The sequence below is a fragment of the Mesorhizobium sp. BR1-1-13 genome, assembly GCF_020165515.1.
Classification (GTDB): Bacteria; Pseudomonadota; Alphaproteobacteria; order Rhizobiales; family Rhizobiaceae; genus Mesorhizobium.
The window spans coordinates 55,684-108,184 of the sequence record NZ_JAIUIH010000013.1; the positions used below are offsets into that span (position 1 = coordinate 55,684).

At 63.9% G+C, this 52,501-nt stretch carries 69 protein-coding genes and 2 pseudogenes (2 of these 71 running past the window's edge); 49 read left to right on the forward strand and 22 right to left on the reverse strand.

Translation table 11 applies throughout. From position 1 onward, the window contains the following. On the reverse strand, positions 1-1,037 hold the 5' portion of the coding sequence (locus tag LB533_RS24925; RefSeq protein WP_224678388.1) for an ABC transporter substrate-binding protein. It extends 568 nt beyond the left edge of the window; 1,037 of the gene's 1,605 nt are visible here — the first part of the coding sequence; its start codon is at positions 1,035-1,037; the stop codon falls past the left edge of the window. A gap of 50 nt (positions 1,038-1,087) precedes the next feature. Next, positions 1,088-2,221 (reverse strand): NAD(P)/FAD-dependent oxidoreductase, encoded by a 1,134-nt coding sequence (locus tag LB533_RS24930; RefSeq protein ID WP_224678389.1) that lies wholly within the window; start codon positions 2,219-2,221, stop codon positions 1,088-1,090. Between the two features lie 132 nt (positions 2,222-2,353). Between LB533_RS24930 and LB533_RS24935 the strand changes: the two genes are divergently transcribed. Then, positions 2,354-2,971 carry a helix-turn-helix domain-containing protein gene (locus LB533_RS24935; RefSeq protein ID WP_140642857.1) on the forward strand — a complete coding sequence of 206 codons (618 nt, stop codon included), beginning with the start codon at positions 2,354-2,356 and terminating at the stop codon, positions 2,969-2,971. Between the two features lie 55 nt (positions 2,972-3,026). Here LB533_RS24935 and LB533_RS24940 read toward each other — a convergent pair whose 3' ends face one another. Continuing rightward, entirely contained in the window at positions 3,027-4,022 is a 996-nt protein-coding gene (locus tag LB533_RS24940) for an ornithine cyclodeaminase family protein (protein WP_224678390.1), read from the reverse strand. A 131-nt stretch (positions 4,023-4,153) separates the two neighbouring features. Between LB533_RS24940 and LB533_RS24945 the strand changes: the two genes are divergently transcribed. The 3 genes from LB533_RS24945 to LB533_RS24955 all read left to right on the forward strand — a co-directional run bounded on the left by LB533_RS24945 (position 4,154) and on the right by LB533_RS24955 (position 6,600). Further along, on the forward strand, positions 4,154-4,621 hold the full coding sequence (locus LB533_RS24945; RefSeq protein WP_140516010.1) for an Lrp/AsnC ligand binding domain-containing protein: 468 nt from the start codon (positions 4,154-4,156) through the stop codon (positions 4,619-4,621). A gap of 120 nt (positions 4,622-4,741) precedes the next feature. Further along, a complete protein-coding gene (locus LB533_RS24950) occupies positions 4,742-5,446 on the forward strand; it encodes an SDR family oxidoreductase (RefSeq protein ID WP_224678391.1) in 705 nt (234 codons plus the stop codon). A 95-nt stretch (positions 5,447-5,541) separates the two neighbouring features. Continuing rightward, complete coding sequence (locus tag LB533_RS24955; protein ID WP_224678392.1) at positions 5,542-6,600, forward strand: Gfo/Idh/MocA family protein; 1,059 nt, start codon at positions 5,542-5,544, stop codon at positions 6,598-6,600. A 17-nt stretch (positions 6,601-6,617) separates the two neighbouring features. Here LB533_RS24955 and LB533_RS24960 read toward each other — a convergent pair whose 3' ends face one another. Then, a complete protein-coding gene (locus LB533_RS24960) occupies positions 6,618-7,265 on the reverse strand; it encodes a DUF922 domain-containing Zn-dependent protease (protein WP_224678393.1) in 648 nt (215 codons plus the stop codon). Positions 7,266-7,512: 247 nt separating this feature from the next. Here LB533_RS24960 and LB533_RS24965 point away from each other — a divergent pair, with 247 nt between their 5' ends. From LB533_RS24965 to LB533_RS24985, 5 genes are all read left to right on the forward strand, one after another. Then, on the forward strand, positions 7,513-7,770 hold the full coding sequence (locus tag LB533_RS24965; RefSeq protein ID WP_224678394.1) for a GIY-YIG nuclease family protein: 258 nt from the start codon (positions 7,513-7,515) through the stop codon (positions 7,768-7,770). A 248-nt stretch (positions 7,771-8,018) separates the two neighbouring features. Then, on the forward strand, positions 8,019-8,471 hold the full coding sequence (locus LB533_RS24970; RefSeq protein WP_224678395.1) for a GNAT family N-acetyltransferase: 453 nt from the start codon (positions 8,019-8,021) through the stop codon (positions 8,469-8,471). 149 nt (positions 8,472-8,620) lie between these two features. After that, on the forward strand, positions 8,621-9,820 hold the full coding sequence (locus LB533_RS24975; RefSeq protein WP_224678458.1) for a PLP-dependent aminotransferase family protein: 1,200 nt from the start codon (positions 8,621-8,623) through the stop codon (positions 9,818-9,820). Between the two features lie 110 nt (positions 9,821-9,930). Next, entirely contained in the window at positions 9,931-10,311 is a 381-nt protein-coding gene (locus LB533_RS24980) for an ester cyclase (RefSeq protein WP_140623006.1), read from the forward strand. Positions 10,312-10,472: 161 nt separating this feature from the next. Further along, positions 10,473-11,021: a YbhB/YbcL family Raf kinase inhibitor-like protein gene (locus LB533_RS24985; protein WP_140642872.1), complete on the forward strand. Its 549-nt coding sequence runs from the start codon at positions 10,473-10,475 to the stop codon at positions 11,019-11,021. Between the two features lie 134 nt (positions 11,022-11,155). Here LB533_RS24985 and LB533_RS24990 read toward each other — a convergent pair whose 3' ends face one another. Further along, positions 11,156-11,626 carry a nucleoside deaminase gene (locus LB533_RS24990; protein WP_224678396.1) on the reverse strand — a complete coding sequence of 157 codons (471 nt, stop codon included), beginning with the start codon at positions 11,624-11,626 and terminating at the stop codon, positions 11,156-11,158. Positions 11,627-11,843: 217 nt separating this feature from the next. Between LB533_RS24990 and LB533_RS24995 the strand changes: the two genes are divergently transcribed. From LB533_RS24995 to LB533_RS25030, 8 genes are all read left to right on the forward strand, one after another. Beyond that, positions 11,844-12,461 carry a C39 family peptidase gene (locus LB533_RS24995; protein WP_224678397.1) on the forward strand — a complete coding sequence of 206 codons (618 nt, stop codon included), beginning with the start codon at positions 11,844-11,846 and terminating at the stop codon, positions 12,459-12,461. A 35-nt stretch (positions 12,462-12,496) separates the two neighbouring features. Next, positions 12,497-13,582 (forward strand): D-alanine--D-alanine ligase family protein, encoded by a 1,086-nt coding sequence (locus tag LB533_RS25000; RefSeq protein ID WP_224678398.1) that lies wholly within the window; start codon positions 12,497-12,499, stop codon positions 13,580-13,582. A gap of 73 nt (positions 13,583-13,655) precedes the next feature. After that, positions 13,656-14,078 carry a VOC family protein gene (locus LB533_RS25005; protein WP_224678399.1) on the forward strand — a complete coding sequence of 141 codons (423 nt, stop codon included), beginning with the start codon at positions 13,656-13,658 and terminating at the stop codon, positions 14,076-14,078. A gap of 205 nt (positions 14,079-14,283) precedes the next feature. Beyond that, positions 14,284-14,643 (forward strand): SPW repeat protein, encoded by a 360-nt coding sequence (locus LB533_RS25010; RefSeq protein ID WP_140642879.1) that lies wholly within the window; start codon positions 14,284-14,286, stop codon positions 14,641-14,643. A gap of 175 nt (positions 14,644-14,818) precedes the next feature. Beyond that, positions 14,819-16,192 carry an NfeD family protein gene (locus tag LB533_RS25015; RefSeq protein ID WP_224678400.1) on the forward strand — a complete coding sequence of 458 codons (1,374 nt, stop codon included), beginning with the start codon at positions 14,819-14,821 and terminating at the stop codon, positions 16,190-16,192. Next, positions 16,189-16,953, forward strand: coding sequence for a slipin family protein (locus LB533_RS25020; RefSeq protein WP_224678401.1), 765 nt, complete (start codon positions 16,189-16,191; stop codon positions 16,951-16,953). Before LB533_RS25015 ends, LB533_RS25020 begins: the two co-directional genes overlap by 4 nt. A 323-nt stretch (positions 16,954-17,276) precedes the next feature. Beyond that, positions 17,277-18,269 carry a sterol desaturase family protein gene (locus tag LB533_RS25025; RefSeq protein ID WP_224678402.1) on the forward strand — a complete coding sequence of 331 codons (993 nt, stop codon included), beginning with the start codon at positions 17,277-17,279 and terminating at the stop codon, positions 18,267-18,269. Further along, entirely contained in the window at positions 18,266-19,417 is a 1,152-nt protein-coding gene (locus tag LB533_RS25030; protein WP_224678403.1) for a GNAT family N-acetyltransferase, read from the forward strand. Before LB533_RS25025 ends, LB533_RS25030 begins: the two co-directional genes overlap by 4 nt. Before the next feature lie 71 nt (positions 19,418-19,488). Here LB533_RS25030 and LB533_RS25035 read toward each other — a convergent pair whose 3' ends face one another. Then, the gene (locus LB533_RS25035; RefSeq protein WP_224678404.1) at positions 19,489-20,496 is read right to left on the reverse strand and encodes an aldo/keto reductase; all 1,008 of its coding nucleotides are present in this window, start codon (positions 20,494-20,496) and stop codon (positions 19,489-19,491) included. A gap of 145 nt (positions 20,497-20,641) precedes the next feature. Between LB533_RS25035 and LB533_RS25040 the strand changes: the two genes are divergently transcribed. The 3 genes from LB533_RS25040 to LB533_RS25050 all read left to right on the forward strand — a co-directional run bounded on the left by LB533_RS25040 (position 20,642) and on the right by LB533_RS25050 (position 22,759). Continuing rightward, positions 20,642-20,986, forward strand: coding sequence for a hypothetical protein (locus LB533_RS25040; protein WP_224678405.1), 345 nt, complete (start codon positions 20,642-20,644; stop codon positions 20,984-20,986). Between the two features lie 182 nt (positions 20,987-21,168). Next, positions 21,169-21,414: a hypothetical protein gene (locus tag LB533_RS25045; protein WP_224678406.1), complete on the forward strand. Its 246-nt coding sequence runs from the start codon at positions 21,169-21,171 to the stop codon at positions 21,412-21,414. Positions 21,415-21,694: 280 nt separating this feature from the next. Continuing rightward, positions 21,695-22,759 (forward strand): sensor histidine kinase, encoded by a 1,065-nt coding sequence (locus LB533_RS25050; RefSeq protein WP_140642891.1) that lies wholly within the window; start codon positions 21,695-21,697, stop codon positions 22,757-22,759. Positions 22,760-22,806: 47 nt separating this feature from the next. Here the strand turns inward: LB533_RS25050 and LB533_RS25055 are convergent, their stop codons facing one another. Next, on the reverse strand, positions 22,807-23,013 hold the full coding sequence (locus LB533_RS25055; protein ID WP_140499995.1) for a hypothetical protein: 207 nt from the start codon (positions 23,011-23,013) through the stop codon (positions 22,807-22,809). Positions 23,014-23,123: 110 nt separating this feature from the next. Then, positions 23,124-23,414: a hypothetical protein gene (locus tag LB533_RS25060; RefSeq protein WP_140521515.1), complete on the reverse strand. Its 291-nt coding sequence runs from the start codon at positions 23,412-23,414 to the stop codon at positions 23,124-23,126. Positions 23,415-23,578: 164 nt separating this feature from the next. On the opposite strand from LB533_RS25060, the gene LB533_RS25065 reads away from it, so the two are divergent. After that, positions 23,579-23,794 carry a hypothetical protein gene (locus LB533_RS25065; protein WP_224678407.1) on the forward strand — a complete coding sequence of 72 codons (216 nt, stop codon included), beginning with the start codon at positions 23,579-23,581 and terminating at the stop codon, positions 23,792-23,794. 28 nt (positions 23,795-23,822) lie between these two features. On the opposite strand, the gene LB533_RS25070 is transcribed toward LB533_RS25065, so the two are convergent. Continuing rightward, a complete protein-coding gene (locus LB533_RS25070; protein WP_140515975.1) occupies positions 23,823-24,137 on the reverse strand; it encodes a plasmid stabilization protein in 315 nt (104 codons plus the stop codon). A gap of 84 nt (positions 24,138-24,221) precedes the next feature. Beyond that, on the reverse strand, positions 24,222-25,115 hold the full coding sequence (locus tag LB533_RS25075) for an alpha/beta fold hydrolase (RefSeq protein ID WP_224678408.1): 894 nt from the start codon (positions 25,113-25,115) through the stop codon (positions 24,222-24,224). Between the two features lie 193 nt (positions 25,116-25,308). Here LB533_RS25075 and LB533_RS25080 point away from each other — a divergent pair, with 193 nt between their 5' ends. Beyond that, on the forward strand, positions 25,309-26,286 hold the full coding sequence (locus LB533_RS25080) for an SDR family oxidoreductase (RefSeq protein WP_224678409.1): 978 nt from the start codon (positions 25,309-25,311) through the stop codon (positions 26,284-26,286). A 74-nt stretch (positions 26,287-26,360) separates the two neighbouring features. Next, positions 26,361-26,657: a hypothetical protein gene (locus tag LB533_RS25085; RefSeq protein WP_140499986.1), complete on the forward strand. Its 297-nt coding sequence runs from the start codon at positions 26,361-26,363 to the stop codon at positions 26,655-26,657. A 60-nt stretch (positions 26,658-26,717) separates the two neighbouring features. On the opposite strand, the gene LB533_RS25090 is transcribed toward LB533_RS25085, so the two are convergent. From LB533_RS25090 to LB533_RS25100, 3 genes are all read right to left on the reverse strand, one after another. Then, positions 26,718-26,969, reverse strand: a complete 252-nt coding sequence (locus tag LB533_RS25090) for a DUF982 domain-containing protein (RefSeq protein WP_140582358.1) — start codon at positions 26,967-26,969, stop codon at positions 26,718-26,720. Between the two features lie 87 nt (positions 26,970-27,056). Next, the gene (locus LB533_RS25095) at positions 27,057-27,500 is read right to left on the reverse strand and encodes a GFA family protein (RefSeq protein WP_224678410.1); all 444 of its coding nucleotides are present in this window, start codon (positions 27,498-27,500) and stop codon (positions 27,057-27,059) included. 82 nt (positions 27,501-27,582) lie between these two features. Continuing rightward, positions 27,583-27,762: a DUF3606 domain-containing protein gene (locus LB533_RS25100; protein ID WP_115144153.1), complete on the reverse strand. Its 180-nt coding sequence runs from the start codon at positions 27,760-27,762 to the stop codon at positions 27,583-27,585. A gap of 401 nt (positions 27,763-28,163) precedes the next feature. Between LB533_RS25100 and LB533_RS25105 the strand changes: the two genes are divergently transcribed. Then, the gene (locus tag LB533_RS25105; RefSeq protein WP_140515969.1) at positions 28,164-28,592 is read left to right on the forward strand and encodes a DoxX family protein; all 429 of its coding nucleotides are present in this window, start codon (positions 28,164-28,166) and stop codon (positions 28,590-28,592) included. On the opposite strand, the gene LB533_RS25110 is transcribed toward LB533_RS25105, so the two are convergent. After that, the gene (locus LB533_RS25110; RefSeq protein ID WP_140499979.1) at positions 28,593-28,898 is read right to left on the reverse strand and encodes a hypothetical protein; all 306 of its coding nucleotides are present in this window, start codon (positions 28,896-28,898) and stop codon (positions 28,593-28,595) included. It lies immediately after the preceding gene. A 252-nt stretch (positions 28,899-29,150) separates the two neighbouring features. On the opposite strand from LB533_RS25110, the gene LB533_RS25115 reads away from it, so the two are divergent. From LB533_RS25115 to LB533_RS25140, 7 genes and pseudogenes are all read left to right on the forward strand, one after another. Further along, on the forward strand, positions 29,151-29,798 hold the full coding sequence (locus LB533_RS25115) for a glutathione S-transferase family protein (RefSeq protein ID WP_224678411.1): 648 nt from the start codon (positions 29,151-29,153) through the stop codon (positions 29,796-29,798). A gap of 503 nt (positions 29,799-30,301) precedes the next feature. Continuing rightward, positions 30,302-30,682, forward strand: coding sequence for a hypothetical protein (locus LB533_RS25120; RefSeq protein WP_224678412.1), 381 nt, complete (start codon positions 30,302-30,304; stop codon positions 30,680-30,682). Then, positions 30,675-31,058 (forward strand): hypothetical protein, encoded by a 384-nt coding sequence (locus LB533_RS25125; protein ID WP_224678413.1) that lies wholly within the window; start codon positions 30,675-30,677, stop codon positions 31,056-31,058. The genes LB533_RS25120 and LB533_RS25125 overlap by 8 nt, the downstream gene beginning before the upstream one ends. Further along, a complete protein-coding gene (locus LB533_RS25130; RefSeq protein ID WP_224678414.1) occupies positions 31,015-31,710 on the forward strand; it encodes a terminase large subunit domain-containing protein in 696 nt (231 codons plus the stop codon). The genes LB533_RS25125 and LB533_RS25130 overlap by 44 nt, the downstream gene beginning before the upstream one ends. Before the next feature lie 167 nt (positions 31,711-31,877). Then, positions 31,878-32,051, forward strand: a pseudogene (locus LB533_RS30060) (hypothetical protein); the annotation flags it as partial. 51 nt (positions 32,052-32,102) lie between these two features. Further along, positions 32,103-32,708, forward strand: coding sequence for a terminase (locus tag LB533_RS25135; RefSeq protein WP_318012452.1), 606 nt, complete (start codon positions 32,103-32,105; stop codon positions 32,706-32,708). 71 nt (positions 32,709-32,779) lie between these two features. After that, complete coding sequence (locus tag LB533_RS25140) at positions 32,780-32,986, forward strand: hypothetical protein (RefSeq protein ID WP_224678415.1); 207 nt, start codon at positions 32,780-32,782, stop codon at positions 32,984-32,986. On the opposite strand, the gene LB533_RS25145 is transcribed toward LB533_RS25140, so the two are convergent. The 3 genes from LB533_RS25145 to LB533_RS25155 form a co-directional block, all read right to left on the reverse strand. Then, positions 32,973-33,500 carry a hypothetical protein gene (locus LB533_RS25145; RefSeq protein WP_224678416.1) on the reverse strand — a complete coding sequence of 176 codons (528 nt, stop codon included), beginning with the start codon at positions 33,498-33,500 and terminating at the stop codon, positions 32,973-32,975. The two genes, LB533_RS25140 and LB533_RS25145, sit on opposite strands and share 14 nt — an antisense overlap. 193 nt (positions 33,501-33,693) lie before the next feature. Next, the gene (locus LB533_RS25150) at positions 33,694-34,353 is read right to left on the reverse strand and encodes an SLATT domain-containing protein (protein WP_224678417.1); all 660 of its coding nucleotides are present in this window, start codon (positions 34,351-34,353) and stop codon (positions 33,694-33,696) included. 215 nt (positions 34,354-34,568) lie between these two features. Further along, complete coding sequence (locus tag LB533_RS25155; RefSeq protein WP_263487675.1) at positions 34,569-34,934, reverse strand: nuclear transport factor 2 family protein; 366 nt, start codon at positions 34,932-34,934, stop codon at positions 34,569-34,571. A 147-nt stretch (positions 34,935-35,081) separates the two neighbouring features. Here LB533_RS25155 and LB533_RS25160 point away from each other — a divergent pair, with 147 nt between their 5' ends. Next, positions 35,082-35,651 (forward strand): hypothetical protein, encoded by a 570-nt coding sequence (locus LB533_RS25160; RefSeq protein ID WP_224678418.1) that lies wholly within the window; start codon positions 35,082-35,084, stop codon positions 35,649-35,651. A 228-nt stretch (positions 35,652-35,879) separates the two neighbouring features. On the opposite strand, the gene LB533_RS25165 is transcribed toward LB533_RS25160, so the two are convergent. Beyond that, a complete protein-coding gene (locus LB533_RS25165; protein WP_224678419.1) occupies positions 35,880-36,494 on the reverse strand; it encodes a class I SAM-dependent methyltransferase in 615 nt (204 codons plus the stop codon). A 181-nt stretch (positions 36,495-36,675) separates the two neighbouring features. On the opposite strand from LB533_RS25165, the gene LB533_RS25170 reads away from it, so the two are divergent. Both LB533_RS25170 and LB533_RS25175 read left to right on the forward strand, forming a co-directional pair. Next, positions 36,676-38,445 carry a portal protein gene (locus LB533_RS25170; protein ID WP_224678420.1) on the forward strand — a complete coding sequence of 590 codons (1,770 nt, stop codon included), beginning with the start codon at positions 36,676-36,678 and terminating at the stop codon, positions 38,443-38,445. After that, positions 38,442-38,765, forward strand: a complete 324-nt coding sequence (locus LB533_RS25175) for a hypothetical protein (protein ID WP_224678421.1) — start codon at positions 38,442-38,444, stop codon at positions 38,763-38,765. Before LB533_RS25170 ends, LB533_RS25175 begins: the two co-directional genes overlap by 4 nt. Positions 38,766-38,769: 4 nt before the next feature. Here LB533_RS25175 and LB533_RS30065 read toward each other — a convergent pair. Further along, positions 38,770-39,030, reverse strand: a pseudogene (locus LB533_RS30065) (endonuclease domain-containing protein); the annotation flags it as partial. Positions 39,031-39,045: 15 nt separating this feature from the next. Between LB533_RS30065 and LB533_RS25185 the strand changes: the two are divergent. From LB533_RS25185 to LB533_RS25210, 6 genes are all read left to right on the forward strand, one after another. Then, positions 39,046-39,303: a hypothetical protein gene (locus LB533_RS25185; protein WP_224678423.1), complete on the forward strand. Its 258-nt coding sequence runs from the start codon at positions 39,046-39,048 to the stop codon at positions 39,301-39,303. Continuing rightward, the gene (locus LB533_RS25190) at positions 39,303-39,728 is read left to right on the forward strand and encodes a hypothetical protein (RefSeq protein ID WP_224678424.1); all 426 of its coding nucleotides are present in this window, start codon (positions 39,303-39,305) and stop codon (positions 39,726-39,728) included. The genes LB533_RS25185 and LB533_RS25190 overlap by 1 nt, the downstream gene beginning before the upstream one ends. Before the next feature lie 164 nt (positions 39,729-39,892). After that, positions 39,893-40,294: an SMI1/KNR4 family protein gene (locus LB533_RS25195; protein WP_224678425.1), complete on the forward strand. Its 402-nt coding sequence runs from the start codon at positions 39,893-39,895 to the stop codon at positions 40,292-40,294. Next, positions 40,291-40,497: a hypothetical protein gene (locus LB533_RS25200; RefSeq protein ID WP_224678426.1), complete on the forward strand. Its 207-nt coding sequence runs from the start codon at positions 40,291-40,293 to the stop codon at positions 40,495-40,497. The genes LB533_RS25195 and LB533_RS25200 overlap by 4 nt, the downstream gene beginning before the upstream one ends. Before the next feature lie 95 nt (positions 40,498-40,592). Beyond that, positions 40,593-40,778 (forward strand): hypothetical protein, encoded by a 186-nt coding sequence (locus tag LB533_RS25205; RefSeq protein ID WP_224678427.1) that lies wholly within the window; start codon positions 40,593-40,595, stop codon positions 40,776-40,778. Positions 40,779-40,786: 8 nt separating this feature from the next. Further along, the gene (locus LB533_RS25210) at positions 40,787-41,101 is read left to right on the forward strand and encodes a hypothetical protein (protein ID WP_224678428.1); all 315 of its coding nucleotides are present in this window, start codon (positions 40,787-40,789) and stop codon (positions 41,099-41,101) included. 48 nt (positions 41,102-41,149) lie between these two features. Here LB533_RS25210 and LB533_RS25215 read toward each other — a convergent pair whose 3' ends face one another. The 3 genes from LB533_RS25215 to LB533_RS25225 form a co-directional block, all read right to left on the reverse strand. Next, positions 41,150-41,464, reverse strand: coding sequence for a YMGG-like glycine zipper-containing protein (locus tag LB533_RS25215; RefSeq protein ID WP_224678429.1), 315 nt, complete (start codon positions 41,462-41,464; stop codon positions 41,150-41,152). 175 nt (positions 41,465-41,639) lie between these two features. Further along, positions 41,640-42,035, reverse strand: coding sequence for a type II toxin-antitoxin system HicB family antitoxin (locus LB533_RS25220; RefSeq protein ID WP_224678430.1), 396 nt, complete (start codon positions 42,033-42,035; stop codon positions 41,640-41,642). Positions 42,036-42,039: 4 nt separating this feature from the next. Further along, on the reverse strand, positions 42,040-42,228 hold the full coding sequence (locus tag LB533_RS25225) for a type II toxin-antitoxin system HicA family toxin (RefSeq protein WP_224678431.1): 189 nt from the start codon (positions 42,226-42,228) through the stop codon (positions 42,040-42,042). 106 nt (positions 42,229-42,334) lie between these two features. Here LB533_RS25225 and LB533_RS25230 point away from each other — a divergent pair, with 106 nt between their 5' ends. The 9 genes from LB533_RS25230 to LB533_RS25270 all read left to right on the forward strand — a co-directional run. Continuing rightward, the gene (locus LB533_RS25230) at positions 42,335-43,246 is read left to right on the forward strand and encodes a hypothetical protein (RefSeq protein WP_224678432.1); all 912 of its coding nucleotides are present in this window, start codon (positions 42,335-42,337) and stop codon (positions 43,244-43,246) included. Positions 43,247-43,289: 43 nt separating this feature from the next. Next, entirely contained in the window at positions 43,290-44,279 is a 990-nt protein-coding gene (locus tag LB533_RS25235; RefSeq protein ID WP_140515933.1) for a Coat protein, read from the forward strand. A 298-nt stretch (positions 44,280-44,577) separates the two neighbouring features. Further along, on the forward strand, positions 44,578-45,189 hold the full coding sequence (locus tag LB533_RS25240; RefSeq protein ID WP_224678433.1) for a hypothetical protein: 612 nt from the start codon (positions 44,578-44,580) through the stop codon (positions 45,187-45,189). Beyond that, the gene (locus LB533_RS25245; protein WP_224678434.1) at positions 45,189-47,645 is read left to right on the forward strand and encodes a hypothetical protein; all 2,457 of its coding nucleotides are present in this window, start codon (positions 45,189-45,191) and stop codon (positions 47,643-47,645) included. Before LB533_RS25240 ends, LB533_RS25245 begins: the two co-directional genes overlap by 1 nt. Positions 47,646-47,908: 263 nt before the next feature. Next, a complete protein-coding gene (locus LB533_RS25250) occupies positions 47,909-48,562 on the forward strand; it encodes a hypothetical protein (protein ID WP_224678435.1) in 654 nt (217 codons plus the stop codon). Positions 48,563-48,564: 2 nt separating this feature from the next. Then, positions 48,565-49,071 (forward strand): hypothetical protein, encoded by a 507-nt coding sequence (locus tag LB533_RS25255; protein WP_224678436.1) that lies wholly within the window; start codon positions 48,565-48,567, stop codon positions 49,069-49,071. Further along, complete coding sequence (locus LB533_RS25260; protein ID WP_224678437.1) at positions 49,072-51,696, forward strand: hypothetical protein; 2,625 nt, start codon at positions 49,072-49,074, stop codon at positions 51,694-51,696. An 8-nt stretch (positions 51,697-51,704) separates the two neighbouring features. Further along, a complete protein-coding gene (locus LB533_RS25265) occupies positions 51,705-52,022 on the forward strand; it encodes a hypothetical protein (RefSeq protein WP_224678438.1) in 318 nt (105 codons plus the stop codon). Between the two features lie 382 nt (positions 52,023-52,404). Further along, a protein-coding gene (locus LB533_RS25270; protein ID WP_224678439.1) for a hypothetical protein crosses the window boundary here: on the forward strand, positions 52,405-52,501 show its 5' portion. Its footprint extends 206 nt past the window's final position; 97 of the gene's 303 nt are visible here — the first part of the coding sequence; its start codon is at positions 52,405-52,407; the stop codon falls past the right edge of the window.

Consider the following 52,501-nt stretch of genomic DNA (forward strand, 5'->3'; position numbering starts at 1 on the left):
GTGACGGCGCCGAGCTGCGCCGGCGGCACGACGCTTCCGGCAACCGTGCCGGCGCCGGCATAGACGGCATCGACAATCGCCTTGCGGTCGACGGCCTTGGCGAGCGCGGTGCGCACGCGGACATCGCCGAGCGGCTGATGCTCGACGTTGAAGCCGAGGATGCCGATGTTCTGGCCCTTGAGGTCGAGGACCGTAATGTCTGGATCGGCGCGCAGTTCGGCGACGGCACTTGGCGGAGGCGGGGCCGCCACCTGGCATTCATTGGCCTTGAGGCGCTCGACGCGTGTGGTCGGCTCGGGCGTGACGGCGAAGACCAGCGAGTCGATCTTCGGCGCGCCGCGCCAGTAGTCCTTGTTGGCGGCGTAGCGGACCTGGCTGTCGGGCACATAGGCATCGAGCACGAACGGGCCGGTGCCGACCGGCTGGCTGTCGATCAGCTCCGGCGTGCCGGCGGCCACCATCTTTTCGGTCTGCTCCAGCGACAAGATCGAGAGGTAGTCGAGCGCCAGTCCGGCCAGGAAGGTGACGTTGGCCGCCGTCAGCGTGAAGCGCACGGTGTGGTCGTCGACCTTGTCAATCTTGTCGATCAAGGTGCCCATGCCCAGCGCGTTGAAGTATTCGTAAGCGCCGCCGCCGAGCTTGTGATAGGGATTGTTGGCGTCGCGCTGGCGATTGAACGTGTAAAGGACGTCGTCCGCGTTGAACTCGCGCGTCGGCGTGAAATGCTCGCTCGACTGGAATTTCACGCCTTGGCGCAGGTGGAATGTATAGGTCTTGCCGTCCGGCGAAACATCCCAGCTCTCGGCCAGCGCCGGTCCGACTTCGGTCGTGCCCGGCTTGAACTCGACCAGCCGGTTGAAGATCGTCTTGGCGGCGGCATCCATGGTGGAGTCGGCGATGCCGATCGCCGGGTTGAAGGTTTCGGGATTGGCCTCCGAGCAATAGACGAGCGTCTTGGCATGAGCCTGCCCGCCGAGAAGGACGGACGAGGCCAGAAGGGTCGAGCCAAGCACTGTGCGCAGAACGGTGGATTTCATCGCAAACGCTCCTGATGACACTTTTTCTGGTTGAGGGAAGGGCATGAACTTCATGGCGTCGCCGCCGGGGCCAGGAAGCGGTCGGGCGCCAACGCCGCGGCGGTGACGCCAAGTGCTGCGACATCGTCGGGCAAGGGTTGGCCGCGCATCAGCGCCGAGCCGAGCCGCGCCAATGTCAGCGACACCTGGAAACCGTAGCCGCCCTGGCCGCCGAGCCAGAAGAAGCCGGGCAGGCGCGGGTCGAAGCCGGCGACCGGCGTGCGGTCGGGCGCGAAGGTGCGCAGGCCGGCCCAGGGCGTCGACGGGCGGCCGATGCGCATGGACGTTGCCTGCTCGATGCGGTCGACGGCTATAGCGACGTCGATGTCTTCCGGCCAGGCGTCGCAAGGCTCGGAATCGGTTTCGTCGGCCAGCGAGCCGATCAGCCTGCCGGCGTCTGGCTTGAAGTAGAATTGTTCGTGCAGATCGACCACCAGCGGCCAGCCGGCAATGTCGACGCCCGCGGGCGGATCGAACAGGAAGGCGGTGCGCCGCTTGGGCTGGAAGCCGAGGCCGGTGAGCCCCGCCAGGCCGGCCACGACGTCGACCCAGGCGCCGGCGGCGTTGACGACGATGTCGGCGGGATAGGCGCCGGCACTGGTGGCGACGCGCAGGCCGTTGCCGGTGTGCACGATCTCGCGCACCTCTTCGCCCGTGCGCATGATGCCGCCCTTGGCCTTCAGTGCCGAAGCGCAGGCCGCAAGCATCTTGCCGGTATCGACGTCCACCGCACCCGGTTCATAGACGCCGCCGCATGTGGTTTGCGAATCGATGACGGGAACCAGCGCCTGCAGCTCAGCGGCGGAAAGGCGGCGTACGCTCGGCACCATGGCCTGCAATTCGTCTCCCAGCCGGTCGACGGCCGCGCCGTCAGCGGCGCGGCCGACATGCAGCGCGCCACGTTGATGCGCGACGAAGCCGCCGTCGAAGAGCGCCCGGCGGCTCGCCAGCGTCAGCGCTCGCACCACGCGGTTGCCATAAGTCTCGGTGAACAGGGCAGCCGAGCGGCCGCTGGCATGATAGCCGGGCTGGCTCTCGCGCTCGATCAGGGTGACCTCAGCCCAGTCCGCCACCTCGGCGGCAAGCGAGAGGCCGGCAATGCCGCCGCCGATGACGACGATTTTCGGGAGGGAATTCGACTGCATCGATCAGTCGTAAAAATAATTTCTTATCCAGTCAATATTTAGCGTATAAGAAAATTGTTGGCATTGTTGATGGCGGCGGGGAGTTCAATTACCTAGGGATGGAGCGGCGCGATCCCGCGGCATGGAGCTGATATGTCGGAGCAACCGAACCTGGGTGATTGCCTGCGCGGCTTGAGGAAGACGCATGGCTGGACCTTGCAGGAGGTGAGCAGGCTCACCGGTGTCGCAGTGTCGACACTGTCCAAGGTCGAGAACGACCAGATGTCGCTAAGTTACGACAAGCTGCTGCAGATCTGCGAAGGGCTCGGCATCCATGTAACGGAACTGCTCAGCGGCGACCGCAAGCAGGCGGCGTCGCGCACCCGCCGCTCCGTGACGTCACCGTCCAACACACTGCGCCAGCTGACCCGCAATTACGACTACCGTTATCTGGCCACCGACCTGGTGCGCAAGCGCATGGTGCCGATCCACGCCTATGCGCGCGCGCGTACGCCGCAGGAGTTCGGCCCCCTGACGAAACATGCCGGCGAGGAATTTTTGATCGTGCTCAAGGGCGAGATCGAGCTGCACACCGACCAATACGCGCCGGTGCGGCTGAAACAGGGCGACAGCGTCTACATCGATTCCACCATGGGCCACGCCTACCTGTCGGTGGGCGAGGGCGACGCCGAGATGCTGTGCGTCTGCTCCGGCGACGAACCCGACATGGAAGGCACGCTGCTGAGCGTGCTGGAGACGGTGGAGGGATAGCGGCGACAGGCTGCGGCGAAGCTGCACGACCTTCTCCCTCCTTGGCCGCAGACCGCTACAGCGAAACGGTTCGCCCCAATCCCCGCCGCACCGCCTCGCGATAGGCGAGGTCGGCTGCCACCATGTCCTCCATGGCCACGCCCATGGCCTTGTAGATGGTGATCTGTTCGGCGCTGACCCGCCCTGGCCTGAGCCCCAGCAGCATCTCGCCGAGTTCGGTTCCGGTTTGCGGATCGAGGCCGTCAAGTTCGCAAGAGCCGACCGGAGTAGGGGCGAAGGCATCGGCCGTCTCGACGAACAGACTGCCCCTGCCGATAAGCGAAACAGGCAATTCGCCGCCGGGCGGGGCGACGCCGACCGACGAGACATGGGTGCCCGGCCGCACCCAGTCGGCCGAGATCACCGGCTCGTAGGAGTGCGTTGCCAGGCAGACGACATCCGATGAGCGTATCGCGGCCTCGAGATCGCTGACGGCGACGACGCCGACATGCCGGGCGGCAAGGGCTTGCGCATCGGCGAATTCCTTCGAGACCACGCGGATCTCGGCGAAGTCGCGCACCAGCGGCAGGAGATTGAGGTGTTGGCCGGCCTGCACGCCGGCGCCGACCACGGTCGCGATCCTTGCGTCGGGGCGGGCGAGTTCGCGCACCGAAAGCACGGCTGAGCCGGAAGTGCGAACGGCGGTGATGTAGGTGCCGTCCATGACACAGACCGGCATGCCCGTCGCAGGGTCGAACAGATGGATGGTGGCGAGGTGGCTTGGGATGCCGCCGGCGATATTGCCCTCGAACACGTTGACGATCTTCACCGTCAGATGCATGCCCGCCATCCAGGCGGGCATCGCCAGCGAATAGCCGGCCTGCGGAATGTCGAGCTGCGGCCGGGCCGGATTGACGACCTTGCCGCCAGACAGCGCCTTGAAGCCGCTGGCCAGCGCGTCGAGAAGCTGGCGAAGGTCGAGGCATGTCTTCACCTCGGCCTCGCTCAGGATGAGCACCGGCGTGTCGCCCTTGGCCTGGGCGCTGCGGGAGATCGATAGGGCTGTCGTCATGGGATACGCTTTCGTTGGTGGCGGGAGTGCACCGCAACGGTATTGCGATCCATGGGCGTGATGAAATATGCTGTTTTGGCTATTTCGGCGTGATTATCACGTTTGCCCCCGTTCAGAAGTGTGAATCTGACATGGACGATCTCGACCGCATCGACCGCTCGCTGCTGCGCTTGTTGCAGGAGGATGGCCGCCGCACGACGCTCGATCTGGCCCGCCGCGTCGGCCTGTCGCCGACGGGAGCGGCGCAGCGCGTCAAGCGGCTGTTCGCCGAAGGGTTCATCCGCGCGGTGCGAGCCGTTCTCGACCCGGCCAGGATCGGGCAGGCACAGCTCGTCTTCATCGAGGTGCGGCTCGACCACACGGCGCCGCATGTCTTCGACCGCTTCGCCGAAGCTGTGTTGCGTGCGCCCGAGATCATCGAGTGCCATATGGTGGTTGGTGGTTTCGACTATCTGGTCAAGGCGCGGATCGCCGATATGGCGATGTTCCAGGATTTCCTGCAGCGGGTCATCCTGCCGCTGCCCGGCGTTCGGGAAACGCACACCTACGCCTCGATCGCCAATGTGAAGCCGGATGCTTTGCTGCCCGTCGCTCCTTGAAGCCGAGTGTGTTCGCATTTTCTGCAGGTCGGTTCAGCCTTTCTGGTTCGAAGCGGCCGACGAAACCGGCTATATGACCGCTGAACCGCAACTCCCGCCAACCCTTGAGAGGAAAACCCAATGAGTTCAGAAAAAGTGGCTGTCATCGTGGCCGGCGGCAGCGGCATGGGGGCGGCGGCGGCGAAGCGGCTGGCGGCGGACGGGTTCAAGGTCGCCATCCTGTCTTCATCCGGCAAGGGCGAGGCGCTGGCCAAGGAGCTGGGCGGCATCGGCGTCACCGGCTCCAACCAGTCGAACGAGGATCTGCGGCGCCTCGCCGACCTGACGCTGGAGCGCTATGGCCGCATCGACGTTCTGGTCAACAGCGGCGGCCACGGGCCGCGCGCGCCGATCCTGGAGATCACGGACGAACAGTGGCACACCGGCATGGACGTCTACCTGCTCAACGTCATCCGGCCGGTGCGCATCGTGGCGCCGCAGATGGTCAAGCAGAAGGGCGGCGCCATCATCAACATCTCGACCGCCTGGGTGGTGGAGCCGAGCCCGATGTTCCCGACCTCGGCCGTGTTCCGCGCCGGCCTCGCCGCCTACACCAAGATCTTCGCCAACACTTATGCAGCGGACAATGTGCGCATGAACAATGTGCTGCCCGGCTGGATCGACAGCCTGCCGGCGACGGAAGAACGCCGCGACTCGGTGCCGATGCAGCGCTACGGCACGTCGGAGGAGATCGCCGCGACCATCGCCTTCCTGGCGTCGGACGGCGCCGGCTACATCACCGGCCAGAACATCCGCGTCGACGGCGGGATCATTCGCGCTATTTGAGGCGCGGGCCGGGAGGGGAGGCCTGTCCGACGCGCGCCGCGGAGGGGATCCGGCATCCCGCCTGGCGCGACGACATCTCACACCAAGGAGGAAAAATGCGGCTTCTGATACTTGGCACCGGCTGGATGGCGCAGGAACATGCACGGCAATTCAGCGCCATCGGTGGCGTCGACATTGTCGGGGCCGTCGACCTCGATCCGGCGCGCGTCGGCGAATTCGCCGACGGCTTCAACATCCCCAACCGCTTCACCGCGCTGGAGGAGGCGCTGCAATGGGGCGCTTTCGACGCCGTGGCCAATGTCACGCCGGACCGCATCCACCACCCGACCACCATGAAGCTGATTGCCGCCGGCAAGCCGGTGCTGTGCGAGAAGCCGCTGGCCGAGAATTTCGGCAAGGCGATCGAGATGGCCGAGGCCGCCGAGAAGGCCGGCATCGTCAACATGGTGAACCTCACCTACCGCAATGTCGCGGCGCTGCAGAAGGCACGCCGGATGGTGCAGGCCGGCGAGATCGGCACGGTCCGGCATGTCGAGGCGTCTTATCTGCAGAGTTGGCTGGTGTCGAAATTCTGGGGCGACTGGCGCAGCGACCCGAAATGGCTGTGGCGCCTGTCGCGCGGCCACGGCTCCAACGGCGTGCTTGGCGATGTCGGGATCCACATCCTCGATTTCGCCAGCTATGGCGCGGCCCTCGGCATCGACCATGTGTTCTGCCGGCTGCGTTCCTTCGACAAGGCGCCCGGCAACCGCATCGGCGACTATGGGCTCGACGCCAATGACAGCTTCGCCATGACGGTGGATTTCTCCAACGGCGCCTTCGGCGTGGTGCATGCCAGCCGCTGGGCGACCGGCCATCTCAACGAATTGCGCCTGCGCATCTATGGCGACAGAGGCGGTCTCGAAGTGGTGCACAACCTCGACGGCTCGTCGCTCAAGGCCTGCCTCGGCGAAAATGTCGATGACGGGATATGGGAAGAGCTCGACGCCGGCACGGTGGCCACCAACTATCAGCGTTTCGCCGACGCGGTGCGGACCGGCGTGCAGGCCGAACCATCCTTCCGCCACGCCGCCGAACTGCAGAAGGTGCTGGATCTGGCCGTGGTGTCGGACGAGAAGCGGGCGGAGCTCGCGGCGAGCGCGCAGACGCGGTGAGGGTCGCGCCTTCCCTCTCAGGGACCGGTCACGAGGTCAAAAACCAGTTTTTGCAAATTGCCGCCATTGCCGAATTCGACGCGGTCGAAATCGCGGCTTGCCTGTCGCTGCGCCTGCGACAGTCCGGAGAGGCGCCTGGTCATCTCGGTCCGGATCTTGGCGCATTTGGGATCGTCGGCAACGCTGAGGCCGACGGTCGCCGCCTCGATCTTGCGCACCATGGCAATGATATCGGCGCCATGCACCTTCTCATGGGCGATGACGCCGGCGATGAAGCTGTCCCAGCTCTTCTGCACGGCCGGCGGCAGAGAGCCTGACGGCTTCGGCAAGGCATAGGTGATGATCAGCTTCGGCCTGGCCGATGCCAGCACGCAATCGCCGCCCTTGTTCTGGTAGTCCCTGGTCCAGGTCAGCTTGAAATTGGTATAGGCGATGGTGCGCGTCTTGGCGCCGCGGATCAGCGGTCCGTTCTCGCCGATCGACCGGTAGAGCTCCTGTCCGGTCCGGCCCGAGATAGCGTAGGGCTCGATCGTCTCGACCGGCTTCCATTGGGCATGGGCGGCAAGCGGCAAGACGAGCACCGCGACCAGCGACAGGCACAGACGAACACACGCTCTCAACACCGCTCTCCGCGAAACCAGGACCGGCGCCGACGCCAATGCCATCTGTGGCTTCCTATATGCTGCCGGCGGGTGCTGCAAATACCTTTGGAGGGCCATCGCTGGGTGCTGGCGCAGTGCCGCAAGGCCAGGATGGGGATGGGGTTGAAGAAGTTCCCTCGGTTCGTCATCCTAGGGCGGAGCAAGGAGCGAAGCGACGCGGCGCAGACCCTAGGATCCATGCCGTGACACCTGCCGAAGAATGCAGCGAATCAGGATGTTCTCCCGACGCATGGCCCGATAGCCCTGACATATGACCGGCTATGTCTACATGACCGCCAGCCAGAAGGGCGGCACCATTTACATCGGCGTCACAAACGATCTCGGTCGTCGTATGCCAGAACACAAGTCGGGCCAGGGTTCGCGCTTCACCAGCCAATATGGTGTGCGGCGACTGGTCTGGTACGAGGAGTATTTCGATATTACGGACGCCATCCAGCGCGAGAAATCGCTCAAGCGCTGGCGACGCCAGTGGAAAATCGAATTGATTGAAAAAGCCAACCCGGAATAGTTCGAGCTGTTTCGTGGAACAGGATGGTAGCCACGGCCACTTCGTCGTCCTCGGGTTTGACTCGAGGCATGTCGCGGTGCGCGGTGATCGGAATTCCGCACCGTAGCGGCGCTCCCATGTCACGGCATGGATCCTAGGGTCTCCGCGACGGAGCTTCGCTCCTGCTTCGCCCTAGGATGACGAAGAGAGGGTGAGGCTTCCAAACCAACGGCCTTGCCGGCGCCGGCGTGTCGCCGTAAGTCGTGCTCATGATCACCTTCCGCAAGGCCCTGGCCTCCGACCTGCCTGCCCTCGTCGCCATGCTGGCGGACGATCCGCTTGGCGCGGCCAGAGAGGATGCCTCGCTGCCGCTGGCCCAGGGCTATGTCGATGCCTTCGATACCATCGACGCCGATCCCAACCAGTTGCTGGCGGTGGCGGTCGATGGCGCCGACGTGGTCGGCACCTTGCAGGTCAGCTTCCTTGCCGGGCTGTCGCGCAAGGGCGCCTGGCGCGGTCAGATCGAGGCTGTGCGGGTCGCCGGGCAGCGCCGTTCCGAAGGCATAGGCAGGCTGATGATCGAATGGGCTGTTGATCAATGCCGGGCGCGCGGTTGCGGCCTCGTCCAACTCACCACCGACAAGACCAGAGCGGACGCGCACCGCTTCTATGAAAGCCTCGGCTTCACCGGCACCCATCTCGGCTACAAGAAGACCTTGTAGCGCAGGCGGGGCCGTCGCTTTTCCGCCAAGGCGGGCGGCTGGCGCATGCGCGAAGGCCTGCAGGCCCTATTCAATTTGCGGCGAGACCAGATATAGGTCAGCTAAGTTGACCTATATTCGATGCGTCCGGGGAGGCGTGCTTGACCCTTATGAACCTGTTGGCGTCGCGCTCGTCGCGTATGAAGGCGTCGGAAATCCGCGAGCTCCTGAAGCTGCTCGACCAGCCGGACATCATCTCCTTCGCCGGCGGCATTCCAGATCCGGCGCTGTTTCCGGCCGATGCGATCCGCGATGCCTATGCCGACGTGCTCGGCGGCAGCGAAGCGGGGGCCGCGCTTCAGTACCAGGTGAGCGAGGGCTATCTGCCGCTGCGGCGATGGATTGCCGGGCAGATGGGCAAGCTCGGCGTCGTCTGCGAGGAAGCCAACATCTTCATCACTTCGGGCTCGCAGCAGGCGCTCGATTATGTCGGCAAGCTGCTGCTGTCGCCCGGCGACACCGCACTGGTGACGTGGCCGACCTATCTCGGCGCGCTGCAGGCCTTCAACGCCTATGAACCGCGCTACGACCGGCTGAGGCCGGAAGGCGGCAACATGACGCCGGATGCCTATCGCGCGGCGGCGGCGGCGAATGGCGGCCGGGTCAAGTTCACCTATCTGGTGCCGGATTTCGCCAACCCGACCGGCAACACGCTGGACAGGCAGCAGCGCGAGGCGGTGCTCGATCTTGCCGGCGAGCTCGACATCGCAATCGTCGAGGACGCCGCCTACCGGGCGCTGCGCTATGATGGCGAAAGCGTGCCACCGATCCTGGCGCTCGACTGCGCGCGCCCCGGCGGCATCGACAAGGCGCGCACGCTCTATTGCGGCTCGTTCTCGAAGATCCTGTCGCCGGGCATGCGCGTCGGCTGGGTCTGCGCGCCGCGTCATGTCGTGGAGAAGCTGGTGCTGATGAAGCAGGCTTCCGACCTGCACAGCCCGTCGATCAACCAGATCGTGATGCACCGGGCGGCCGAAGCGGTGTTCGAGGCCCAAGTCGAAAAACTGATCGGCGCCTATCGCGAGCGCCGCGACGGCTTGCTCGGCGCCCTCGAAGCCAACATGCCGGAAGGCGTGACCTGGAGCCGCCCGGAAGGCGGCATGTTCGTCTGGGTGACGCTGCCCGAAGGCGCTGACGCCACCGCGCTCCTGGCGCGCTCGGTGAAGGAGGCGCGTGTCGCCTTCGTGCCCGGCAGCGCCTTCTTCGCCGATGGCACCGGGCGCAACACGTTGCGGCTGTCCTTCACGCTCGCCGACCGGCGCGCGGTGAGCGAGGGGATCCCGCGGCTGGCAGCGCTGCTCAAGACTTAAGGCGCCGGCCAGACGACGGTGCATCGCCCCAGCAGCGATCAAACCCGGGTTGTCCTGACGTGTCGCGGGTGCAAAATGGCCTTGTGTCCACGAATGCGGGTTCATGCGCCATGACCGACCTTTCCGGTATCTACCGCGACTACATTGCCTGCCTCAACCGGCAGGACTGGCCGAACCTCGGGCAGTTCGTCGACGACGACGTGTCTCACAATGGCAGGCGGATCGGTCTCTCCGGCTACCGCGCGATGCTGGAGAAGGATTTCGACGACATTCCGGACCTTCGTTTCGACATCCGGCTGCTGGTCTGCGATCCGCCTCATGTCGCGAGCCGGTTGATGTTCGACTGTACGCCCAGGGGAAATTTCCTCGGGCTTGCCGTAGACGGCAGGAAAGTGTCCTTCGCCGAGAACGTCTTCTATGAGTTTCGCGGCCCGAAGATCCGGCTCGTGTGGTCCATCATCGACAAGGCCGCCATCGAAGCCCAGCTTTGAAACACGAATCTCTCCTGGCGCGCTCGGTAAAGGAAGCGCCCGTCCCCTTCGTGCCCGGCAGCGCATTCCAGCAATTCCCACCAACAGTTCGCACCATTGCCCAATTTCGGGCCGCTTTTCGGCTAAACTCGTCGGCGTCTTGGCTGGAAATGGAGGAAGCTATGAGCTTGCGCCTCGGTTTCGCCGTGCTGGTGCTGTTCGGCCTCGCCAATCAGGCGGCTGCTTTCGAGATTTCAAGCCCGTCGGTTTCCAACGGCAAATGGGCCGAAAAATATCTCGGCGACAAGGCCGGCGGCTGCAGCGGGCAAAGCGTGTCGATCGCCTTGAGATGGAAGGACCCCCCGGTCGGCACCAAGAGCTACGCGCTCACCATGTTCGACCCCGACGCCGGCGGCGGCAAGGGTTTCTGGCACTGGCTGGCCTGGAACATCCCGGCAAGCGCGAAGGGCTTGGCCGAAGGGGCGGGCTCGAAGCGCGGCAAAGGCTTGCCCAAGGGTACGGTGCTCGGCAAGGGCGGTATCGGCCGCGCAGGCTATTTCGGGCCATGCCCGCCGCCCGGCAGCGGCACGCATCACTATGTCTTCACGCTGTATGCGCTCGGCGCGCCGAAGCTGCGCGCGCCGGAAAATCCCTCTCCGGAAATGGTGGCAGTGGCCGCGAAGAGCCAGGCGCTCGGCGAGGCCAGCGTGACGTACACCTACGGGCGGTAGGCAAGACCGGTTCAGGCAATCGCCCTGGCCACCAGCGTATTGACGGCGCTGTTGGCAAACACGTTCCAAGAGATCGTTTGAATTCCGTTCCGGTGGCCATCTGGCGGCTTGCGCGCGTAGTCTCGGCCGGTGCGTCAGCGCGTCCAGAAATCGCGGTGCGGCGCGATCAGCTCGTCCTCGATCTCGGGGAAGGGGCCAAAGACCTCGATCTTCTTCTGGCCCGAGGCGAGGACTGTGCGCGAGGGCAGGCTCATCGTCGGATTCTCGGCGTGATCGCCGGTGAGTGCCAGGAGCTTCGTCTCCTCGAGGCCGTAGACCAGGCGGCCGATATTCGCCCAGTAGAGCGTTCCGGCGCACATCGCACAGGGTTCGCCGGTCGAGACCAGCGTGCAGGACCAGAGGAAATCCGGCTCGTAGGCAGCCGCCGCGCGCCGGGCGAGTTCCGTCTCGGCATGGCGCACCGTGTCGAGGTTTCCCTGGCGCATAAGGACGCGATCGTCCGGCCCGACCAGCACACAGCCGAACGGATGATGGCCGTGCACAGCTGCCTCGCGAGCGACGGCGTCGGCGGCGCGGAGGTGGGCGAGCATCTGGTCGCGGGTCATTGCGCAATCCTAACACGATGGGCGAGGAGACGAACCGCACCCGACGACCGGCTTCGTAGGGCTGAGAGTGCGCCGATCGGCGGGCATTGGCAAGCTTCGCCCGGCGGGCAAAACCCGAGCGCGGACCATCGCCTGATCAGGCGAATGAGGTTTGAAGCACTGTTCTCTGCTCTCGTATCCCTGTATACGAAATTGAAATGGTCTGTTTGAGGAATCGATGAGTCCACCGCCAGAGACCGTGCCGTTTTTCAGCCAGTGGGAGACGCCCGACATGACCTTGGCCGTGCTTGCCGATGGTGCTGAGGTGGCGCTGCGGCGCGATGCGCTGTGGGAGAATTCGGGCGCGCGCACACTCGACGAATACGCGCTGTGGGCCGCCAATATCTGCGGCATGGCATGCCTCAAGATGATCCTGGCGGCGCGCGGCCAGATCGTGCCGACCATCGAACTGGCCAGGCGCTGCACCGGATATGGCGGCTATGTCGTCACCGAGGGATCGATCAAGGGCCTGATCTACGCCCCCTTCGTCAGCTTCGTGAAAGCGGAATTCGGCCTCGAGGCAGAGGTGATGACCAGTGTCGCGACATCGGATATTCCGACGATCCTCAGGCGGTCGCGCTTCTTCATCGCCTCGGTCAGCAGCTCGATCCGCTGGCCCGAGCGCGAGCCCCCGTCCAAGGGCGGCCATCTGGTGCTGGTCATGTCGGCATCGGACGAGGGTTTTCGCTTTCACAATCCGTCCGGCCATACCGGCGCCACACAGGCAAATGCAGTGTTGGCGCCGGCCGATTTCGACCGCTTCTTTGCCAATCGCGGCATTGCCGTCAGCATTTGATCTCGAGGGATTTCGATGAAGGACAAGGCTTTTCAATGAAGACCAAGATTAAGGTCGCCGTCCTCTATGGCGGACGTTCGGCCGAGCATGACGTGTCGCGCCTTTCAGCCGCCAACGTGCTGAAGGCCATCGACCGGACGCGCTACGAGGTGGTGCCGATCGCCATTTCCAGGGACGGTCGATGGCTGCTGCAATCTTCATCCGAAGCCGGCGACGACAGAGCCGGGGCGCCGGTGTCTGAGGACGGCGTGGAGGTCGCATTGTTGCCCGGTGGCAGAGGCAGGCTGGTGGCCGCACGGGGCGGCGGAGCAGAGCGCGACCTGCCACCGGTCGACGTCGTCTTTCCCGTGCTGCACGGTCCTTTCGGCGAGGACGGCTCGGTGCAGGGCTATGCCGAGGTCGCCGACGTCGCCTATGTCGGCTGCGGCATTCTCGCCTCGGCCGCCGCCATGGACAAGGATGTCGCCAAGCGGCTGCTGCGCGAGGCCGGGCTGCCGGTTGCCCGTTCCGTCACCGTGCATCGAAACGATGTCGGGCCGTTCCAGGAGATTGCCGGCGCGCTCGGCCTGCCTTTCTTCGCCAAGCCGGCGCGCCAGGGCTCGTCCTTCGGCGTCAGCAAGGTGAACGACCGGGACGGCTTCGAACGGGCCGTCGAGACGGCTTTCCGCTACGACGGCAAGGTCCTGATCGAAGAGTTCGTCGACGGCCGCGAGATCGAATGCTCGGTGCTGGAGCGGGCCGACGGAACGCTGACCGTGTCGCTGCCCGGCGAAATCATTCCGGCCGGCAAGCACGGCTTCTACACCTATGAAGCCAAATATCTCGACGCCGACGGCGCCGTGGTGAACGTGCCCGCCGATGTCCCGTCCGCCGTCGCCGACAAGGCAAGGGAGATGGCCTCGCGGGCTTTCCAGGCGCTGGGCTGCGAGGCGATGGCCCGGGTCGACTTCTTCCTGCGCGCCGACGGCTCGCTGCTGGTCAACGAGGTCAACACGCTGCCCGGCTTCACCGACATCTCGATGTATGCCAAGGCGCTGGCGGCGATCGGCATCGGCTACAGCAAGGTCATCGACGTGCTGATCGAGCACGCACTGGCGCGGCATGCCGCGCGAAAGTCCTGAGGTTCGGCGTGGCATTGACGGCGGATCACGCGAAGCTAGTTAGAGTCGATCCCTTGGCGAGAGGAGAGCTTGCATGGAAGAACTGCATCGCGGCCGGCTTATCGATCATATCCAACTGGTGGTCAGAGACATCGCCGCCAGCCGCCGCTTTTACGAAGCAGTGTTTCGAGTGCTCGACATTCCGATCGGCGGCAGCGCTGCCGATTATTTCTGGGCCGACGAGCTATTCATTTCCACCGCCGACAGCCGCGCGGCTCGGGGAGAGTTGACCGGTCGCCATCACCTGGCATTCCAGGCGAAAGACCGCGCCATGGTCGATGCGTTCTACAAGGCCGGGCTGGACGGCGGCGGCAGGGACAATGGCGCGCCGGGTGAACGCCGGTACCACCCCGGCTACTACGCCGCTTTTCTTCTCGACCCGGACGGCAACAACATCGAAGCGGTGTATCACGGGCCGGCCAACCGCAGTGCCGCCTCGGTGAAGATCACGTTCTAGAATGCGCCGAAGAGGCGGGTGGTTTGCCTTGATGCGGCGGTCCCGGCTTGATCCTGATCCGGTGGAGGGAGCTCGATCGATGCCAAGGCGACCCCGCCGCGCGGCGGGCCTTGAAGGCCATCTGAGGCATAGTTACATCAACCATTAAGCGTGCGTTTGCACGCGAATACAACGCTTTGGCCAAGCTTCATCTATGGAGGTTGTCATGGCAAATACACTCATGGAAGGAAAGAAAGGCCAGGACTGGCTCAATCTGGTCCTTGCCGTCTGCCTGTTCATCTCACCCTGGATAATCGGCTTCGCTGCTGAAACCGCTCCCGCATGGAACGCCTGGATTGTCGGCGTCGTCCTGGGCGCGGTGGCCGTGGCGGCGCTTGCCGCCTTCGCCGAGTGGGAGGAATGGGTAGGTGTCGTTCTCGGCCTCTGGCTCGTCGTGTCGCCCTGGCTGCTCGGCTTCATGGCGAACACGCATGCGATGGCCACCCACGTCATTCTCGGCGTGCTGGTGGTTGCCGTATCAGGTTGGGCCGTCTGGGACGTCCGTCACCCGCACGCACATGCGTGACCGCTGACCAAGGATGGGGCCGGCGCGCGAGCGGGGCCCCTCCGGCTTTGAAAGTCTGCCCATTGCTTTTGCCGCTGGCTGCGAAGAGCCGGATCGCGGGCTTGCAATCTGAGACCGGGCCATGGATTTCGGCGGATCGAACGCCATATCCTGCGTTATCCAGGGAGTTTTGAACGTGACCCTCGCGCGGATGGCGGTTCTGGCAGCGGCCTTCATGGCCGCCGCGGCCGCCAGTCACTCTTCCGTGCACGCGGAGGCGGCGGAGAAGGTGGCGTTGCGCATCGTGATCGACGGCGCCATCGGCCCGGCGAGCGCCAGGCAGCTCAATGAAGCGCTGGCGAAAGCCGCCGAGCGGCACGCCGAAGCCGTTGTCCTCGAGATCGATACACCGGGCGGGCTGGTGACCTCGATGCGCGAGATGATCGCCGATATCCTTGCCTCGCCGGTTCCCGTCATCGGCTATGTCGCGCCCGCCGGCGCGCATGCGGCAAGTGCCGGAACCTATATCCTTTATGCCACCCATGTCGCGGCGATGGCGCCCGGCACCAATCTGGGGGCCGCCACGCCGGTCGAGCTTGGCGGGCTGCCGTCCCTTCCCGGTGGCGACGAGAAGAACAAGGCCGACCAGAAGAATGCCGCCGGGCCTCCGGCGGGCGACGCGATGATGACCAAGGTCACGAACGACGCCGTCGCCTTGATCCGGTCGCTCGCCGAACTGCGCGGCCGCAATGCCGACTGGGGCGAAAAGGCCGTGCGCGAGGCGGCCAGCCTTTCCGCCAACGCAGCACTACAGGCGCATGTCGTCGACCTCGTCGTCCGCGATACGGCCGAACTGCTCCAGCTTGCCGACGGCCGCACGGTCGAGGTGGCCGGCAAGCAACAGGTGCTGGCGACCAAGGGCGTGGCGGTCGAGACGCTCGATCCCGGCTGGCTGATCCGGCTTCTCGCTGTCATCACCGATCCCAACATCGCCGTCGTCCTGATGCTGGCCGGTGTCTACGGCCTCGTCTTCGAGTTCACCAGCCCAGGCGCCGTGGCGCCCGGCGTGATCGGGACCATCTGCCTGCTGCTCGGGCTCTATGCCCTCAATTTGCTGCCGATCAGCTATGCCGGCCTCGCCCTGATGCTGCTTGGCATCGCCTTCCTCGTCATCGAGGCCTTCAACCCGACCGTGGTGCTCGGGCTTGGAGGCGTCGCCGCCTTCCTGCTCGGCGCCGCCATGCTGCTCAAGGTCGAGGGCCCCGGCTTCGAGATGTCGTGGGCGCTCATCGGCACCGCCGCGGCGCTGACGCTTGGCCTGGCGCTGCTGGCCGGCAGCTATCTGTGGAGGGCGCGCAAGAGCCTGCCGCGTGTCGGCGCGCAGGCCATGCGCGGAGCGCCGGCCAGGATCCTCGACTGGTCGGGCATCGAAGGCCATGTGCTCGCGCAGGGCGAGCGCTGGCGGGCGAAAGCCGACGAACCGCTCGCCCCCGGCGACAGCGTCGAGGTGGCCGATGTCCGGGACCTCGTGCTGACGGTCCGGCGCAGGAACAATGGAGCAAGGCAATGATCATCGGTTACGTCGCCTATCTGCTACTCGCCCTCATCGTGCTGGTCTTCCTGTCCGCCGCCATTCGCATCCTGCGGGAATATGAGCGCGGCGTGGTCTTCACGCTCGGCCGCTTCACCGGAGTGAAGGGCCCCGGCCTCATCCTCCTCGTCCCCTTTGTCCAGCAGATGGTGCGGGTCGACCTGCGCGTGGTGGTCCAGGACGTGCCGCCGCAGGACGTGATCTCGCGCGACAATGTCTCGGTGAAGGTGAACGCGGTGCTGTATTTCCGCATCGTCGACGCCGAGCGGGCCGTCATCCAGGTCGAGGACTTCATGGCCGCGACAAACCAGCTGGCGCAGACCACGTTGCGCTCGGTTCTCGGCAAGCACGAACTCGACGAGATGCTGGCCGAGCGCGACAAGTTGAACAGCGACATCCAGGAGATCCTGGACCAGCGGACCGACGCATGGGGCATCAAGGTGTCCAATGTCGAGATCAAGCATGTCGACCTCAACGAGAATATGGTCCGCGCCATCGCCAAGCAGGCCGAGGCTGAAAGGCTGCGGCGCGCGAAAGTGATCAATGCCGATGGCGAGCAGCAGGCGGCGGCAAAGCTGGTCGAGGCCGGCAAGATGCTGGCGCAGGAGCCGCAGGCCATGCAACTGCGCTATTTCGAGGCGCTGCACGACATCGCCGGCGAGCGCTCGTCGACGGTGGTGTTTCCGCTGCCGATGGACCTGCTCACGATCTTCAACAAGCAGCCGGGCGCCGCGAAATAAGCCTGGTTGGGGGCGTGTCAGTCCGGCACGGTTTCGAGCCGGAACTGGCACGATCACCCCGCGATTCCCCGAAGTTGCGATCTCCACGCCAGGCGCGCTGCCGGTCCTTTGCTGTCAATTTTAGGAGTTTTATTCAGAATTCGGCAATATATAGCAGGCTTTTTAGCGGATTCATTGTTTTTAATCAGCTTAAGCTTTCGCTATGAATTCTCGACTAGGGTGAAGGCGAAACAATCGAGAGCCTGACGGCGTGCCGGCTTGCCCGGCCTGTCAGGTAATCGCTTCCTACAAGTCAAGCTTCGGTTGCATAAATGAGTGGGCCCATGTCGATTGCCGGCATCATCGAAAGGATCCTGGACAAGTTGTCCGGCTCCAGCCTGCTTGCGGCCGGCCTTCTGCTGCTGACCGCGCTGGGAAGCGCCCTGATCGCCTATTGGCGGACGGCGGAGCGCAAGAGCTTCAGGGAGTTCTTCGATTTCGTCTTCCCCAACGAGATCGTCACGCATCCCTCGGCGCGGGCGGACCTGCTTTTCTGGATCACCCGCAAGGCGATCATGCCCTTCCTGATGCTGCCCGCGGGCGTGACCTTCGTCGTCGGCGTCGGCTACGCGACAAACCGGACGCTGGCCGCGCTGTTCCAGGTGCAGCCGCCGCTTTTTCCGGGCCCTCCGGGAGCGGTGACGGTCGTCATCTTCACGGCGACGATGCTGATTGCCTACGACATTTCCTACTACCTCTACCACGTGGCCCAGCACCGCTTTCCCTTCCTGTGGGAGCTGCACAAGGTGCATCATTCGGCGGAGGTGATGGTCGGCATCACCAAGGACAGGGTTCATCCGCTCGACGAGCTCATGAACCGCGCCTGGGACGGCGTCATACCCGGGATCTGCTTCGGCGTCTGGACCCTTTTGTCGCTCAACCTCGTCGAAGTGACGATCTTCGGCGTCAACGTCTACGTCATGCGCAATATCCTGATGATGGATTTCGTCAGGCATACCCATTTCAAGATTTCGTTCGGGCCGCTCAACAACATCGTCTTGTGCCCGCATTGGCACCAGCTGCACCACAGCGTCGATCCCCGGCATTACGACAAGAATTTCGGCCTGCTGTTCTCGTTCTGGGACCGGCTGTTCGGAACGTTGTGCGTGCCGAAGCCCGATGAGGATTTCAGGTTCGGATTGATGGAGCGCGGCGCGCGCGACTATCAATCCCTGTCCGGGCTTTACGTGCTGCCGCTCAAGAAGATGTGGGGGCACATCGCCCGGCGGTTCCGCCGCCGCGCTTCGTCCGAGCCGACACGGAGCCCGCAGCCATGAACGCTCATGCCGCGATCGCGGGCTTGAAGTCGGGCGCTTTGGAGATCGTCACCTCCGAGGCCCGCCTCGCGGAAGTCGGGCCGGCCTGGACGGAGCTGTGGCGCCGGGCGGAGGGGCTGATCTTTCAAAGCCACGCCTGGGTCACGGCGTGGTGGCAGACAGCCCCGGACCGGGAGCTGCGCGGTCTCAGGATCGGCCTCATCTGGAACGGTGACCGGATCGACGCCGTCATCCCGCTGGCGACGGTGCGGCGCAAGGGCGTCAACGTCCTGGAATGGGCTGCCAAGGACCACAGCGACTATGGCGACGTGCTGGTCGCGCCGGACTGCGATCCGGCGGCGGTCGCGGCGCTATGGCAGGAAATTTCGGCCGCGGGCGGCTTCGATCTCGTCTATCTGAACCGCCTGCTGCCAGACGCCGCGATGCGCACGCTGCTGGCTCCCGCTTCGGCGCCCAAGATGGCGCTCCGCCCGAACCGCCGCAGCGAAACCAGCTTCCGGGTCGCGGGGCCATGGCGGACGGGCGCGGACTGGTTCGGGGAACAAACGAAGAAGATGCGCCAGAATTATCGCCGTGGCCGCAAATTCCTCGAGGAGGGCGGCGAAGTGCGGTTCCGCCTCATGTCGCCGGACGAGCCGATGCAGCCCGTCCTCGACAGGCTCGCCGAGTTCAAGCGCAAATGGCTCGCCGCGCACGGACACGAATCCAACCTGTTCGATGAAGGGTCGCCGGCGCTGGGCGCGCTGGTCGCCGTGCTGGCCAGGGAAGGGCTCCTGCATGTCTTCGTGCTGGAATGCGCCGGGATGGTGGTCGCGGTCTCGATCAATTTCGTCCAGCGCAACACGATGATGGCCTTCGTCACGACCTACGATCCGGATGTCGAGCGGGCGTCTCCCGGCATGGTGCTGATGATGGACTACATCCAGTGGTCGATCGACAGGGGGCTGACGATGGTCGACTTCCTGTGCGGCGGCGAGGACTTCAAGCGGCGCTTCGCGACCCAGTCGGTGACGCTGGATTCGGTGCTGGGAACAAGGACCTTGCGCGGAACACTCGCCGCGCTGGCGGACCGGACCCTGCACGCCGGCAGGGAACTGCACCAGCGGTTGCGGCCCGATCCTCGCCAAAAGCCGGCGCCGGTGGAATAGGCCGATTCACGGCGAGATGCGAACCGAGATTTGACGCTGCTGGCAGGACGGACCTGCCCGAAACCGGCAGCCTATCGGTCGATCATTACCATGGTGCGGTCGCCGTAGCGCGGGCCGGAGACCTTCCCCGGGGCCAGCGCGTCGTCGAGCGCCGCGATCTCGGCGGCCTCCAGTTTCAGCGACGCCGCGGCGACATTTTCTTCCAGATATTTGATCCGCTTGGTGCCGGGGATCGGCACGATGTCGACACCGAAGACGTTGCCCTTCTCCAGGAGCCAGGCCAGCGCGATCTGCCCTGGCTTGACGCCTTTGGCGACGGCGATGTCGCGGACCTTCGCGGCGGCCTCGACGTTGGCGTCGTAGTTCGCGCCCTGGTAACGCGGGTCGCCGCGGCGGTAATCGCCTTCCGGATAGTCCTCGGCGCGCTTGGCGCCGCCGGTCAGGAAGCCTCGGCCGAGCGGTGAGAACGGCACCAGGCCGATGCCGGTTTGCCGCAGCAGGGGAATGATTTCCGGCTCGAGATTGCGCTCCCACAGCGAGTACTCGCTCTGCAGCGCCGAGACCGGAAACACGGCGTGCGCCCGCTGGATGGTGGCGGCTCCCGCCTCCGACAGGCCGAAGAAGCGGACCTTGCCCTGTTTGACCAGCTCGCCGACCGTGCCGGCGACATCCTCGGCCGGCACGGCCGGATCGACACGGTGCTGGTAGAGAAGGTCGATATGGTCGGTGGCGAGCCGCTTCAACGACCCTTCAACCGCCGCCCTGATGGTTTGCGGCCTGCTGTCGCGTTCGGTGCCGACCTGCCGGCCATCTTCGATGCGAAAGCCGAATTTGGTGGCGATGGTGACCTTATCGCGCTTGCCCTTCAAGGCGCGGCCGAGCAGCGCCTCATTGGCATGAGGGCCATACACTTCGGCGGTGTCGAGGAAGGTGCAGCCGAGCTCGATGGCGCGGTGCAGCGTGGCGATGGATTCGCCTTCGTCAGCCGGGCCGTAGGACTGGCTCATGCCCATGCAGCCGAGGCCGATGGCCGAGACCCGCAGCCCCTGGCTGCCGAGCTTGTGTGTGTCGAGCGTCATTCTCGTGTTCTCCGGAGGGGATCTCACGAAAGTATATAGGGCGCTCGCTCAATTCCCACAGCCGCTGGCGGACCGGGGGCATGGGACATGACGCCGGCGTCTGTGTACGGCGTCGTGGCTCCCGACCCTAGGACAGGAGCTCGCCTTGGGACCGGCCGTTGACGGGACCACCCGGCCGTTCCTCGATCACGGCCAGGCCCTCGAATTCGATTGCAGCGCCAAGCATTTGAGCCGCCTGCATGACCAGGTGCTCGACGTCCTCGAGGGCGACGTTCTCATCGAGGTTCCTGAGCCTGACCTGTTCGGCAACGGTGGTGATCCTGACGATACCCGCCGTCCTGAAAGCTGTATGGACGGCGGATTGAACGTCATCACGCAAGCGCATCGAGTAGTCGTACCGCATGGAAACCTCCTCGGCGAAACCGCTTTGCCCTTCATTGCGCAGCATGCGCCGAATGTTGGTTCCTGGCAAGCGAAATATGGGAAATAGATATATATACCAGTGGGTTAGCGGAATTACACAAAGCAGCGGCCGGCGGTTGAGGCATACTATGAGCGGAAGGAGCAGACGGCTTGTCTGGCGGCCTTGACGCTGCAGGAGAGCAACACTAGTTGTTAGTTGAACAAGGCAAATACTAATTCAGGGCATTGGGGTCTGTGCGAGGAGGTGCGATGGCTGAGCTGGAACGTCCTGAACGCTTGCAGGTCATGCTGACCGCCGACGAACTGGCGGCACTGGAAAACTGGCGCTTCGACAAGCGCATGCCGAGCCGCTCGGCCGCGGTCAGGGAGCTTTTGCGGCGTGGCCTTGCCTCGGACGGGTTCCTGGCGGCGGAGCAGGGCGTCAAGTCCCAGGACTTCGGACTGCTGTCCGCTCCAGGCGGCAACGGCAATGTGGGCGACGGCCACTCTGAGTGAGGTGTGGTGACATTCAGCCGATGCCGGCTTGCAAGGACGGGTTCCGCGCTTCCGGCGCCCATCGAATGTCCGCTCCGTTCTGGTTCTCGAAAACCATTTTGTCTGGTCGTTGGCGTTTTCGATGCCGGGCTCGGCCTGATCTGTGGAACCGCCTTCGCCTCGATTATATTAGCCGGCGAGGCGATTTCGATGAAGTGGAAGCAGGCAGGCCGCTTCAAGGTGATTGCCTTGCCCGGCGCACGCGTTATCTAGTGGCGATAGGCTGACACCTGGCGGGGCAATGGCTGACATAGCAAGGAATGAAAAACAGGATGCAACAGCGGATGCGCAGCTGGCGGCGATTGTCGATTCCTCCTTCGACGCCATCATCAGCAAGGACCTGAACAGCATCATCAAGAGCTGGAATCAGGCGGCCGAACGCATGTTCGGCTACAGCGCGGAGGAAGCGTTGGGGCAGTCGATCCTGATGCTCATCCCCGACCACCTCAAGAACGAGGAAACCGAGATCATCGCGAAGGTCCGCCGCGGCGAACGCCTGGCGAGCTATGAGACGACGCGAAAGCGCAAGGACGGCACCTTCATTGCCGTTTCGCTGACGGTGTCGCCGATCAGGAACGCCAGCGGCGACATCGTCGGCGCCTCGAAGATCGCCCGCGACATCAGCGCCAGCAGGGAGAACGAGCGCCGGATCAAGATGCTGATGCGGGAAGTCAACCACCGCGTCAAGAACCAGTTCGCGGTGATCCTGTCGATGGTCAGGGAAACCAGCAAGCGCTCGGAGGACCCGCGCGAGTTCGAGGAGATGATCCGCGCCCGCATCATGGCGCTGTCACGGTCGCACGATCTGCTGGTCACCTCGAACTGGGTGGGAGCCAGCCTGTTCGACCTGGTCCAGGAACATCTCAAACCGTTCGGCCGCGAGGAGCAGATACTGCTTTCGGGACCGCTGCTGACCTTGCAGTCGAATGCGGTGCAGAATCTCGGCATGGCTTTCCACGAGCTTGGCACCAATTCGTCCAAGTATGGAGCGCTCGCCAGCGATTCCGGCCGGGTCGAGGTGACCTGGAGCATGGGCGACGACGCTCTGGCCGAACGCGAATTCCAACTTGTCTGGGAGGAGCGGTCTCCCCCCTATAGCGGCGGCGACGAGCGCGACGACACCACGCGCAAGGGGTTCGGCACCGTTGTCCTGCAAAGGGTGGCGCCGCAGTCGCTCGGCGGGTCCGCCGTGATCGAGCGCTCGCCCGGCTATTTCAGATGGACGCTGCACGCGCCGCTGGCATCGATCATCGTGCCGCAGCACCCTATGGAAGACGCCGGCCAGACGACCGGCTTAGGCATCTGAAAGCTACCGCCGTGGCCAAGGCGCGCCGCATTCGCGGATTCAGGCGACTACAGGATGTTGGCCGTCACCTCGACGATGATCGCAGCCCCTTCTAGCGAGCCGTCGGGCACATGCACGACTCGCGAAACGCGCAAGTCCTGGGCGTTTCCGTCGACGGACAGCGAAACGCTCTCGCCGATCCGGGGCACGGCCTGGAACACGGCCTCGATGGATTGAGGCCGGTTGTCGATGGATACGCGGCAGTTGACGGTCATGGGCATCTCCTGTGGCGGCCACCCCACGCGTCAACGCGGCCCCCTCGGATTGGTTTCAGGCAGGGGTGCGGCAATCCCCGAAACAACGATTGCCCGCGCCAACCGACCCGTCAATTCGGGAAATTGTTGACCGGCTCCTCGCAGCGGTAGACCGGACAGTGCCCGTCGCGGGCCGGGATATAGGCCGACATCGGCACTTCGGGCCAATCGCATTCATTGCCGAACTGCCTGACATAGCGGTCATAGGTATTAGGGCCGGTGGTCAGCACGACGGCGCGGTGGCTCTGGATCATGGCGCGGATCTGCGCGCAGCTCATGGCGCGGCTGTCGGGCCGGGCTTCGGCCAGGCCGGTGGCGGCAAGCATGGCGGCCACGGTCGGCAACAGGATTCGAACGGACATGGCGGTCTCTCCAAGGCGTGATCCGCAACGCCGGGCGATTACGCCTGGTTGCGGGATGCCGGGGAGATTCGCATTTTGTCTGGCGGTTGCGCAACAGCCGGCGTGTTCGCTTGCGAGGGACGGCGCGGGCGCGCAACCAAATCGCGCCTCGCGCATTGCTGGGCATGCTCGGCAGGAAGCCTTACCAGACCCCGCGATGGCCGCCCGGGAACAGGGATCGCGAAGCCATGTGCTGTTCGTTCTGCGGCGGCCGCGACCACGGCTACGAGGACTGTCCGCAAAGACCGCCGTCCAGCAATCCGGCCGAGCCGAACTTCGATGATCCGCCGGGCGACGATCTGATCAAGAGCGGCCCGGGCGAGGGCAGGCAAGGCGCATAGGAATTTCGCGATCCGGTCGCCCCGCGCATCAATGGGCGTGCGCTTCGTTGCGCTTGCGGGTCGCGGCTGCCTTCCTGGCCGATGCCGACCGGCTCGCGGCCGAACGCGAGGCGGAAGCCTTGCCGCCCTTTTCGCCGCCCTTATGCGCGGCGGGATGGCCCGTGTGCTTGCCTCGGCCGGAGCCGCCCTCCTTCTTGCCGCCGCCATCATCCTTGTTGACGGTGGCCCAGGCGCGGCGCTCGGCTTCCTTCTCGGACACGCCGCGATGCTCGTAGCCCTCGGCGATGTGGTCTGCCTTGCGCTCCTGCTTGTCGGTGTATTTGGATTTTTCTCCGCGTGGCATGGTTCTGCTCCCGGTTTTCACTCGATGCCCATGCAACTGCGCAGCCAGGATGTGGTTCCAATCCCTTGGCCGTGGTCGGTGGCTTCAGGCCCCGGCGAAGAAAGCGGTCAATTCGGCCGCGATTTGCGCGGGTGCTTCCTCGGGGAAGAAATGCCCGCCCTGGACCGCATGGCCGCGCAGATCGTCGGCCCAGCCGCGCCACAAGGCCAGCGGTCCGCCTTCGCCGGCGTACCATTCGGCGAGCGCGCCTTGCCCGCTCCACAGCGCCAGCACCGGGCAAGCGATGCGCCGGCCGGCGGCGCGGTCGGCATGGTCGTGCTCGCGGTCGAGCATCGCGGCCGCCCGGTACTCCTCGCAGATCGCATGGGCATGGGCGGGATCGCGCAGTGCCTCGACATAGGCCTGGCGCACGCCGGCGGAAAACGCCTTTGGCGACGAGCCCCAGCCGCCCAGAGCGTCATCGACGATCGCGTCGGCCGCACCGGCCAGGAGCTTTTCCGGCAGTGGCTCCGGCTGCGCCAGCAACGACCACGGCCAATAGCCGAGCGCCAGCCTGGCGTCGGCCCGGTCCCAGGCGTCGGCGGTGGGCACGATGTCGAGCACGGCAAGCCTTTCGACGCGGTCGGGATGGTCGAGCGCGAGGCGGTAGGCGACACGCCCGCCGCGATCATGGCCGGCGACCATGAAGCTGGAAAAGCCGAGCTCGGCCATCAGCGCCACCATGTCGCGGGCCATGGCGCGCTTGGCGTAAGGGGCGTGATCGGCGCTCGAGGCCGGGCATGAACTGGCGCCGTAGCCGCGCAGGTCGGCGCATATGACGGTGAACCGCTCCGCCAGGCGTGGCGCCACGTCGCGCCACATCAGATGCGTCTGCGGAAAGCCGTGCAGCAAAAGGACGGCGGGCCCGTCGCCGGCGCGCCGGGCGAAGATGCGGGCATCGCCGCAGCCGACCTCGAGGGTCTGAAAACCTTCGAACATGATTGCCTCCGGCAGGCGAAACGGCGGGAGGATGCGAGGGTTGCAATGTGCGCCTGCGAAAGCCGCCAACTTTTTCCGCCGACATGCGTTGTCCCTGCGAGCAAAGCGTTTGGACCGGAGACATCGCGGACAGTTGTGCGCGTTGCGCGAGGAGGTTCGCGATGTCTCCGGTCCAAACACAGAGGAGATGACCATGCCGACCAGCACCCAGAGCGACAGTTCGAAAGCAACCAGCAAGCAGCGCAGCATCCAGCGCAAGATCGACGCCAAGGACCGCGCCAAGACCAAACCCAAGGGCGACGGCGCCATGCAGGCCGGCGCGCGAAAATATCCCGTGCCGCCTTTTCCCGCCCAGCATCATGCCAAACCCGGCGAGGAATGGGCGATCGAGCCGGCGCCGCTCTATGACGCGCCGTTCTGGCGCGGTTCGGGAAAGCTGGAGGGCAAGGCGGCGTTGATCACCGGCGGTGATTCCGGCATCGGCCGGGCCGTGGCGGTGCTGTTCGCGCGCGAAGGTGCCGATATCGCCATCGTCTATCTCAGCGAAGACCGCGACGCGGAGGCGACCAAGCAAGCGGTCGAGGCGGAGGGCCGCCGCTGCCTCGCCTTACGCGGCGATGTCGGCAATCGCGCCTTCTGCGCCAAGGCCGTGGCAAGGGTCGTGAAGGAACTGGGGCGGCTGGACATACTGGTCAACAACGCCGCCTTCCAGATCCATTCGACCGATTTCTCCGATCTGACAGAGGAGCATTTCGACACCACGCTGAAGACCAACCTCTACGGCTACTTCCATATGGCGCAAGAGGCGGTGGCGCATATGAAGCCGGGTTCGGCCATCATCAACACCGGTTCGGTCACCGGCATCGAGGGATCGAAGGACCTGGTCGACTACTCCATGACCAAGGGCGGCATCCATGCCTTCACCCGGGCGCTGTCGGGCAACCTCGTCGGCAAGGGCATCCGCGTCAACGCCGTGGCGCCGGGACCTGTGTGGACCCCGCTCAATCCGTCGGAGAAGGAGGCGCAGGACGTGTCGCAGTTCGGCGCCAAGACGCCGATGAAGCGGCCCGCCCAGCCGGAGGAAATCGCGCCGGCCTATGTGTTCCTGGCCTCGCCGCAATGCTCCAGCTACATCACCGGCGAAATCCTGCCGATCGTCGGCGGCTATTGAGGCAAGCCTATCGAAGGCAAGCCATTGACTATCGGCGGCCGGTGAGGGCGGCCCAACCCGCAAAGGAGGCCGAGATGAGACTTCTCGCCATCATGTCCGTCAGCCTGATGCTCGCCGCGCCCGCCGCGGCGCTGGCACAGGCCGAGCAGCAGAACCCCGACAAGCAGGCGCCCAGCGAAAAATGCCGGGCCAAGCCCGACGGCAACCAGCAGCCGACCGACAACACGCTGACCGAGACGCTGAACGATTGCGGCGGCGTGCTGAAGCCGCCGCCGACAGGCGACCAGGGCATGGCCGCGCCGGCGCCCAACGAAGGCAAGACGCCGGTGATCAAACCGGGTGAAGTGCCGCCGCAGCCGCCGAAACAGTAGCCGGCGGCTTGCCGCGATGCAGCTATCGGGTTCCGGACCGCCCCGTGGGGCGGCAGGCTGTCAGGGCTTGCCGTTGCCGGGCAGGAATTCCGCCTCGCGCCCGGCATCGATCATGGCTCGCATCGCCTTCTCGGCCGGGGTCCAGCCATCGAGGGCATCGCGGCAGCTGCGCCATGCGGCGCGGTAGCGCCGGCCATGCTTGCCCGGCCAGTCGCGCAGGCATTCCAGGCCTTCCCAGGCGCTGCGCACCACCCGCTCGCGGGCCGGTCCGACCTTCAGCCTGACCGGACGGGGAAAGAACTTGTCGTTCACGGGGATCTCCATTGAAACTGAGGCGCCCGATAGCGCCGGCCGATGTCCCGGGGTTCCGTCGCGGCCGCTCAACTTTTCGACTAATTTTCAATCGGGGGGAGCGGCGTCCGACAGCAGCCTCGGCGGCGGCGGGCCGGAAGCCTGCGCGGCGGGCCGGTCGTGCTCGAACTGCTCAGTATCGGGCAAGGCGTGCAGCCAGGATTCGCGCCGGCCGATCCACAATTCGTACTCCGGCACCAGCTCGGTCGGCACCACGTCCAGGCTGCCGATCATCACCTCGGCCTCGTCGTCGGTGAGCGAGGCGACACGGCCGCCGCAGGTCGGGCAGAAGCCGCGGCCGGCATAGGTGCCGAGAAGGCCCGATGTCTCGAAGGCCTGGCGCGGCCAGATGGCGAAGGCGGCAAAGGCGGAGCCGCTGGTCTTGCGGCAATCCTTGCAATGACAGAGGCCCACCCGCAGGGGCGGACCGCTGACGGTGAACTGCACGCCGCCGCAAAGGCAGCTGCCGGTTCTGCGCGCGGTGTCGGGCATGGCCGTGGCCTCCAACCGTTCGGTGCCGCAATGCGCCCGGATTCTTGCTCCGGGCAACGCTTCCAACGCCGGTCGCGCCGAGCTATCCGCGCGCGGCCATGTGGTTGTCGAGCTTCTTCCTCGAGGGCCCGTAGCGCTTGATGATGGTCTGGGCCTCGCTCTGCGGGATGCCGTATTTGCGGGCGAAAGCGGCAACCTCATAGGTTTCCTCGCTCGAAACCAGTTTGCGATCCTGCTTGATCTTCGATTTGTCGTCCGCCATGCCGAGCCTCACTTTCCACCCCGGCGCGCCGCCGTCGCGGCGCGACCCTGCGGTCATACATAACAGCATTTGACGCCGCTGGTTCCATAGCGGCTTTCGCAGGCTTTGGCGAACACGGACCGGAATATCGGCTCCGCTGCCTCAGGCCGGCTCCAGGCGCATGGCGGCGAGATACATCAGGACCGATGCGGCCCACTCTATCAAGATAGCCGGCAAACCGGGATCCGGGTTTTGCGGCAGCGGGCCCGATCGAGCGGCGCCGATCGCGACATCCGGAAAAAACTTCGGCGGATATGTCGGATGCGCGGTGCGTGGCGCGTCCTAGGAGCAATTCCAGGAAAGCTCCGTAGCGGTTTCCAGCCGGAATCGGGTAAACAAGCAAACGAAACGGGAGAACAACCATGCCGTCGCCAACCGTCCAATCGCCGTGGCAGACCGCCGCCTTGCTCATAGCCCGCCTGATTTTCGCAGCCGTCTTCCTGATGGCGGTGACGTTCAAGTTCATGGGCATGGGCGCCACCGCCGGCTATATCGCCGCCGCCGGCTTTCCGTTTCCGCTGTTCCTGGCCTGGTGCGCGGCGATCCTGGAGGTGCTGCTGGTGATCGCTTTCCTCACCGGCGCCTTCTTCACGCCGGCCGCACTGGTCGCGGCGGTTTACGTGCTGTTCCTCGGCTTCGCCTTCCACGGACCGAGCCACTGGGCCGGCAACCAGGCGGAATTCGGCTTCTTCGTCGACCATTTTTCCTTCCTGGCCGGACTGCTGTTCGCCGCCGTGCACGGGCCGGGCCGCGTGCTTTCGCTCAATCCGGGATGGCCGGGCAGGGCGTAGCTACATCTGGTCGTTGTAGGGTTCCTTCATCTGGCCGACCATGCGCGCCAGCTTCGAAAAGGACGGCATGTCAGCTTCCGGCTGGCACTGGTTGGCGAGCTCCAGCAGCCGGATCGGGAAATTGACGGCGTCGCGGCTCGACGCCGACATGCCCTCGGACCGCTCCTCGCTGGTTTCGCCGGCTTCGGCCTTGCGCAGGGCGATGTCGATCTCCTCTGATGTCAGCACGCCCTTCCTGACCAGGACGTGGTTGATCGATGCGACGGCCATCAGCAGGCCTTCGAGTTGCAGGTTGGCGACGTTCATGGCGGTTGCTCCCATCGGTGAGGCGCGTCACGCTGAACAGGGCCCGTGCGACGCACTTGCAGGTATCGGCCTACGCATGTCGCCCAAAACCGAGGTCACTTTGAGGCAGCGTGCATAGGCGTTCAGAACGCGCGGGCAGGCATTCGCGATCCGCGCCCGGCAAGGAAAATGGTTCAAGACCGATGTCGGGCTGCCGCAGAGGCTTGTTCGTCATCGCCAGGAAGCCGGGAAACAGGCAAGGAAGCGGATGCGATGACAATTACCATCACGGCATTCAAACGGTCGCCCGACGGCGGCAAGGGACTGGCGCGCGACACGCGCGTTCGCTGGGCGCTCGAAGAAGTGGGCCAGCCCTACGAGGTTCGTCTTGTTTCTCATGCTGACATGAAGGCGCCCGACCATCTGGCCATCCAGCCCTTTGGCCAGATCCCCACCTACGAGGACGGTTCGCTCTGCCTGTTCGAGACCGGCTCGATCGTCTTTCATCTTGCCGAGCGGTATCCGGGCCTGTTGCCGGAGGATCGCGACGCCCGCGCCCGCGCCATCACCTGGATGTTTGCCGCGCTCAACACCGTCGAGCTGCCGATCCTCGAACTGACGACGGCAAGACTATTCGAGGCCGACAAGCCCTGGAACGAGGAGCGCCTGCCATTGGTGAAGGACCGCGTTCGCGCCCGGCTGGACAGGCTCTCGGCCCATCTGGGCGGCGCCGACTGGCTCGACGGCGCGTTCAGCGCGGGCGATCTGTTGATGGTATCGGTGCTGCTGCGGCTCAGAATGTCGGGCCTTCTGGACGAATATCAAAACCTGGCTGCCTATGTGGCCCGCGGCGAAGCCCGGCCCGCCTATGCCAGGGCGTTCGCCGCGCAATTCGCGGTCAATGCTCCAACACCCGACTGATAAAGCCGGGCGGGCCGGGGAGAACCAGGCTGGGACGGGCAAGGTAGGATTTTTTTCTTAAAAGCTGTTGACGGGGTGAAGGCAACTATGCTATGTTTTTATCTATGGTGCTGAGTTGCGCCGATGACCCGCCCCCGAGGCGGGTTTTTGATTCTGGCGGGTGCTGTGCTCCAGGCCTGTTCAGGCCATACGCACATTTCTTCTTCTGATCAATTCTCGGCCCTTCGCGATCTCCACAGCGAGGCTCCGGTTCGTAAGTTCGACTGACCCTGCCTACCCCATTTGCCGTGACGGCGGCGTTCGCTGCGAAAGTCTATAAGGAATTTTTTCCTAAAAACTGTTGACGGGGTGAAGGCAACTATGCTATGTTTCTATCTATGGTGCTGAGTTGCGCCGATGACCCGCCCGCGAGGCGGGTTTTGTGTTTTTGGTTTTGCCCTCCTCTCCTCGAACGATGGCGCCCTACGGCGTTTCGAGCCTGACGACTATCCGCGAGAAATCCCATGCCACGCTATGCCACCATCATCACCGGGGATGACGGCCTTGAGGTCGTCAGCGCCATTGGCGAATTCGAGGGTGCGGCACCGCAGACGCGGCTCGGCCGGATCGAGCAGGTCGCAACCGGTGTGCTGATCGGCATGGTGCGTGACGCGGCCGGCGGCTTCGCTTTCCCGCAGCCAGCGATTCATAGCGGCGCCGTCGGCCTCGCGATGGCGGGCCTGAAGGGCCTGCCGGGCGCCGCAAAGCTTGTCGGGCGGCCGAAGGGCGGCACGAATGCCAGGAAGAAATCCGCCCGTTCGAAGAAGAAACGGGTCCGGTCGGTCAAGTCCGTGCCGTCGAAGACCAAGGCCGGCGACGCCGACGCGGTGACGGGCCATGGCTGACGAAACCGCCGCGGTGCCGGCGCACGGCAAGGGGCGCAAGCCGGCCGCCGGCCGGAGCGCCGCGCCGGAGACCCGCCGCAAACGCCCGAAGAAAACATTGGGCGACGATTTTCTCGCCGCCGTGCGCGCCGATTTCCGCGCCCATGGCGCCGGCGTCATCGCCGAGGTGCGGGCCGACAAGCCGGACCAGTATCTGAAGATCGTGCTTTCGGTGCTGCCCAAGGATTTCGATGCCGCCGTCAACCATCTGGATGCCCTGAGCGATGAAGAGATCCGCAGCCGCATCCGCGCGCTCGAAGCCGCGGTCAAACCGTTCCTCGAAGACATCGCCGGTGGCGGCGAGGACGGAATATCTGGCGCTGCTGGCGGAGCTTGACCGCAGGCGCCGTACCAACCAGCTTGCCGCCTACCGGCCCTATGCCAGGCAGGCGGCGTTTCACGCGGCAGGCGCCGCCAACCGCGAGCGGCTGTTCATGGCCGGCAACCAGCTCGGCAAGACCCGCGCCGGCGGCGCCGAATGGGCCATGCACCTGACGGGCCGCTATCCCGCGTGGTGGCAAGGCAAGGTTTTCGATGCGCCGGTGCGGCTGTGGGCCGCCGGCGTGACCGGCGAGGGCACGCGCGACAATCCGCAGCGCGTGCTGGTCGGCCCGCCGCAGCAGCAGGCTGAATGGGGCACCGGCATGATCCCGGCCGATGCCATCGTCGACACCATGATGGGCCGTGGCGCGCCGGGCGCGCTCGACGCCGTCGTGGTGCGGCATGGCGGCGGCGGCGATTTGCAGGCCGGCGAGAGCGTATTGTCGTTCAAGAGTTTCGAGAAGGGCCGCGAGAAATGGCAGGGCGAGACGCTGCACGGCGTCTGGTTCGACGAGGAACCGCCGCTCGACATCTATTCCGAGGGCCTCACCCGCACCAACGCCACCGGCGGCATCACCATCGTCACCTTCACGCCGCTGCTCGGCATGAGCGACGTGGTGCTGCTGTTTTTGTCGGCGGCGGAGGTGGAGAGGATGGGGAAGGGGTGACGGCTGCCTCTTCCTTCTCCCTTGTGGGAGAAGGTGGATCGGCGCGCAGCGCCGAGACGGTTGAGGGGTGCTGGACGGAATGAGGCGTCAGTGTTTTCTGGAGCACCCCTCATCCGACCTCGCTTCGCGAGGCCACCTTCTCCCGCAAGGGGAGAAGGGAGGGTCGCCGCGATTGCTGCCGGAAACGCCGTTCAATCAACGCGATACGGTCTTCGTCTCGCAAGATGATTCAAGGGACAAGAATGACCCGTCACGTCACCTTCATGACAATCGACGACGCCGAGCATTATACGCCGCAGGAGCGCGCGGTGATCGTCGCCGCCTATCCCGAACATGAGCGCGAGGCGCGGGCGCGCGGCATTCCGGTGCTGGGCTCCGGCCGCATCTTTCCGGTGGCCGAGGCGCTGATCGCCTGCGCGCCGTTCCGGCTGCCGCGCTATTGGCCGCGCATCGGGGCGCTCGATTTCGGCTGGGACCATCCGTCCGCCGCGGTCGAGCTCGCCTGGGACACGGAGGCCGATATCGTCTACGTCACCAAGGCGGCCAGGGCCTCGCAGCAGACGCCGGCCATGCAGGTGCTGGCGCTGAAGCCGTGGGGCGAGTGGCTGCCATGGGCATGGCCGCGCGACGGCCGCCGCGAGACGCTGGAAGGGGCGGGCAACGCACTGGCCAAACAATATGCCGCGCACGGGCTCAACATGCTCCCAGGCCACGCCCGCTTCGCCGACGGCTCGGTCTCGGTCGAGGCCGGGCTGATGGAGATGCTCGACCGTATGCAATCCGGCCGCTTCAAGGTGTTTTCGACACTTGTCCCCTGGTTCGAGGAGTTCCGGCTCTACCATCGCAAGGACGGCCAGGTGGTGAAGCTGCGCGACGACCTGATGGCCGCGACCCGCTATGGCGTGATGATGCTGCGGGAGGCGCTGGTCGACCCGGCGGAGTTCAAGAGCGCGCGGCGGGCGGTGGGCCAGAGCGATCCGCTGGGGGCTTTCAGGTGAGGGGCGAGTTCTACTGAATCGGAACCAACGGTCCTCGCCAAAGTTCTTTCCTGCGGATCCAGGAGGTTATGATGCACCACGATGCACAGCGAAACTCGCAAGCAGCTTCTGCCATGCCAGACGCGGCACAGCAATTTGTCGATGACCTGACGGCTCTATCCCACAAGCATGGCATAGCTATAGCCGGGCAGCCGGTTCTTTTCGTGATGGAAAAGGACGACTATGGTTTAGCGTACTATATGAATAGCGACGGCAACCTGACGCTCACGTCAATCTAGCGGTTAGTCCCGAGTTTGGCATGGGGATATTGATGGACGGTTCCACTCCGCGGGTCTCTCTCAACACCCTCAAAACTTCGGCAGGGTCTAGGTCTGTTCCTATCATTCGTTCGGATTCGGAGCGTGGATTTTCTACCGCTTTGGCTCGATACACTGTTAGCCGTTTCCCTTCTTCACGAGCACGCCTTGCCAGCGCTCGCATATAATACATGTTGAACTGAGACTCGGCCAACGTTTGGGCGGCGGTGACCGGAACGGCGACCATCGTGTACCCACCTTTGGGTTTCCGACGCTCAACTTGTTGTTTGAAGCTACGATTAGCTCTCAATGCATTAGCTAAGGCGTCGTCGGTTTCGCTCTGTGACGCTGCCCTGAGCAGGTCGGACCAAATTCTTCCACCGGCTTCATTTAGATAGTTGCTGATGTAGATTGAGCCATCAGCTACATCTATATCAATTTCTTCAACCATTAACGCGCGCGTTCTCTGATCAAGGTTTTCGTATTGCAAGCCCATCGTTTGCCCCCTTCAAGTAGCAGGATGTCTCATACACTGAGTCGCGAATTTCCAAATGCGTTTTGCCGATCGCTTCGTCTCGGTCGAGGGACGACTGCTGGATCGAATGCTTCTGCCCAATTCGAGGAATTCCGCCTCCACTAACGCAAAGACTGCCGGGTCATGGACGCGTTGAAGCGGCTTGCATCAGCGGCTAATGGTTGCCAAAATATCTCAAAAGATCGGCCAACTGGGTGATGGGTACCGTCGATGCTACCGCAAGCAAGGCTGTCGCAACAACAATGGTCAGTCGCATCACATCAAGTACGCGAGATTCATTGCGGACTTCCTTCCGAGCTATTTCCGTATCTTTGGCTGTGACCTTCGGAAATTCGTCTGGATGTTCCAAACGGTATTTCTCATTGTCCACGTCATCATGATTTATATTGTAGCGCCGGAGGATGTCATCAAAGCGAACCGAGTAGGTGGTTACATCTGAATTTGTCGGGCGCGAAATTGCTCGCAGCTCTCGGCGAAGCGAGTTTATCTCCAGTGCGCAACGCTGGAATTGGTCAGCTTTCACAGGATCCGCATGAGCGGACTGAAGCAGAGACGACGCCAGGATAAAAATTGAAAAGGCGATTGTTGTAAGAGCAATTGTCTTCTCTACAAGCTCTGGTACTTGAAAGAATACCGGTAACAAGGTCAAAACGACAACAGCAACAGAGGCGTATGCGGTGTTTGCGGTTCGCTTACCCCCGCGGATCTCAAGCCGTTTGGCAGCATTGAAGCGAGCTCCTTTTGTCCGCTTCATTTCGTTGAGTAGGCTTGCAACCACGCTGTCGGTTGCTTGCGATTGGTCAGTATTTGCCAAACTTAACTCCCCATCCCATGATCCTCTTACCTGGCGTCTGAAAAAGTCTCAATAGAGGTACAACAAGAAATGTAATTTGGCGTTTACAAGCAGGCGATGAACATGCTCTTGCCCCCATCCCCGGCAGCCTGCGCGACATCTCCTTCCCCGCTGCAATCTCCGTTCCGAAGATCGCCGGGATCGGTCGCCGGCGCTCTCGGCGCCAACGGCCAACCCTACTCCACGATCTTCCAGTAAGAATCCTTGCGGATCACCTTGCCGTCGCGAAGCGTGTAAAAGTCACAACCCCGGACCTCCTTTTTCTCTCCCTCACGGGAGGTGCCGGTGAGCGTCCATTTCGTGATGCCGGTATTGGAATCCACAAAATGCTCGGCGTCGCCGTAGTGGACGTCGGGCAGGCCTTCAAAGCGCGTTGCAAGGGCTTGCCGTACGTTCCCCTTGCCCTCGAAACGAGAGCCCCAGGGCTTGCCTCCTCTCGGCATCTCCAGGATGCAGTCGTCGGAAAAGAACGCCATGATCCGATCGAGATCGTGCGCGTTGAAGGCCTCGCATAGTTGCGTCAGCGTCGATCGAATGTCCATTCGCCCGTCTCCTTCAATTGGATGACCGATATCTTGCTCCCGCATTCGATGGTCGAAGTAGGTCACCAGCGAGGAGACCGGTCAAGGGCGTGAATTTTCACGCCGCACTCACATAGATGAACCGTATCCCGGGGCTCTGGCATCCGCATGACCCTCCGCATCGTCCCCGCGACGCTCCGCGACCTCTCCTACATCGGCGCCAATTTGCGGCCCGAGGACCGGGTCGAGATCGATTGCCAGCTCGACCAATGGTCGCCGACGCTGCTGGCGCTTACCGCGCTGCAGGGGCTTGCCTATGTGGCCGAGCTCGACGGCAATCCGGAGGCGGCCTTCGGCGCCGCCGAGCAGCGCAGCGGATTGTGGATTGCCTGGAGCTGGGGCACGCGCCGCATGAAGCGTTGCGTGCCTGGCATCACCGGATTTTTTCACACGGTGCTCGGGCCGCAGGTTTCCGCCCGCGGCGCCTGGCGGGTCGAGGCGCGGGCGCTGGCCGGCAATGAACTGGCGCTGCGCTGGCTGGCAAGGCTCGGCGCTACGCAGCGCTGCCTGCTGCCGGGCTATGGCCGCAACGGCGAAGATTTTTTCCTCTACGACTGGACAAGGGAAGGCTGGAACCATGTGTCTGTTTCAAAAACCACCGGAATTGAAGCCTCTGCCGGCAGTGCCGACGGCGCAGGACAAGGACGTGCAGGCGCGCGAAGCAGCACTTCGGGCTGAGCTCGAACAGCGCCAGGGCACGGCGAGCACCATCAAGACCGATCTGGCGCCCGGCAGCCTCGCCGGCCAGCGCCGCGTGCTTTTGGGGGTGTGACCATGGCCGCGATGAAGCGCAGTTTTCGCCGGCGCGTGCTGGACTGGTGGTACTGGAGGCGGCATGCAAGGGCGGTGAAGCGACGGCGCGGGTGAGGGTTCTTCCTTCTCCCGCAAGGGGAGAAGGAAGAACCCTCACCCCTTCTTCGCGAACGCCCACACCATCACCGGGTATTCCTCGTCGTTGCTGAGGTCCCGCCACAGGCCGTAGGCGCGAACCGGGCCGCCTATGTGGGCGCGGGCGCAGGCCTTGTTGCCCCAGCCGAACGCCTGGACGTTGTCCTCGGCAAAGCCGCCATCGACCATCAACTGCTTCAGGCCGGCCGGCGTCCACCTGTTGTAGTCGTGCGGCCTGGCATGGACGCGAAACAGGAACGGCGTCGCCACCATCGCCCAGCCGCCGTCGCGGGTCATGGCGTGGATATTCCGCGCGGCGGCAAGCGGCCGCTGTACATGCTCCAACACCTGATCGGCGATGACGATGGAGTATTGCTCGTCGGTGCGATCCTTGCAGATATCGAAATCGGGGAAATCGACCGAGCGATAATTGGGGCACATCGCCTTCCAGTAGCGGTTCCAGCCTGGCGAGATCTCGATCACGTCCCGCGATTTGCGGTTGGCAGCCGTCAGGAAGGTGGTGAAGGCTTCGATCTGGCGGATTCGCAGCCAGTTGCGGGAATCGTAGCCGATGAGCCGTTTAACGGTCCGTTTGCTCTGGTTTTTCAGGGCGGCAAGGCTTGTCGTCGTCACATCGACCTCCTGCAACGCCCGCCCGCGAAAGAGAGCCTAGCGCGGGCAAATGGGCAAAAGATGACAGAACGTTGAAGCCGCCAATCTCCCCCCTCGTGGGGGAGATGCCCGGCAGGGCAGAGGGGGGCGCTGTCCCGCCGGCACCTCCCGATCATCCCTCAAGATCTGAGCAAGGCAAAACATGACCGATTCCCGTGCCCGCGATATTCTTTCCCGCCAGTGCGAACTCGAGAGCGAGCGCGCCGCCTATGAGCCTGTCTGGGAGGCGGTGGCGGAGTTCTGCGATCCCGATGCGCCCGACATCTGGTCCGGGCGCGGCAGCCGCCGCGGTGACAGCCAGGCCGAGCGGCAGGAGCGGCGCGGCGCCCGCGTCTATGCCAATACCATCAACTCGGCCGCCAACCGGCTGGCCGCGGGCTTGGAAAGCCTGATCATTCCGCAGTCGGAGAAATGGCACGGGCTGACCACCGCCGAAATGGACGACGAGGAGACCGACGAGGAGAAGGAATGGGCGGAAGGCCTGCGCGACTTCCTGTTTTCGCTGCGCTACTCCGCCAATTCCAACTTCGTGCCGGCGACGCAGGCCTGCCTGCGCAACGTCGTGCGCTACGGCCCGGCCTATCTCTATGCCGAGGAGGGGTTCGGATCGACGCTGATCCGCTACGCCTCGATCCCGGTGGTGGAGGGCTATCTCTCGCGCAACCGCTGGGGTCAGGTCGACATTTTCCACCGCCGCTACGAACGCACCGCGCGCCAGGCGGCGCAGTTGCTCGGCTACGAAAAACTGCCGGCGCGCATCAAGGCGCTGGTCGACGACCCCGCCAAAAGCGAGGAGAAGATCGCGCTCATCCAGTGCATCCAGCCGCGCGACGAGCGCCGCATGTACCGCTCGGGCGGAAGCTACCGCTATCTCGATGCCGCCTTTGCCTCTTACCATGTCATCGAGGCCGAGGAGGAGATCGTGCGCGAGAGCGGTTTTCGCACCTTCCCGGTGGCGGCCTTCAACTGGCGCCGCTACGAGGGCGACGCCTATGGCATCTCGCCGACCATCGAAACCTTGACGACCGTGCGCGAGGAGAACGCGGTGCGCCGCTCGGGCCTGCGCGCGCTCCAGCAGATCACCGATCCGCCGACGGCGTCGAAGGCCAGGCTCGATTATGTGCCGGTGCTCAATCCCGGCGAGAATTATCCGGGCCTCATCGACGACAATGGCAGGCCGCTGATCCAGCCGATCACCACCGGGCAAAACCCGAGCTACGCTTTCGACTATGCGGCGAGCCGGGCGGAGGAGATCCGCGACATGATGTTCGTCAATCTGTTCCAGACCCTGGTGCAGAACCCGCAGATGACCGCCACCGAGGCGCTGATCCGCCAGGAGGAGAAGGGCGCCCTGCTCGGGCCGTCGGGCTCGATCATCCAGGCGGGCTTTGCCACCAATCTCGACCGCGAGCTCGGCATATTGGAGGACAAGGGCCTCTATGACGAGGACAGCCGCTTCCTGCCGCCGGCGAGCCTGGCGGGCAAGGCGGTGCGGCCGACCTTCACCGGTCCGCTCGATGTCTTGCGCCGCTCAGCGGAAGCGCGCGACACCATCCAGCTGGTGACCACGGCCATGCAGATGGCGCAGTTCGACCCTGATGTGATGGACAATATCGACAGCGACGAGGCGCTCCGCGTCGTGCAGAGCGCCGGCCGCAGCCCGCAGCGCATCTTCCGCCGCAAGGACGAGGTGACTGGCCTGCGCGATACGAGAGCCAAGGCCAGCCAGGCGCAGGCCGGCATGGCGGCGCTCGCCACCGCCGGCAAGGTTGCCAGGGACGCCGTGCCGGCGGCCGTGCAGGCGCGCGACAGCGGGTTGCTGGACAGCCTGCAAGGGTTGATGCAGGGCGGGGAGGGTGGTGCACCGGCTGGCGCGCCGGGTGGGCCTGATGTGCCAGGTGCCGGCGCATGAGCCGCAAACGCTTCGCCCATTCCCGCAAGACCGGCGGCGCAGCCAAGGCGCAGGATGCGCTGACCAAGGCCTATCTGCGGGTGTTCTCCGGCCCGGACGGCGAGATGGTGCTGGCCGATCTCACCGCCACGACAGGCTATTACCGCCGCCCGTCCTATGGCGAGTGGATGGCGCGGACCAGAACGCCCGACGGGTTCGAACTGCACAGCGCGCTCAGCAACGCCCGCGCCGAAGTGGTGCAGCACATCATGGGGTTCCTGACGCTGGACGAGCAACAGCTGGCAGCGCTGGAGATGGCGGCGAGGATGGAGGAAAGGTAGCTATTTAGCGACCGCATCCTTGGGAGGCTGGCGCTGTCCCGCCGACCCCCGTCGTCAGGTTGCATCCCCGAGCCCCAGCCGCGATCACAATATGCTGCAGACGTTGTCGATGTCGCGGATGACGTCGTCGTTCCCGAAACGCAGGACCATCCTGGTCCAAACGCACTGACCTTGCTTCGTCGACTGCAAGGCATCGACTTCCGTATGCCGAGCGCCGTCGGCCTCAACGACCCAATTTCTTCTCCGGGCACGCAAAGTCGATAATTTAGTAGGAGAGGTTGTGGTCCATCATTCCGCAGAGCGGCAAATATGGGGAAGATTCCCAAGTCTCTTTGCCAAAGATGAGATGCACTCTCTTCAGAATCTTCGCGGTGTGCCAAAAGAACTTGATGGTCTTTTGCACAAGATTATTTTTCGATACGAATGGGACACATTTTATGCGTCGAATCGCGAGCCAATTCGTCAGCAAGTGCTGGACTACATGACTTATATAGACAAGAAATATGGACATCTGTTCAGCCCCCCAATAGGTGAGTGATGCAATATTTCTATATATGGCCGAACGTCGCGGGTGGGCTTGGCGAACGCACAGTTCTAGATCCGAGCGTCCATCCACCGATCGTGACCAAACTTCACTACGAGGTAGAGGGCTGGTTTGGGGATGTGATCGTTACGACATTCCCCTGTTTCCTCGTGACTGAAGAAACCCAGCGCGCACTGCAGAAAATGGGCTTTTCAGGTGCAGGGTTCGCCGAGGCGGAAGTGACTATTTCCGAGGAGTGTCAGGAAGATCAACCCGGGCTGGAACTTCCGCCATTCGTCTGGCTGAAAGTGAATGGGAAAGCTGGCCGCGACGATTTCGGGATCGCAACAGACTATCGCCTCGTCATCTCGAAACGCATTCTTGATCTGCTGGAATCATTAGGCATACCGTTTGCAGTGGTCGAACCCTACGAACAGTAACGGGATCGCGCTTTTGTTGTCGCGGCGACGCAACGCTGACCGGCCTCTCCAGTGAAGTTTGGCGGTAGTCCAATCGACACCTCCAACGAGATTATTCTGCCTCGCGAAGTTCATCGACAACAGGCTACGCCGTGGTGGAATCAGTTGCTGAAGGACCTGGGAGGATGACAGTGGGATATAGTTTAACCGAGGGGCAGTTCGACGCACCGGCTGAAGCCGCAGTTGTCGATGGCCTGTCCGCAAACTTGGGAGTGACGCTGCCCAAGGATTACACCGATTTCCTTAGAGAGCATAATGGAGGTGAAGGCTTCATCGGCGACAGCTATATAATTCTTTTCAAAGCCGAAGAGTTGGTAGACTTCAATCGAGAATATGAGGTTGAAAAATACGCGCCAGGCATCCTCTTGTTCGCATCGAATGGAGGGGGGGAAGCCTATGGCTTCGACATCGACGATGTGGAAATGCCAATCGTGCGCATCCCGTTTATATTTATGGAACGGCAATCCGCCCAGACGATAGCGCGAGACCTCGCCGGTCTATTTGCTAGGCTGAAGGACTGGAAATGAGCGTCCGAGATACAAATTCGCGCTCCAAGGGCATGGAACTGTTCGAGGTCACACCGATTGCGGTTGGCGGCGATCCAGTCCGTTTGGAGAACAAGATCTGGTTGACCAGACAAGAGCATTTTGAAGCGGTGCGTTTCTGGAATCGAACTATCAAAATTCAGCGTAAGGCGGCACTGGAGAAGGCGCCTCAGGCGGATGGCTAGGGTGCGGGGAGTATTGACCTCACGAAGGCAATGACTACTTCGGTCGATTATTGTGCAAGCCTACGTCGGAGCCTTGGACCGAGGATTCGGACGCGATGGTTGCGATTGCGCCTGAGGATGCATTGGTACCAGCAAAGGCAGCCAAGGCAGGCCTGACATACTTTCTCGAAATCTACATCGCGATCGAGTTCACCGAGGGCTTGGTCGCGTCGCTGAAAGAAAAGCCTAGCCTTTCCGCCATCTGTGAGAGGCTTATCTACTACGCCACCTATGATGCATGAGAGGTAATATGTCGACTGACCTACGTTATGATGGACAGCCGCTGCTTAGGCTGCTGGAGCTTTATGTGCTCTGGGCCATCGGAGAACTTTCTCAAGAGTCGGAGGATGGCTTGAAGAAGATAGGTCCCAAACTGCAATCTATCTATGGCGGCGATGGACAATGGCATGATGCAATAGCCCAGTCTATGCACATGCCTGAGGGAATGCCGGCAGCAATCCGGGATATGTGGGCAAGGAACCTCAAAATCGCGCGAGACAACAACGTGACGCTCACGCCCCAGCAATTTGCCGAGATGTTCGTGGACAACAACTTCGCGGCTTGAGGCGGTGGCTTGCCTTCTCCCCGTGAACGGGGAGAAGGCGGCTAACGATCAATAATTGCCGTTGTAATACCGGTCGTCGCAAGGGGCGGTGTAGATGCGGCCGTAGCGGTCCTGGTAGCGGCAGAGCTGTTCGCCGCGGCGCTGCGGGGTGGTGGCCGAGCCGACAACAGCGCCGAGCAGCGCGCCGCTGGCCGCGCCGATGACGGTGCTCTTGGTGTTGCCGCCGATGGCCTGGCCGACGAGCGCGCCGCCGGCGCCGCCGATCAGCGCACCGGTTCCGGCTCTCTGTTGACCTTCGGTCTGCGCGCAGCCTGCCAGCGCGGCAGTCATCAGAACGGCGGCTATGGCTTTGTGAAAGTTCATGTGACGTCTCCCTTGAGGCCTGAAGTCCCTATGGCTCGCCACGTGCGGCCGCATTGCGGCGGAACGGGGGCATACGTTCTCACGATATAAGACATGGTTTCTCGGGCGTTGATGGAAAACACCTCTTTAGAACAAGGCGGTAGCGCCGTTTGCCGTGCACATGATTCAGCTGGAGCTAGACCGCCTGGATGATCTTCCTGGCGGCGGCGGTCAGAAATCCCGAGCGGCTGTAGCCGTGGCGCTCGGCATATTGGTCGATCTCGCTGAGGACATCCTCGGGGATGGTGACGTTGACCCGCACCACCTTCTTCGTCTCGGTCTTCAAGGCGATCAGGACGGCGACGCCGGTCAAATTGTCCTTGTCCGCCATCACCTGCTCCAGCGATGAGGGTTCGGGTATGGCCTCGCCATCCTCGACCAGACCATCGACATGAAAGGCAAGTGCTTCCTCCGCCATGGCGCGGGCCTCGTCGAGGCTCGTGCCGGCCGTCACCACGCCTGGAAAGTCGGGAAAGGAAACGCCGAAATCGCTGTCTGCTTCCTTGTGGATCAGTCCGATATAGTGGCGCATCTGTCTACCTCAATTTGAGACCGGATTGCTTTTCGATGCTTTTCAGCGTGCCGATCGGAATGTCGCGCTTGGGATGCGGAACTGTGACCCGACCTTTCTTGGTCGCGTGCTTGAACTGGGCATGGCTGCCCTTTCGAGCCACTTCGAACCAGCCATCGGCCATCAGTCTGACGATGACATCGGCGCTCTTCATGTTGTGTATGGATACACACAATTCAAGTGCCTGTCCATAGAGGCAGCGACTACTGGTTAGGCCAGCGACATTGATTTCCCTTCTAACCTCAACAAAGGAACATCACATGATAGATCTGGCAGATGCCGGGTCCGTGGCTGCCTCGTCGCAGCCGGCGGGCAACCCGGAACGGCCTCCGGCAGGCGCGGATAACGGGTCCGCCGCGCTTGCCGGCAAAAGTTGGTTTGACGGTCTTTCCGAAGGCAACCGCAAGCTTGCTGAAGCCAAGGGCTGGACCAAGCCTGAAAGCCTCGATCGGGTTTTCACATCCTATGCGGAGCTGGAGCGGCAGCAGGGCGAAAGCCTGCGCGTTCCAGCCAGGGACGCGCCGAAGGAAGACTGGGACAAATTCCATGCCCGGCTGCCCGAGGGGATGCGTCCGCTGACATCGCCCGAAAAGGTCGAATACCGGCGGCCTGACGGCCTGCCGGAAAGCTTCGCCTATTCGGACGAACTCGCCCAGGCGTCCAAGGCCTGGGCGGTCGAAGCCGGCGCCACGCCGAAGATCGCCCAGGCCTATCATGACAGGTTCGTCGGCTACATGGCCGAGCAGGCGGCGGCCCAGCAGGCAGCGCTCGCCCGCTCGGTCGAAGCCACGCATGACGACCTCGTCAAGGATTGGGGGCCGACCGACAGCGACGGCTTTCGCCAGAAGCTGGAGGTCGCCAACCGGGCGATGAAGAAGCTCGGCCTGGTCGATGCCTACAAGCAGAAGGGCATCCTTCTGCCCGACGGCGCCCTAACCGATCCGCAGATCGCCAGGGCCTTCCAGGCGATCGGCGAGGCGATGTTCCGCGAAGACACGATCGACGCCGACGCGGCGCCCAGGGGCCAAAACCCCTTCCGGCGCAACGCCGCCGGCGAGCGCAACGTTTCGGCGATATCAGCCCTTGTCAAAAGTGACCCTCAACGCGCCCGGCGGCTGGCCAGGGAAGCGGGCGAAAACCCGGATCTCTGGATGCCGAACAACCCGCTCTGATCCCGGCGCATCAGCCGCAAATCAAACCTGAAGGAAGAGAAAAATGGCAGACGCCTATACCCGCATCGCGGACGCGATCGTTCCGTCCGTCTATGCCCAATACGCTTTCGAGGAACATGTCCAGTCGCTCGAAATCTACCAGGCCGGCATCCTGTTTTCCGATCCGGCCATATCCTCGAAACTGTCGATGGGCGGCCGTTCCGTCGACATGCCCGGCTGGAAGGACCTCGGCAATGACCCGTCCGAGCCGGTCAATGACGATCCGGCCGATTCCATCGAGATGAAGAAGATCGGCTCTCGCCGCGAGGTCGCCGCCCGCAATGTCCGCGCCCAGGCGTGGGGCGTTCCCGACCTGACCTCGATCCTGGCCGGCGACGATCCGCAGAAGCTGATCGTCAAGCGGCAAACCGAGTACTGGCAGCGCGCCAACAAGCTGACCTTGATCGGCATGCTCAAAGGCGTCGTCGCCGACAATCTGGCCAATGACGGCGGCGACCTGGTGCGCGCCACCGGCGCCTCCATCGTCGACACCGACATCATCGAAGCGGCCTACCTGATGGGCGACCGCGCCGACAAGTTCCGCACCCTCTGGATCCATTCCAAGCAGATGAAGGCGCTGAAGCTCGCCGACCTCATCGACTATGTGCCGTCCTCGCAGCAGGGCGGGCCGCTCATCCCCTATTATATGGGGCTGCGCTGCGTGGTCGACGACGACATCCCGCAGGCGGCGGGCGTCTACACCGCGTTCATGTTCAAGGACAAGGCGATCCTGTGGAACGAGCTGCCCGTCAACACGGAAGGCGGGCCGCTGGAGTTCGACCGCAAGCCCCGCCAGGGCCATGGCGGCGGGGTGACGGAAATGGTCGGCCGCCGGCATTTCGTGCCGCATGTTCCCGGCACCCGTTTCCTCGATGCCTCCACCGCCGGCGAATTCGCCACCGATGCGGAGCTGGCGCTCGCGGCGAACTGGGACCGCACCGCGTCGAGCGTCAAGACCATGACGTTCATCGCGCTGAAGACGACCGAGGCGTAGGGTTTCGTCTCCCGGGAGGTGGGCTGAGCCCACCTCCTTTCTGCGTGGCATTCCTTCGCGCCCCCCTCTGCCCTGCCGGACATCTCCCCCACAAGGGGGGAGATCGGATGTCGTCGCGGCCTTCGCTAATCTCCGATGTGCGGAGAAGAGCGCCACCGGTGAAGCTGCCAATCTCCCCCCGCGTGGGGGAGATGTCCGGCAGGACAGAGGGGGGCGCCGTAGCGCGCCAACAACCCCGCCAAGCCGCTTCGAGCGGCTTTTTTCATGCCGCAATCACAACCCACGGAGGCGCTGACCCATGGCCATAACCCCGACCGACATCGCCAATATGGCGCTGGCCGTCCTTGACGAGGCGCCGATCGACAGCCTCGACCAGGACATCAAGGCCGCGCGCCTGCTCAACATGCATTTCGACCTGACCCGCGAAGCCGAGTTGACGAAATACGCCTGGGTGTTCGCCATCCTTTCGGCATCCGTGGCCGGCAGCGATACCGGTTCCGGCGATTGCACGCTGAACTGGGTCTATGAACTCCCCGTCGATTGTCTTCGCCCGCTGCCGCTGACCCACAAAGGCGAGCCGGACGGCATCGCGATCTCGTGGCGGCAGGAGGCGGGCCTGGTCTATAGCGACCAGGCGGGACCGCTCACCATTCGCTATGTCGCGAACCTCACCGACCCCAACGACTGGGACGCGCTGTTCACCGAAGTGCTGGTGGCGGCACTCGCCATCAAGGTCGCGCATCCGCTGACGCACAAGGCCGGCATGATCGACATAGCGCGTTCGGCCTACGACCGCGCGTTGGACGCCGCCTTCACCGCGCAGGCCATCCAGCGCGGCGGACGGCTTTCGATATCGAGCTGGGCCATGCGGCGCGGCGACAGCCGGTTTGGTGCGGGGGCCATGCGCTGATGGCGACGCTCTATCCGGTCCAGGATGTCTTCACCCGCGGCGAGATCTCGCCGCGCCTGCATGCGCGCGCCTCGCTCGATCTCTACCGCGCGGCGCTGTCGAAATGCGAGAATTTCGTCACCCTGCCGCATGGCGGCATCCGCAAGCGCGGCGGCACCCGTTTCGTCGGCGAAGTCAAGACATCCGCCAGGGCGACGCGGGCGATCCCGTTCATCTTCTCGGCCGATCAGGCCTATATGCTGGAATTCGGCAATCTTTACATCCGCGTCTACGCCTATGGCGCGCGTGTCGGCACGGTCGAGGTGGCCTCGCCCTATCTTGAAGCCGACCTGTTCGATCTCGACTATGTGCAGTCCGCGGACCAGATGTGGATTTCCCACAGGGACTATCCGCTCAAGGTGCTGACGCGCACCGCCCATACGGCATGGGCGCTCGACGACTACGCGATCGACGACGGGCCCTATGACGACATCAACGATACGCCGACCACGCTGACGCCCGCGGACTATGGCGCGCTGACGCCGAAGATGACGTCGAACAACGCGCCTTCCGGCACGGTCTCAGGCATGGGCGGGGCAGGGGACGCCTACCAGCTTTTCGACAAGGCGACAGAGACGGACAGCGGCATCACCGGTGCCACCAACGGCTCGGTCACCTACCAGCTTGCCGGTGGCGCCCAGGCCATCGTCGAGAACTATTACCTGACCGCACGCACAGGCGGGACGGTCGACCGCACGCCGACGATCTGGGTGCTCGAAGGATCGAATGACGGCGCGACATGGGTGACGCTCGACAGCCGCACCGGCGAGACCGGCTGGTCGGGCGGCGAAACCCGCTACTATGAATTCCTGAACAAGCTGGCGTTCGAATATCACCGCTTTACATGGAAGGCGATCAACGGCGCCTCGGACAGCGCGTTTTCCGAACTGAACCTCAACCGGGCGGCGGCCAGCCAGACGCCGTTCGACCTCACGGCGTCATCGACCGCCGGCATCAATGGCGGCGCCGGCTTCCAGGCTTCGGACGTCGGCCGGGCCATTCGCCTGCTCGCATCCGATGGCCGCTGGCGCTGGGCCAAGATCACCAGCCGCACCAGCGCCACGGCGGTGAAAGTCCAACTGCATGGTTTCGCACTGCCCGACCTCAGCCCGATATCGCGTTGGCGCCTGGGCACGCTTGTGCCGGGGAAATATGTCGAAAGCGGATCGCTCTACGAGGAGCGCCTGGCTTTCAGCCGCAAGTTTTCCGTCTACGCATCGGCGACGGGGGATTTCAACAATTTCGCATTGGGCGAGAAGGATGACGACGCGCTGGAATTCCTACAGGCCGGCGGCGGCCAGGCGAACGACATCACGTGGATCGCGGAATCGGACGGCGCCCTGCTGATCGGGACGCTCGGCGGCATCCGCGCGCTCTCCGGCTCCGGCATCGACGAGGCATTGACGCCCTCCTCGTTCAAGAACCGGCGCTCGCGCACGTCGGGCTGCGCCCGCATCCGCCCGGTCGATGCCGGCCAGTCGTTCCTCTATGTCACACGCTCGCGCCGCTCGATCGCCGAGCTGACGCAGGCTTCGACCGGCCGCTTCACCTCCGACGATATCGGCCAGATCTCCGAACATATCGCCAAGCGTGGCGTGGTCGAGCTGGCGTTCCAGACCGACCCCGACCCGATGCTGTGGTTTCCGCTCGATAATGGCGAGCTCGGCGGCTACACCCACCAGCCCTCGCAGGAGGTGCGCGGCATGCACCGCCACCGCTTCGGCGGCACCGTCACCGGGTCCGGCTGGGCGGCCGTCGAAAGCGCTGTGGTGACGCCCGGCCAGAACGGCGTCGACGACATCTGGCTGATCGTCAGGCGGACCATCGGCGGCGTGACCAGGCGCTATATCGAGATCATGACGGCGCCGTTCGAATACGGAGCGCTGGAGGACGCCTTCCAGGTCGATTGCGGCCTGACCTATTCGGGCGCCGCCGTCAACACCGTGTCCGGGCTTGGCCATCTCAACGGCGAAAGGGTCGACGTGCTGGCCGGCGGCAAGGTCCATCGCGGGCTGCCGGTCGCCTCCGGCCAGGTGACGCTGCCCGGCGGCGCCGTCGCGGCCAAATGGCAGGCCGGGCTTGCGTTCCAGTCGCAGGCCGACACGCTGGAGCTCGACGTCGCCGGCCGGGACGGCTCGATCCTCGGCCGGCGCAAGAAGGTGGCGGGTGTCATCCTGTCGCTGCTCGAGACCGACACGACAGGGCTTCAGGTGCAGTCGCTGATCCGCGGCCGCTGGGAAAGCGTGCGCATGCCCTCCATCGTCGCGCCCGACGGCAAGGCGAGCCTGTTCACCGGCAATGTCGAGGTGCCGATCGACGACAGCTGGGAAGGGCAGGGCCGGGTACGCATCCGCCACGTCAACCCGACGCCCTGCACGATCCGCGCATTCACGCCGGTGTTCGACGCCGAGCCGTAGGGCGGCTGATCTGACGCTGGAGACCGGCGAAGGCAGCGCGGCTGCCAATCTCCCCCCTCGTGGGGAGATGGCCGGCAGGCCAGAGGGGGGCGCTGTCCCGCCGGCCTCTCACGCAACCCACTTCTACCGGGCGATCGTCGCTCGTGAATTGATCAAAGCCGCGATCCTTCGCGCCCCCCTCTGCCCTGCCGGGCATCTCCCCCACAACAAGGGGGGAGATCGGCGCTCCACCGCCTCCCATCCCTACCACAAGGATCCATCCCGTGACCATCACCCCCCATGCCGAACAGCTCGGCAGGGCGCGGACGGCTGCCGACTTCGCGGCCGTCATCGCCTTGCTCGAAACCGACCTCAACGGCGCGATCGCCCGCCGGCGCGACTGCGAACAGGCCGAGGACCGCGCCATTTTCGGCGACGGCGATCTCTGCGCCGCGCGGATCGCGCTAGACGACTGCAACGACACCATCGCGCTGCTGGAGAAGGCCATCGCGGCGGCGGACAATTGCCGCGCCGCCGCCGCCGCGAGCGAGGCGCGCGCCGATGTCCAGGCGCTGGGCGAAGAGGCAAAGGCCAAGGCGGAGGCGCTGACGCAGCGTTGGCGCAACGCCCGCCGGCTGGTCGAGCTATTGCGCCAGGACCTGTTCGAGGCGGATGCGCTCGCCCGCGCCATCGCCACCGCCAATGGCCTGTTCGACGCCACCGGGCTTGGCGAGCTCAAGGTCAACCTCGCGCGCACCCGCCGTGCCGCCATGGCCGGCCCGCGCGCGGCGGCGCCGGCGCGCCTCAGCCGCCCGGCGCTCCAGGCCGACAGGCTGCTTCTGTCGTTCACCAACCCCGGCGGCGCGCTCGACCCGCGACCGGCGCTCGGCGCGCGGGCAGCCAGGAAAAACCCCATTGCCGCATCCCAGCGAGGCTGACCATGTGCACATTAGCCCTTCTCGGCACGGCCATCTCGGTGGGTGGCGCATTGATCGAAGGCCGGCAGCAGAACCAGGCGGCCGGTTACCAGGCCAAGGCCTACGGGCAGCAGGCGCAGGCCGATGCGCAAAGTGCTGCCTTCGAACAGAGCCAGGAGCGCCACAGGCAGGATCTCCTGCTTTCGCAGGCGCGGGCCCAGGCGGGCGCCTCCGGCGTGGGCATATCTGGCTCGCCGGCCGAGGTGCTGGCGGCCAATGCCAGGCAGGGGCAACTCGATCTCGACGCCATCCTGTATGGCTCGCGGCTGCGCCAGAACAATCTCGACACACAAGCCGCCATCGCGCGCTTTTCCGGCAGGCAGGCGGCCGCCGCCTCGATCTTCAAGGCCGGCAACGCGCTGCTTGGCGGCCTTTCCAAAATCCCGACCAAGAGCCCGGGCGCGGCAACCGGCCGCGCCGTGATCTTCGGCGGCTCGAATCTCAGGAATCCGTGGGCAGGGAACATTTAAATGGCGACCATTCCTCTCCAGTTGGCAACGCGCCGGCTCGACACCGGCACTGTGGTTTCCTACCCCGACAGCGCGCCGGTCGGCAGGGCCATGCAAGGCTTGGGCGACGAGCTCTCGGCGGTGGCCGAGCGCTATCAGCAAGTGAAGGAGCAGCAGGAGGCGTTCGACGCCGATCTCCTTCGCCGCCGGTTCGACGGCCAGATCGCGCAGGCGGAAGACGAGGTGACGGCGAATGCGCCGGCCGACGGCAACGGCCTGCACGAGGCCATGTACGGCCTGGTCGATCCGCGCACCGGCCGCGTGGTCAAATCAGGCCTCTTCGACATGCTGTTCGACGAGGCCCTGCCGAACATGCCCGAGAGCCAGCGCGCCGACTTCGCCAGGCAGAAGGAGGCGATGCGCCTGGATGGAGCGTGGCGCATGGCGCGGCGGCAGCGCCAGCGCCGCGACGACTATGAGCTGGCCGAGTGGACCAAGGTCGACGCCATGTCCACCAGCGCCATCGCGCAAAGCGACCCGAACGACACCGCGAACTTCGAGGCGATCCGGCAAAGCGGGTTTGACCTGATTGCCAAGATCGGCAACCCGCTCATCAGGCAAGCGGCGGAAGCCGCCTGGCGCAGCAACACGGCCAAGGCGCTGGTGCAGGCGATGATCGCGAAGGATCCGCAGCGGGCCGCGGAGATGCTGGGTGGGGCGCAAGCTGGAAGCCAGACCAAGGAAGACAGCGCCGAGGCTGTTGGTGGTTCCAACGCCTCGGGCAGCTCAAATGTCGCCGCCGGGAATGGAACTGGCAAGCTTACGCTGGTCGACGTTCGTGCGCAGGTATTAGCGCGAAGCAGTTCGACGACGCCGGATGATAAGACAACCATACCACTCGACGTTATCACCTACCTGAAGCCCAGCGATCTCGCAGCGCTGAGGAATCAGGCCAACACGGCGACCGGCGCGCAACTGGTCAATGCCCGCGCGAAGGTTCAACTCGCGGAGCAAAACGCCCCGGCTGTCATCGCCAGCACGGGCCAATATCCCGAGGAGAGGCCGACCGAGCAGGACTTCGTCGATATCTACGGTGCGGAAGAGGGCGCCAAGCATTTCAAGACGTTCAACATAACGGCTGGGGTAGCCGGTGCGGTCTTCGACATACGTCGCGCGCCGAACCGGGCGATACATGCTGAACTTCGGGATTTTGAGCCCGCACCCAACGGCTCACCCGAAGAGCGCGAGCAATACGAGATAGAGGCCGGCGCCGCGCAATTGGTGCTGGGCGCCAGGCGTGCTGACCCCGTTGGCTATGTCAGCCAAATGTTCCCGGGCCAGGCCCCGGACTGGAGCAAGATCGCAACTCCCGAGGAGTTCCAGACTGCCATCACCTGGGTCGTCGCTGCCCAGCAGGAGATGGGTTTCGACAGGATACTGCCGCTGCCCTGGGCGTCAGCTGATCAGCGAGCCGCGAAATACATCGACCAAGGCGTGCCGTTCGAAGAGCGCCTTGCGGAGTTGAGTTCGATTGTTTTGGCGGTTCGCGATCCAGATGCGCGCAGGGCGATGGCCGAACAGATTTCCTTGGCGGCGGAAGCCCAATGGCGGGCCAGGGCCGCCCAAGATCCGAACATGACGCCAGAGTTGTTGGAAGCCCAACTTACAGCGCTCAAGGACGGGTTGGCTTGGATTGGGAAACATCCGGCCCAAGCCCAGTACAGCACCATGTCCTCGCTGCAGCAGTTCGGCCTGGCTTTCGGAGATATCGGTCGGATCATGGCCAAGGGGGCGACCGCTGGCGGAGCGGACGCGCTCGTCGCCAAGCTGGCCCCGTCGGAATCGGGTGGGGGCTATGAGGAGCGCCTCAAAGAAGAGCAGGCGCAGACCGCGGACGCCGAGGACCGGGCTGGCATGGCCGGTTGGGTGGCCGAGGGCCTTGGCGCCGGTTTGTCAGGATATGGCGCCGCCAAAGGCCTGTTCAGCTTGCTGGGCCGGGTAGGGATCGGCGTGGCTGCGGAGGGCGGCGGGTTGGCCGGTCTCGGCACGCGAACCGCCGTAGGGAGCGTGGCGGGTGGCGCTTACGGTGGGGTATACGCCTACAACACAGGCGGGAGCGTCCCTGGGGGGACGGCCAGCGGCGCCCTTTGGGGCGCTGGCGCCAATGTACTTGCCGAGGGCCTCAATGCGATTGCCAGCCAGGTGACTGCAAGACTCGCTAGGCATCCCAACGTCGCCAATTCAAAAATCATCTCGGATGACATATCTCTGCCGATCTCGGTCTGGGGGGCGAAAGAAATTCTATCAACCCCCACGGCAGAAGGGATAATAAAGAGACCCTATTCAAACCTGAAGGACCCTCCAACTGTTGGGGCTGGCAAGAATTTCACGAGATCGCAGAAAGCGAAGATCGCCGAACAGAATAGGAGGGTGAATGGTGGCGTTTTAAGAGATGACGAGGATGGCCAAGAATTGGTCCCGGCTAAGAAGAGTAAAAGAGGCGTGACTCCTCCGTCCAACGAAGCGCAGTATGATCATATAGAGCCGCGTGTTCCAGCTGATCCGAACAAATCTCCTGGATCGAATAGCTACAGCAATGCAAAGCTGGTAGCAAGAATTAGAAACAGGAAAAAATCGAATAAGTAGGTGCAGCGATGACGAACTGGAAATTTGAAGACCCACAGAACGTAGCTGTTTTTGTGAACAGGAAAGCTATACGTAATGGTGGATGGATTGCCCGCGTGGTGCATGATGATGATGATGGATCGTGGCAATTTCATGCGCATGGATCAGAAGATTTCGATGAAAACGATATCATGATAGTAAGCTTAAAAAAAATGGTTGAAAAGGATAATACCATTTTGCAGTTGGCTGATTTGCCCTATGGCTGGCATGCTTGGCGCGATACAAAAACTTCGCCATGGAAGCGTGCCAAAATGCCCGACGAACTGCAAGAATCGAAGCTGAGTTAGCCCCGTCTTTCTATATTGTAAACATTGACTCGCAGGATCTGCGTAATTGCGACGGATTGCCAGTGCAATATTGTAGGTGCTTAAAATGCGCGGGTATTGACGTATTCAACTTCAGATTGCATACGGTTGAGTGGAAGATTGGAACTGGTTGTCAAATAGGTGTGGAATTTTTTCAATGCTGAGGCAATGGATAACCGCCTAGTGTCGAAGACCGCCGAGCGGCCACCGAAAGGGCAAAGTAGTGGATTGGGACGATATTATAAAATTAAGCCTCTGGTAGCCGGAGAGCTGGGCGAGGGAACTGTCACGGATACAAGTGTCCATCCACCTATAGTGAGCGAGCTTCATTTTCAATTCGCGGGCTGGCATCGGAGATGCACTCGTGACCTCGTTTCCCTGTTTTCTCGTGACCGAAGAAGCCAAACGTGGGTTACTCGCTATCGGCATCTCTGGCGCCACATTCGCCGACGCGCAGGTGA

Excerpts from the sequence above, each read along its gene's own strand:
- LB533_RS24930 (WP_224678389.1), bottom strand. The coding sequence starts at position 2,221 with ATGCAGTCGAATTCCCTCCCGAAAATCGTCGTCATCGGCGGCGGCATT.
- LB533_RS24935 (WP_140642857.1), top strand. The coding sequence starts at position 2,354 with ATGTCGGAGCAACCGAACCTGGGTGATTGCCTGCGCGGCTTGAGGAAG.
- LB533_RS24940 (WP_224678390.1), bottom strand. The coding sequence starts at position 4,022 with ATGACGACAGCCCTATCGATCTCCCGCAGCGCCCAGGCCAAGGGCGAC.
- LB533_RS24945 (WP_140516010.1), top strand. The coding sequence starts at position 4,154 with ATGGACGATCTCGACCGCATCGACCGCTCGCTGCTGCGCTTGTTGCAG.
- LB533_RS24950 (WP_224678391.1), top strand. The coding sequence starts at position 4,742 with ATGAGTTCAGAAAAAGTGGCTGTCATCGTGGCCGGCGGCAGCGGCATG.
- LB533_RS24955 (WP_224678392.1), top strand. The coding sequence starts at position 5,542 with ATGCGGCTTCTGATACTTGGCACCGGCTGGATGGCGCAGGAACATGCA.
- LB533_RS24960 (WP_224678393.1), bottom strand. The coding sequence starts at position 7,265 with ATGGCATTGGCGTCGGCGCCGGTCCTGGTTTCGCGGAGAGCGGTGTTG.
- LB533_RS24965 (WP_224678394.1), top strand. The coding sequence starts at position 7,513 with ATGACCGGCTATGTCTACATGACCGCCAGCCAGAAGGGCGGCACCATT.
- LB533_RS24970 (WP_224678395.1), top strand. The coding sequence starts at position 8,019 with ATGATCACCTTCCGCAAGGCCCTGGCCTCCGACCTGCCTGCCCTCGTC.
- LB533_RS24975 (WP_224678458.1), top strand. The coding sequence starts at position 8,621 with ATGAACCTGTTGGCGTCGCGCTCGTCGCGTATGAAGGCGTCGGAAATC.
- LB533_RS24980 (WP_140623006.1), top strand. The coding sequence starts at position 9,931 with ATGACCGACCTTTCCGGTATCTACCGCGACTACATTGCCTGCCTCAAC.
- LB533_RS24985 (WP_140642872.1), top strand. The coding sequence starts at position 10,473 with ATGAGCTTGCGCCTCGGTTTCGCCGTGCTGGTGCTGTTCGGCCTCGCC.
- LB533_RS24990 (WP_224678396.1), bottom strand. The coding sequence starts at position 11,626 with ATGACCCGCGACCAGATGCTCGCCCACCTCCGCGCCGCCGACGCCGTC.
- LB533_RS24995 (WP_224678397.1), top strand. The coding sequence starts at position 11,844 with ATGAGTCCACCGCCAGAGACCGTGCCGTTTTTCAGCCAGTGGGAGACG.
- LB533_RS25000 (WP_224678398.1), top strand. The coding sequence starts at position 12,497 with ATGAAGACCAAGATTAAGGTCGCCGTCCTCTATGGCGGACGTTCGGCC.
- LB533_RS25005 (WP_224678399.1), top strand. The coding sequence starts at position 13,656 with ATGGAAGAACTGCATCGCGGCCGGCTTATCGATCATATCCAACTGGTG.
- LB533_RS25010 (WP_140642879.1), top strand. The coding sequence starts at position 14,284 with ATGGCAAATACACTCATGGAAGGAAAGAAAGGCCAGGACTGGCTCAAT.
- LB533_RS25020 (WP_224678401.1), top strand. The coding sequence starts at position 16,189 with ATGATCATCGGTTACGTCGCCTATCTGCTACTCGCCCTCATCGTGCTG.
- LB533_RS25025 (WP_224678402.1), top strand. The coding sequence starts at position 17,277 with ATGTCGATTGCCGGCATCATCGAAAGGATCCTGGACAAGTTGTCCGGC.
- LB533_RS25030 (WP_224678403.1), top strand. The coding sequence starts at position 18,266 with ATGAACGCTCATGCCGCGATCGCGGGCTTGAAGTCGGGCGCTTTGGAG.
- LB533_RS25035 (WP_224678404.1), bottom strand. The coding sequence starts at position 20,496 with ATGACGCTCGACACACACAAGCTCGGCAGCCAGGGGCTGCGGGTCTCG.
- LB533_RS25045 (WP_224678406.1), top strand. The coding sequence starts at position 21,169 with ATGGCTGAGCTGGAACGTCCTGAACGCTTGCAGGTCATGCTGACCGCC.
- LB533_RS25050 (WP_140642891.1), top strand. The coding sequence starts at position 21,695 with ATGGCTGACATAGCAAGGAATGAAAAACAGGATGCAACAGCGGATGCG.
- LB533_RS25055 (WP_140499995.1), bottom strand. The coding sequence starts at position 23,013 with ATGACCGTCAACTGCCGCGTATCCATCGACAACCGGCCTCAATCCATC.
- LB533_RS25060 (WP_140521515.1), bottom strand. The coding sequence starts at position 23,414 with ATGTCCGTTCGAATCCTGTTGCCGACCGTGGCCGCCATGCTTGCCGCC.
- LB533_RS25065 (WP_224678407.1), top strand. The coding sequence starts at position 23,579 with ATGCTCGGCAGGAAGCCTTACCAGACCCCGCGATGGCCGCCCGGGAAC.
- LB533_RS25070 (WP_140515975.1), bottom strand. The coding sequence starts at position 24,137 with ATGCCACGCGGAGAAAAATCCAAATACACCGACAAGCAGGAGCGCAAG.
- LB533_RS25075 (WP_224678408.1), bottom strand. The coding sequence starts at position 25,115 with ATGTTCGAAGGTTTTCAGACCCTCGAGGTCGGCTGCGGCGATGCCCGC.
- LB533_RS25080 (WP_224678409.1), top strand. The coding sequence starts at position 25,309 with ATGCCGACCAGCACCCAGAGCGACAGTTCGAAAGCAACCAGCAAGCAG.
- LB533_RS25085 (WP_140499986.1), top strand. The coding sequence starts at position 26,361 with ATGAGACTTCTCGCCATCATGTCCGTCAGCCTGATGCTCGCCGCGCCC.
- LB533_RS25095 (WP_224678410.1), bottom strand. The coding sequence starts at position 27,500 with ATGCCCGACACCGCGCGCAGAACCGGCAGCTGCCTTTGCGGCGGCGTG.
- LB533_RS25100 (WP_115144153.1), bottom strand. The coding sequence starts at position 27,762 with ATGGCGGACGACAAATCGAAGATCAAGCAGGATCGCAAACTGGTTTCG.
- LB533_RS25105 (WP_140515969.1), top strand. The coding sequence starts at position 28,164 with ATGCCGTCGCCAACCGTCCAATCGCCGTGGCAGACCGCCGCCTTGCTC.
- LB533_RS25110 (WP_140499979.1), bottom strand. The coding sequence starts at position 28,898 with ATGAACGTCGCCAACCTGCAACTCGAAGGCCTGCTGATGGCCGTCGCA.
- LB533_RS25115 (WP_224678411.1), top strand. The coding sequence starts at position 29,151 with ATGACAATTACCATCACGGCATTCAAACGGTCGCCCGACGGCGGCAAG.
- LB533_RS25120 (WP_224678412.1), top strand. The coding sequence starts at position 30,302 with ATGCCACGCTATGCCACCATCATCACCGGGGATGACGGCCTTGAGGTC.
- LB533_RS25125 (WP_224678413.1), top strand. The coding sequence starts at position 30,675 with ATGGCTGACGAAACCGCCGCGGTGCCGGCGCACGGCAAGGGGCGCAAG.
- LB533_RS25140 (WP_224678415.1), top strand. The coding sequence starts at position 32,780 with ATGCACCACGATGCACAGCGAAACTCGCAAGCAGCTTCTGCCATGCCA.
- LB533_RS25145 (WP_224678416.1), bottom strand. The coding sequence starts at position 33,500 with ATGGGCTTGCAATACGAAAACCTTGATCAGAGAACGCGCGCGTTAATG.
- LB533_RS25155 (WP_263487675.1), bottom strand. The coding sequence starts at position 34,934 with ATGGACATTCGATCGACGCTGACGCAACTATGCGAGGCCTTCAACGCG.
- LB533_RS25160 (WP_224678418.1), top strand. The coding sequence starts at position 35,082 with ATGACCCTCCGCATCGTCCCCGCGACGCTCCGCGACCTCTCCTACATC.
- LB533_RS25170 (WP_224678420.1), top strand. The coding sequence starts at position 36,676 with ATGACCGATTCCCGTGCCCGCGATATTCTTTCCCGCCAGTGCGAACTC.
- LB533_RS25175 (WP_224678421.1), top strand. The coding sequence starts at position 38,442 with ATGAGCCGCAAACGCTTCGCCCATTCCCGCAAGACCGGCGGCGCAGCC.
- LB533_RS25190 (WP_224678424.1), top strand. The coding sequence starts at position 39,303 with ATGCAATATTTCTATATATGGCCGAACGTCGCGGGTGGGCTTGGCGAA.
- LB533_RS25195 (WP_224678425.1), top strand. The coding sequence starts at position 39,893 with ATGACAGTGGGATATAGTTTAACCGAGGGGCAGTTCGACGCACCGGCT.
- LB533_RS25200 (WP_224678426.1), top strand. The coding sequence starts at position 40,291 with ATGAGCGTCCGAGATACAAATTCGCGCTCCAAGGGCATGGAACTGTTC.
- LB533_RS25205 (WP_224678427.1), top strand. The coding sequence starts at position 40,593 with ATGGTTGCGATTGCGCCTGAGGATGCATTGGTACCAGCAAAGGCAGCC.
- LB533_RS25210 (WP_224678428.1), top strand. The coding sequence starts at position 40,787 with ATGTCGACTGACCTACGTTATGATGGACAGCCGCTGCTTAGGCTGCTG.
- LB533_RS25215 (WP_224678429.1), bottom strand. The coding sequence starts at position 41,464 with ATGAACTTTCACAAAGCCATAGCCGCCGTTCTGATGACTGCCGCGCTG.
- LB533_RS25220 (WP_224678430.1), bottom strand. The coding sequence starts at position 42,035 with ATGCGCCACTATATCGGACTGATCCACAAGGAAGCAGACAGCGATTTC.
- LB533_RS25225 (WP_224678431.1), bottom strand. The coding sequence starts at position 42,228 with ATGAAGAGCGCCGATGTCATCGTCAGACTGATGGCCGATGGCTGGTTC.
- LB533_RS25230 (WP_224678432.1), top strand. The coding sequence starts at position 42,335 with ATGATAGATCTGGCAGATGCCGGGTCCGTGGCTGCCTCGTCGCAGCCG.
- LB533_RS25235 (WP_140515933.1), top strand. The coding sequence starts at position 43,290 with ATGGCAGACGCCTATACCCGCATCGCGGACGCGATCGTTCCGTCCGTC.
- LB533_RS25240 (WP_224678433.1), top strand. The coding sequence starts at position 44,578 with ATGGCCATAACCCCGACCGACATCGCCAATATGGCGCTGGCCGTCCTT.
- LB533_RS25245 (WP_224678434.1), top strand. The coding sequence starts at position 45,189 with ATGGCGACGCTCTATCCGGTCCAGGATGTCTTCACCCGCGGCGAGATC.
- LB533_RS25255 (WP_224678436.1), top strand. The coding sequence starts at position 48,565 with ATGTGCACATTAGCCCTTCTCGGCACGGCCATCTCGGTGGGTGGCGCA.
- LB533_RS25260 (WP_224678437.1), top strand. The coding sequence starts at position 49,072 with ATGGCGACCATTCCTCTCCAGTTGGCAACGCGCCGGCTCGACACCGGC.
- LB533_RS25265 (WP_224678438.1), top strand. The coding sequence starts at position 51,705 with ATGACGAACTGGAAATTTGAAGACCCACAGAACGTAGCTGTTTTTGTG.